The organism is Xenophilus sp., assembly GCF_044462705.1.
GTDB classification, from domain to species: domain Bacteria; phylum Pseudomonadota; class Gammaproteobacteria; order Burkholderiales; family Burkholderiaceae_C; genus Xenophilus; species Xenophilus azovorans.
Genome location: NZ_JBIQNC010000009.1, coordinates 14,017 through 60,375, shown reverse-complemented (window position 1 = coordinate 60,375; position 46,359 = coordinate 14,017). Strand labels below are relative to the sequence as shown.

Below are 46,359 nucleotides of genomic sequence, written 5' to 3'. Positions count from 1 at the left end.
CATCACCTGCGGCAGCGTGGACGACGGCAAGAGCACGCTGATCGGCCGCCTGCTGGTGGACAGCAAGTCGGTGCTGCAGGACCAGCTTGCCGGCGTGCAGCGCAGCGGCGAGACCGACCTGGCGCTGCTGACCGACGGCCTCTCGGCCGAGCGCGAGCAGGGCATCACCATCGACGTGGCGTACCGCTACTTCTCCACCGCGAAGCGCAAGTTCATCATCGGCGACGCGCCCGGCCACGAGCAATACACGCGCAACATGGTCACGGCCGCCTCCGGCGCCGATGCCGCCGTGGTGCTGGTCGACGCGACCAAGCTGCCCTGGGCGGCCGAGGTCGGCGACGGCGAGGTCGTGAAGAGCGAGCTGCTCGCGCAGACGCGCCGCCACATGCTGCTGGCGCACCTGCTGCGCGTGCAGTCCATCGTGGTGGCGGTGAACAAGCTGGACGCCATCGACGACGCCCAGCTCGCCTTCGAGCGCATCTCCGGCGCGCTGAACGAGTTCGCTGCCGCCGCCGGCGTGCGGATCGCGGCCATCGTGCCCATCTCGGCGCTCAAGGGCTGGAACGTCGCCGGCCGCCACCAGGACGGCAGCGCCGGCTGGGCCGGCTACGAGGGCCCCAGCCTGCTCGAGCTGCTGGAGGGCCTGCCGGTCACGGCGCAGGACGAATCCGTGCCCTTCGCCTTCCCGGTGCAGTGGGTCGAGAAGTTTTCGGGCTCGAACGACACCACGCAGGGCCGGCGCATCTTCTGGGGCCGCGTGGCCAGCGGCCACGTGGAGCCCGGCCAGCGCATCGCCATCCTGCCCGGCAACCAGCACGCCACCGTGGCGCGCGTGCTTACGCACACGCGGCAGGACCAGGCCGTGCACGCCGGCCACAGCGCCGGCATCGTGCTCGACCGCGAGGTGGACGTCTCGCGCGGCGACTGGCTGCTGGCGCCCGACGCCTTCGAGCCGCAGCGCGAGATCCGCGCCACCGTCGCCTGGCTGGACGACGAGCCGCTGGTGGCCGGCCGCGCCTACTGGGCGCTGCAGGGCCACCGCTGGGTCAAGGCCCGGGTCGCGCGCATCGCGCACCGGCTGAACATCACCACGCTGGAGGCCGAGGACGCCGCCGAACTGCCGCCCAACGCCATCGGCGAGGTGGTGCTCGCGCTGCAGCAGCCGCTGGCCGTGCGCCCCTTCGCCGAATCGCGCGCGCTGGGCTCGCTGGTGCTGGTGGACACCGCCTCGCACCGCACCTGCGCCGCCGTTCTTGTCCGCGCGCAGGGCGTGGGCAACGCCTCTGCATAAAATACCGGGTTTCCCCCGACCGCCTTCACCAGCCACAGCGCCATGACCCACGTCGTCTCCGAGAACTGCATCCGCTGCAAATACACCGACTGCGTCGACGTGTGCCCGGTGGACTGTTTCCGCGAGGGGCCCAACATGCTGGTGATCGACCCCGACGAGTGCATCGACTGCGCGGTCTGCATCCCCGAGTGCCCGGCCAACGCCATCTACGCCGAGGAAGACCTGCCGGCCGACCAGATCGCCTTCGTGCAGCTCAACGCCGAGCTGGCCCAGGCCGACGGCTGGAAGAGCATCACCAAGCGCAAGGCCGCGCTGCCCGACGCGGACGAGTGGAAGGACAAGCCGGGCAAGCTCGCGGAACTGATCAAGTAAGCCGCCCTTGTCCGAGCAGCCGGCTGCCCCGATCGAGACCGACGCGCTGATCATCGGTGCGGGTCCGGTCGGGCTGTTCCAGGCCTTCCAGTTCGGCCTGCTCGAAATCCCCTGCCGCATCGTCGACGCCCTGCCCCATGCGGGCGGCCAGTGCGTCGAGCTGTACGGCCACAAGCCCATCTACGACATCCCCGGCACGCCGGCCACCACCGGCCGCGGCCTGGCGGACGCCTTGCTCGAACAGCTCGCACCCTTCGGGGTGCCGATGCACCTGGGCGAACAGGTCGCCACGCTGGCGCGCGAGGCCGACGGTCGCTGGCGCGCCGGCACTTCGGCCGGCACCGCGTTCGTCGCGCGCACGGTGGTCATCGCGGCCGGCGTGGGCGCCTTCGTGCCGAAGAAGCTGGCGCTGGAAGGCGCGGAACGCTTCGAGGGCGCGCGCCTGTTCTACCACCCGGCCGACCTGGCCCGCTTCGCCGGCCAGGACGTGGTGGTGAGCGGCGGCGAGGACGCGGCGCTGGAAACGGCGCTGGCCCTCGCCGGCCTGGCGCGCAGCGTGACGCTGCTGCACCGGCGCGACGTGTTCCGCGCCGAGGAGGCGCTGCAGACGGCACTGCAGGAACGCGTCGCCGCCGGCGCCGTCCGCCTGGCCGTGGGCCAGCCGGCGGCTTTCGATGGCGAGATGCTGCGCATCGACACGCCGGAAGGCGGCGAGCAGTCGTTGGCGCTGGACGCGCTGGTCGTGTGTCAGGGCATCTCGCCGCGCATGGGCCCCATCGCCGACTGGGGGCTGGAGCTGCAGCGCAAGCAGATCCCGGTGGACACCGAACGCTTCCAGACGCGCGAGGCGGGCCTGTTCGCGGTGGGCGACATCAATACCTACCCGGGCAAGCGCAAGCTCATCGTCTGCGGCTTCCACGAGGCCACGCTGGCCGCCTGGGGCGTGGCCGACATCGTCACCGGCGGCAAGCCGCCGCCGCTGCAGTACACGACCACCAGCACCCGGCTGCACGAGCTGCTGGGCGTGGCCGGTGCCCGCCGGCGCGGCTAGCCGCGGGTCTCTTCCTCCTGCTGCGGCGGCAGCAGCGCAGGGTTCCACACGATCTCCCACAGGTAGCCGTCAGGGTCCGCGAAGTAGCCCGCGTAGCCGCCCCAGAAGGTCGGCGCCGCCTGCTTCACCAACCGCGCGCCCGCCTGCTGCGCCTGGGCCATGACGGCATCCACCTCCTCGCGGCTGCGGACGTTGTGGCCCAGCGAGATGGCCGGTGCGCCGGACTCGGGCAGCGCCACGCCGGCATCGTGCGCCAGCGAGCCGCGCGGCCACAGCGCCAGCCGCAGGCCCGATTCCAGCTCGATGAAGACGACGGCGCCGTGCTCGTATTCCTCGCCGATGACGCCCGGCGTCGGGAAGCCCAGCCCGTCGCGGTAGAAGGCGAGCGAGGCGTACAGGTCCCGCACGCCCAGCGTCAGCACGGTGATTCTCGGGGTCATGGCGGTGCCCGCTCCTTCCTGCGCATGCGGCGCCTAGAATACCGGTTCGCTAGGGGTGCTGGGCTGCGACTGCGGCCCGGCTGAGATCAAACCCTTTGAACCTGATTGAGGTCATCCTCGCGCAGGGAAGCCGGTCCGGCGGCAGCGGTCCTCCTCTCCAGGACGCCTTCAGTCCCGCCCCCGGACCTCAGCCCACCTGCCATCACTTTGCACTGGAGCAAATGCATGGCGCAAGCCCGACCCTCTTCCTCCGCCAACGAGGCGCTGACGCCGCTGCCCGCCGAGCGGCGCGTGTTCCGCTGGCACGACCACCTCTCGCTGTGGTTCAGCCTCGGCGTGGGCCTGCTCGTGATGCAGATCGGCGCCTACCTGGTGCCGGCGGTGGGCACGCGCGATGCGGTCATCGCGATCCTCGTCGGCTCCGCGGTGGGCGCGGGCCTGCTGGCCTGGACGGCGCGGCTGGGCTGCGAGACCGGCCTGGCCAGCGCCGGCCTGATGCATGCCACCTACGGCAGCGCCTTCGCGCGGCTGCCGGTGGTGCTGAACATCGTGCAACTGGTGGGCTGGACCACCTTCGAGCTGGTGGTGATGCGCGAGGGCACGCAGGCCATCGCGAAGCAGGCGCTGGGGCTCGACCTGGCCGGCAGCGGCGGCGTGCTGGCCGGCACGCTGCTGTGGGGCGCTGTGCTGCTGGCGCTGCTGTCGGGCTCGATGGTGACGCTGGTGCGCCGCTTCGTCGCCCGCTTCGGGCTGCCGCTGGTGGTGATCTCGCTGCTGTGGCTGACCTGGCAGTTCGGCGCGCAGCTCTCGGCCAAGGGCTTCGACGCCTTCTGGCAGCGGCCGGGCGACGGCAGCATGGGCCTGTTCAGCGCCATGGATCTGGTGATCGCGATGCCCGTGTCGTGGCTGCCGCTGGTGGCTGACTATGCGCGCCACGGCCGGCGCGCCGCGCCGGGCCGCCTGGGCGGCGCCTTCGGCGGCACCTGGGTCGGCTATGCGCTGGCCAACGTCTGGTGCTACGCGCTGGGCGTGATGGTCGCCAGCGTGGCCGAGCCGGGCACCTCGCTGGTCACGGCGCTGCTGCTGGCGCAGGGCGGGCTGATCGCGCTCGGCCTGATCCTCATCGACGAGCTGGACAACGCGTATGGCGACGTCTACTCGGGCTCGGTCTCGGTCCACAGCCTGGCGCCGCGCTGGAGCGTGCGCCGGTGGGGCCTGGCAATGGCGGCGCTGTGCATCGCGCTGGCGCTGGTGCTGCCCATGCACCAGCTGGAGCCCTTCCTGCTGATGCTCAGCTCGGTGTTCGTGCCGCTGTACGGCGTGATCCTGGGACGGCTGGGCGGGGGCGCCGCGGTGCAGGCCGGCGCGCGGCGGGTGGACTGGTCGGCCGCGCTGGTCTGGGTCGGCGGCATCGCGCTGTACCACGCCTGCGCCAAGTGGGCGCCGCAGTGGGGCTCGGCGCTGCCGACGCTGTTCGTGTGCTTCGTGCTCGCGCGCCTCACGCGCCCGGCGGCAGCGGGAGCCGCACCGCTGGCCGGGGCGCAAAGCCATGGTTGAGCGGGCCGTGGCCGCCGCCGGTGCGCACTTCGGCGCCGGCCTGCATCGCGCCGCGCACGTACTCGCGCGCCTGCGCCACGGCGTCGGGCAGCGCCAGCCCCAGCGCCAGCCCGCAGGCGATGGCCGAGGACAGCGTGCAGCCGGTGCCGTGCAGGTTGCGGCTGGCGATGCGCGGTGCGCTGAAGCGCCGCCGCGTGCCGTCGGAGGCGGCCAGCAGGTCCACCACGTCGTCGCCCGGCAGATGGCCGCCCTTGAGCAGCACCGCCGGCGCGCCCAGCGCGAGCAGTTCGTCCGCGGCGGCGTCCAGCGCCTCCGGGCCCGCGATGGGGTGGCCCACCAGCAGCGCCGCCTCGTCCAGGTTGGGCGTGATGACGGCGGCGCGCGGGAAGAGTTCGCGCACCATCACCTGCACCGTCTCCTCGGCGATCAGCCGGTCGCCGCTGGTGGCGACCATCACCGGGTCGAGCACGACCTGGCGCAGCCCGTAGTGCCGGATCGCCCAGGCCACCACCTCCACCACCTCGGGCGCGTGCAGCATGCCCAGCTTGACGGCATCGACCCCGATGTCCTCGATGACGGCCTGCAACTGCGCCTTCAGGAATTCCGCCGGCACCGCGTGGATGCCCGTCACGCCGCGCGTGTTCTGCGCGGTGAGCGCGGTGATGGCCGTCATGCCGTAGCAGCCCAGCGCCGCGAAGGTCTTCAGGTCGGCCTGGATGCCGGCGCCGCCGCCGCTGTCGGAGCCGGCGATGCTCAGCACGCGGGGATAGCGCAGCGTGCCTTCGGGGAGTGGCATGTTCGTCATGGCGGCGGAGTGTCGCAGAGGAGAAGCAGCCCACCCCCAGTCTCCGCGGACTTCGTTCCGCTTCGCCAACCCCCTCAAGGGGGCACATCCTGCGGCCTGGCCAAGCCAGTTCCGCGGATGTTCCCGCATGGCCTGCTCCGCGGCCTTTCGTACCGTCTTGGATCGTGCAACGCGGGCGAGGCTCAACGTCATGGGGCGCTGAAGTGAGTACCCTGCCCTTCGACCATGCCCACGTGCTCGGCGCCGGCCTGATGGGCCGCCTGCTGGCGCTGGCGCTGGCGCGCGCCGGCTGTGCCGTGGACGTGTACGAGGCCGGCGGCGCGGACGCCGAGGGCGCCGCCGCCCGCGTGGCCGCCGCCATGCTGGCACCGCTGGCCGAATCCGCCATCGCCCCCGAGTCGCTGGTGCGCATGGGCATGCATGCGCTGGAGCGCTGGCCGCAACTGCTTGCCGGCCTGCCTGCGCCCGTGTTCTTCCAGCGCGAGGGCACGCTCCTCGTCTGGCACCGCCAGGACGCGAACGAGGCCGCGCGCCTGGCCGCCACGCTGCAGCGCACGCAGGCCGCGGTGCCCGGGCTGCCGGCCATGCAGCGGCTGGACGGCCCGGCCCTGGCGGCGCTGGAGCCCGCACTGGCCGGCCGCTTCGCGCAGGGCTGGCTGCTGCCCGGCGAAGGCCAGCTCGACAACCGCGAACTGCTCGCTGCGCTGTTCGCCGGCCTGCAGGCGATGCCGAACGTGCGCCTGCACTGGCACAGCCCGCGCGCGCCGCAGGACTTCTCGCCCGCCGCGCACGAGCGCGTCGTCGATTGCCGCGGCCTGGGCGCCAAGCCGCAGTGGAGCGCGCTGCGCGGCGTGCGCGGCGAGGTGCTGCGCCTGCATGCGCCGGGCGTCGCGCTGCGCCGGCCCACGCGGCTGGCGCACCCGCGCTATCCGCTCTACATCGCGCCCAAGCCGGGCCACGTGTTCGTCGTCGGCGCCACCGAGATCGAGTCCGACGACCTTTCGCCCGCCAGCGTGCGCTCGACGATGGAACTGCTCAGCGCCGCGTACGCTGTGCACCCCGGCTTCGGCGAGGCGCGCATCCTCGAAGTGCTCACGCAGTGCCGCCCCACCCTGCCCGACAACCGGCCCGCGCTGCGCTGGCTGGCGCCGCGCATGCTGCAGGTCAACGGCCTGTACCGCCACGGCTTCATGATCTCTCCTGCCATGCTCGACGCGGCGATGCAGGTGCTGGCCGATCAGGGCGATGCCTTGGCGCGGCGCTTCGATCTCCCCATACTGGACACCCCATGAACATCCTGCTCAACGGCCAGCCGCGCGAGCTGGCCCCGCCTGCCACGCTGGCCGACGCCATCGCGCTGCTGGCGCCGCCGCCGCCCTATGCCGCGGCCGTCAACCGCGAATTCGTGCCCCGCTCCTCGCATGCCGGGCGCGAACTGCGCGAGGGCGACGAGGTCGAGGTGATCCGGCCCGTGACGGGAGGCTGACGAACATGAACGACACCACGTCCTCTCCCGCCGGCGACCCGCTGGTCCTGTACGGCCAGCGCTTCGACAGCCGCCTGCTGCTGGGCACCGCCCGCTATCCCTCGCCCGACGTGCTGGAGGCCGCGGTGCGGCGCGCCCGGCCCGCGATGCTCACCGCCTCGCTGCGCCGCCAGGGCGCCGCGCCCTCGGGCGCCGACGCCGGCCAGGACTTCTGGGCGCTGCTGCGGCGCCTGGACGTGCCGGTGCTGCCCAACACCGCCGGCTGCCACAGCGTGCAGGAGGCCGTCGCCACCGCGCAGATGGCGCGCGAGGTGTTCGACACGCCCTGGATCAAGCTGGAGCTGATCGGCGACGACTACACCCTGCAGCCCGACACGCTCAACCTGGTGGAGGCGGCGCGCCTGCTGATCGACGACGGCTTCCAGGTGCTGCCCTACTGCACCGAGGACCTGGTGCTGTGCCAGCGCCTGGTCGACGTCGGCTGCCAGGCCGTGATGCCCTGGGCCGCGCCCATCGGCACCGGCCGCGGCCCGGTCAACCCCTACGCGCTGCAGGCGCTGCGCGAGCGCCTTGCCGTGCCCATGCTGGTGGATGCCGGCCTCGGCCTGCCCTCGCACGCCTGCCAGGTGATGGAATGGGGCTACGACGGCGTGCTGCTCAACACCGCCGTCGCGCTGGCGCAGGACCCGGTCGCGATGGCCGGCGCCTTCGCCGATGCCGTGCGCGCCGGCCGCGCCGCCCGGCTCGCCGGCGCCATGTCCGCCAGCGATGCCGCCCAGCCCAGCACGCCGGTGCTCGGCACGCCCTTCTGGCACCATGCAGGCGCCCATGACTGAACACGACCCCACCACCATCGCCTCGGCGGTGCTCACCGCCCACCTGCCGCGCTTCGGCGCGCACCCGCCCAGCGTGCCGCAGGACTACACGCTGGCCGACCCCGTGTACCGCGGCGTCAAGCAGGCCTGCGTGCTGCTGGGCTTCATCGAGGCCGACGCGGAATGCGTCGCGCTGGCCTGGCACGCGCAGACGGAGCGCCTGGGCTTCTTCGACGCGCTGGCCTGGCCCGCCACGCCGGTGGACTTCGGCCTGCGCGAGTTCCCGCCGCAGGCGCGCGACGACGCCTTCCCGCCCTGCCCCGAGCGCCTGGGCCTGTACGCCGTGCTGCCCGATGCCGCCTGGGTCGGCCGCATGGCCCGCGCCGGCGTGCCCACCGTGCAGCTGCGCTTCAAGTCCACCGACGCCGCGGCGGTCCGCCACGAGGTGCGCGCGGCCGTGCAGGCCGTTCAGGGCACCGGTGCGCTGCTCTTCATCAACGACCACTGGCGCGAGGCGGTCGAGGCCGGCGCCTATGGCGTGCACCTCGGGCAGGAGGATCTCGACGCGCTGCACGAGGCCGACGTCGACACGCTGCGCGCTGCCGGCGCACGCCTGGGCGTGAGCACGCACGGCTACGCCGAGATGGTCCGCGCCGATGCGGTCAGCCCGAGCTACCTGGCGCTCGGCGCGGTGTTCCCCACCACCCTCAAGCAGATGGCGACCGCGCCGCAGGGCGTGGCGCGGCTGGGCGACTACGCCCGGCTGATGCACGGCTACCCCCTGGTGGCCATCGGCGGCATCGACGCCGCCAGCCTGCCGGCCGTGATGGCCACCGGCGTCGGCAGCGCGGCGGTGGTGCGTGCCATCGTCGCGGCAGACGACCCCGAAGCCGCCGCCCGGACGCTGATGGCGGACCTGGCCCGCCACGCACACCTGCCGGCGCCCTGAGCCGCCGCGGGCCGCGGCGACAATGCCGCGCGGGCGCCCCCGCCCAGCGCCCCTGCCCCGCCTGCATGACGACGACGCCCCACGCCCCCGCCGACGCCACCCTGCACCTGAAGTACCGGCCCGACATCGACGGCCTGCGCGCCATCGCCGTGCTGTCGGTGGTCGGCTTCCACGCCTTTCCGCAGTGGGTCAAGGGCGGCTTCATCGGCGTCGACATCTTCTTCGTCATCTCCGGCTACCTCATCACCACCATCCTGCTGGGCAACCTGTCCAGCCACGGCTTCAGCTACCGCGACTTCTATGCGCGGCGTATCAGGCGGCTCTTCCCTGCACTGCTGGCGGTGCTGGCGGCCACCTTCGCCTTCGGCTGGTACGCGCTGCTGGTCGACGAGTTCGGGCAACTGGGCAAGCACGTCGCCGCCGGCGCGGGCTTCGTCTCCAACCTCGCCTTCTGGAGCGAATCGGGCTACTTCGACACCGCCACCGAGAACAAGCCGCTGCTGCACCTGTGGTCGCTGGCAGTGGAGGAGCAGTTCTACATCGTGTGGCCGCTGCTGCTGGGCCTGGCCTGGCGCCGGCACTGGAACGTGCTGGCCACGCTGGGCGCCGTGGCGGCGCTGTCCTTCCTGCTCAACGTGGCGGGCGTGCATCCCTGGGCCAGCGCCACCTTCTACCTGCCGGCCTCGCGCTTCTGGGAGCTGGCCGCCGGCGGGCTGCTGGCCTACATGCGGCTGCACCGGCCGCGGCTGCTCTCGCGCGGCGACGACCTGCAGGCCATCGTCGGCCTGGTGCTGATCGGCGCCGGCCTCGCGCTGCTCGACAAAGACAAGGCCTTCCCCGGCTGGTGGGCCATCCTGCCGGTGTTCGGCGCCTTCTTCTGCATCGCCGCCGGCCCCGCGGCCTGGCTGAACCGCCGCGTGCTCGGCTCGCGCCTGATGGTGTGGTTCGGGCTCATCAGCTATCCGCTCTACCTCTGGCACTGGCCGCTGCTGGCCTATGCACGCGTGCTCGAAGGCGGCATGCCCACGCGCAACGTGCGCATCGCCTGCGTGATCGCGGCCGTCGCCCTGGCCTGGGCCACCTGGAAGTGGGTGGAGCAGCCGCTGCGCCACAGCCGCCGCACGGGCGTGGTGCGCAATCTCTCCATCGCCATGGCCGTGCTGTTCGTGCTGGGCCTGCTCGCCTGGGCGCAGCGCCTGCCGCCGCGGCTGAGCGATCCGTACCTGAGCCACGTCGCCGCGGCCACCACCGACTGGGCCTATCCGGACGGCTTGGCGCACACCACCCTGGGCAAGCGGCCCGCCTACACCATCGGCACCGGCCCCAAGCGCGTGCTGCTGTTCGGCGACAGCCACATCGAGCAATACGGACCGCGCGCGGTCGAGATCGCCCGCGACGGCGGTCCCGCCGCGCTGAACACCCTGCTCTTCGCGACCAAGGGCGGCTGCCCGCCGATCCCCAACGTGTTCGAGGACCGGAACGTCGACTGCGACGCCTGGCGCAGCGACATCATCGACTACATCCACGCCACCAGGCCCGATGCCGTCATCATCGGCGGCTGCTGGAACTGCTACTTCATCAAACAGGCCGTGGCGAACCCCGACGGCAACTACGACGAGGGCTACTACTACCGCGACCGCCTCGCCGGCGACCGCAAGTACGCCTTCCGCGGCGGCGGCGGCGTGGAATGGGCGATCAAGTCGCTGGAGTACATCCTCAAGGACCTGTCGCTGCACACACGCGTGTACTTCCTGCTCGACAACCCCATCGGCGACGCCTTCGAGCCCAAGCACCTCATCACCTACGACCGCCTCGGCGCCTGGAGCGTGCAGCGCGTCAGCCCGCGCGTGCCGCTGCCGGGCGACCAGCAGTTCGTCGATGCGCGCCTGCGCGAGCTGGCCGTGCGCAGCGGCGCCACGCTGATCGACCCGCTGCCGACGCTGTGCCCCGATGGCCAGTGCATCCGCACCACCGGGGACGGAACCCCCGTCTACAAGGACTCCGATCACCTGCGCGCCGACTACGCGCGCCAGCACGCAACCTACCTGGACGCGGTGCTCAAGGCAGCGCCTTGAACATCGCCGCAACAAATCGACGCGACCTTGAGAGAAGCGCGAAAAACACGCTATACTCGTGGGCTCATTCCCCGATAGCTCAGTCGGTAGAGCGCCGGACTGTTAATCCGTAGGTCCCTGGTTCGAGCCCAGGTCGGGGAGCCAAACAAACCCTCGTGGTTCTTGAATGCCTCGTCATCTTTTCGATGGCGGGGCATTTTCCTTTTCAGGCGCTCGCCGGCAGCCTAGCGCCGCGACGAAGGCGGCAGCGGCGCCCGCAGGGTCTGCGTGGTGGTATCGATGGCTTCCCGCATGGCCCGGTCCTGCGGTGACTCGCCGGACCAGCCGAAGATCACCCAGAGGCACGCCGCCAGGGCGGCAAGGCCGACGGCCAGGATCAAGGAGAACGAAAGCACGTTGCACGCTCCGAAGGTCGATGCGGTAGAACGATCCAAGGAGCGCGAGTCTGCAATGGGCGCCGGGCCCTCGCGCGGCAGGCCGCCGTCTAGCTCGAACGCTGCTGGCGGCAGACGTTGTCGCCGGTGGTCGTCAATTGCAGCGAGCCGCCCAGCCACTCCAGCCAGGACAGCGTCACCAGGTCCTCGATGTCGGCCTCGGCGATTTCGCTGGCGCGCCTGCGATGGAGCAGGTCGGCGATGTGGGGAAGCTCAACGCGAAGCGCGTCCTGCCTGGACTTGGAGATGGACACGCTGTTCATGCTGGTCTTTCGTGCTGTCTGACCGGCCAGGGTACCACTCGACGCGCCGCACCGCAGCGGCGAAGGGGTGCCCGAAGGGCGGACAACGTGAAATCGCCTACACTTGGGCTTATTGGCCGCAGCGTGCTCGTTGCTGCGGCCCTTGTTTGACACCACCCGGCACCTGCTGCCGCACGGATCGTCGCCAGTCGCACCACACCTGCGCAAGGCTGATCGTCATCCTCCGCTCCTGACGAGCTTCACACCGGCCCGCCACCTCCCCTTTCGGGCGGTCCACCCCCTTCTCTTCTTTCATCGCTGCGCCGCAGCCTCACGGCTTGCCGCAGCCCACCGCTTGCACCGCGCAAGCCCTGCCAGTACATGAACCAACCGACCGCCCACGCAGTGGGCAAGTACCTCGTCACACCGATGACGAAGCTCACCGAGACCGGCCAGTACGCCGCTTCGGTCTCCATCCGCCGCGGCATGCACGACCGCGTGTTCCGGCTCATCCCCTGTTTCGACAGCGCAGCGCGCGCCGCACGCTACGCCCTTACTCAAGGCCGGCATTTCGTGCTGACCAACCAACTGGCTTGAGCACGCCTCTCGCCCAACCACCGAAGGAGTCTCTTGGCCAAGGAAGAACTGATTGAAATGCAGGGGCGCGTCGAGGAAGTGCTGCCCGACTCGCGCTTTCGCGTGACGCTGGACAACGGCCACACGCTCATCTGCTACTCGGGCGGCAAGATGCGCAAGCACCGCATCCGCGTGCTGGCGGGCGACCGGGTCTCGCTCGAGATGTCGCCCTACGACCTCAACAAGGGACGGCTGACCTTCCGGCACCTCGAGCCTCGCTCGCAGGGCGGAGCCCCCGCCGGAGCCCGGCGCCCTGCGCGATAGGCGCCACCGCAACCGCCTCCCCTGCCCTTCGCGGCCTGCGGACCGCACACATCACTCACATTCACTCGAAAGAACATCATGGAAAACAAACTCTACGTCGGCAATCTCTCCTACTCGATGCGCGACGACTCGCTGCGCCAGCACTTCTCGGCCTTCGGCCAAGTCTCCTCGGCCAAGGTCATGATGGAGCGCGACTCGGGGCGCTCCAAGGGCTTCGGCTTCGTGGAGATGGGCTCCTCCGCCGAAGCGCAAGCCGCCATCCAGGGCCTGAACGGCAAGGAAGTGGACGGCCGCGCCCTGACGGTCAACGTCGCGCGCCCCATGGAGCCGCGCTCGGGCGGCGGCTTCGGCGGCGGTGACCGCCGTGGCGGCGGCTATCGCCAACGCGCCTACTGAGCACCAGCCGAACGACCGGCTCGCAGCGTCGAGCCGCCGTCGGACAGGGCCGCGCCGGCATCGTGCCGCGCGGCCTTTTTTTCGCTCATGCGCCGGAGCCCGCGCCTTCGCGGATGATCGGGCCTCGGCAACGAAACCAGCAGGAGACCGCATGGCGCAGCCACCGCAACGACAGGCACCGACGACCATTCTCATCACCGGCGGCGGCCGCGGCATCGGCGCCGCGACGGCGCGGCTGTGCGCCGCCGCCGGCCACGACGTCGCTTTCACCTACAGCGCCCAGCACGATGCCGCGCAGGCGCTGGTGGCGCAGATCGAGGCGCTGGGCCGGCGCGCCTGGGCGGTGCAGGCCGATGTGGCGGACCCCGAGGCGGCGCAGCGCGTGGTCGACGGCATCCCGGCCGGCTTCGGCTCCCTCGCCGGCCTGGTCAACAACGCCGGCATCACCGGGCCGCTGGGGTCCTTCGCCGACACCACCATCGACACGATGCGCCGCGTGCTGGACGTCAACGTGCTGGGCACGATGGCGATGAGCCAGTGCGTGCTGCGGCGCTGGCTGGCCGAAGGCACGGCGGGCAGCATCGTCAATGTCTCGTCCATCGCGGCCACGCTGGGCGCCGCGGGCGAGTACGTGCACTACGCCGCGTCGAAGGCGGCGGTCGAGGGGTTCACGATCGGCCTGGCGCGCGAGGTGGCGGCCAAGGGCATCCGCGTGAACGCCGTGTCTCCCGGCACCGCGCTGACCGACATCCATGCCGCCGCGGGCGAGCCCGGCCGGCCCCAGCGCGTGGCCGCCCGCATCCCGATGCAGCGGCCGGCCGAGGCGCAGGAGATCGCGGAAGCGATCGCATGGCTGCTGTCGGAGCGCGCCTCGTACGTGACGGGCACCGTGCTGAAGGTCGCGGGCGGCCTGTGAGCCGGGCGGAGCTCAGGCGTGCTGGCCCGACCCGCGGGGAAAGCGCTGGATCATCTGCCAGCCCAGCGGCGTGATGGCCGTCACCGTGGCCGGCGGCTGGTGATGGCCGTTGAGCGTCCGCACCGGCTTGGGGATGTCGGCGCGCACATGCCCGGCCAGCGCCAGCATGCGCACTGCATCGACGTCATCGCCCTCCGTCACGGCAATGGGCAGCGTCTGCAGGGCGAGTCGATGAAGCAGTTCCAACGGCATGGCTCGGAGTATTCTGCCGCGCATGCATGGCTGCACGCACGCGGCGGCCGAATCCGGTAATTTTCATCGGCCGGCCGGGCTGCGCGCATGCCCTTCAGCCCAGCCGCACCGGCACGAAGATGCGGTTGTCGCCGCGCTGGATCAGCAGGGCCACCGACTTGTCGGCCTTGGCGACGGCCTCGCGCACCTGCTCGACGCTCCTGGCCGGCGTGCCGTTGATGGCCAGCAGCACGTCGCCCGGCTGCACGCCCGCCATGGCGGACGGCCCGCGCGCATCCTCGACGACGAGGCCGGCCTCGGCGGCGATCTCTCGCTTTTCCTGCGGCTGCAGCGGCCGCAGCGCCAGGCCCAGCCGGCCCTTGCCCGTCGCCTTGTCGGCTTCGGCGACCTGGGCCTTGTCGCCGGCGTTGCCCAGGCTGGCCGTCAACTGCTCGGGACGGCCCTGGCGCCAGATGTCGATGCGCACCTTCTGCCCCGGCGCGAGCTGGCCGATCAGCGCCGGCAGGTCGCCCGAGGCGGTGATGGGCTGCCCATCCACCTTGAGGATCACGTCGCCGGTGCGCAAGCCCGCCTGGTCGGCCGGCCCGCCCTTCTGCACGTTCGACACCAGCGCGCCCTCGGGCTTGTCGAGCTTGAAGGAGTCGGCGAAGGCCTGGTTCACCTCCTGGATGGTCACGCCCAGCTTCGCATGGCTGGCATGGCCGGTGGCGACGATCTGCTCCTTGACCCGCGTGGCCAGGTCGATCGGGATGGCGAACGAGACGCCCTGGTAGCCGCCACTGCGGCTGTAGATCTGCGAGTTGATGCCCACCACCTCGCCGCGCGCATTGAACAGCGGGCCGCCCGAGTTGCCGGGGTTGATGGCGACGTCGGTCTGGATGAAGGGCGTGTAGCTGTCGTCGGGCAGCGAGCGGCCCTTGGCGCTCACCACGCCGACCGTCACGCTGTTCTCGAAGCCGAAGGGCGAGCCGATGGCCAGCACCCATTCGCCGACCTTGAGGTCCTTCGGGTTGCCCAGCGGCACCGTGGGCAGGTTCTTCGCGTCGATCTTGAGCACGGCCACGTCGGTCTTCGGGTCCGCGCCCAGCACCTTGGCCTGGAACTCGCGCCGGTCGGTGAGCTTGACGGTCACCTCCTTCGCGTCCTTGACCACGTGCGCGTTGGTGAGGATCACGCCGTCGGGGCTGACGATGAAGCCCGAGCCCTGCGCATGCGTGGGCATCGGCCGTTGCGGCCCGCGCTGCATGCCCGGCATGCCGAACTGGCGGAAGAACTCGTAGAAGGGATCGTCGGGCGAGAGGCCCTGCGGGCCGTCATCCTCCAGCGCCGTCTTGGTGGTGCCGGTGACGCTGATGTTGACCACGGCCGGGCCGTTGCGCGCGGTGATGACCGAGAAGTCCGGCGCGGCGACGGGCGCGACCATCGGAGCGGCTGTCGCGGTGCCCGTCGCGGCGGGCGGCGTGGCGAGCGCGTTCGCGCTGGTGTAGGCACCAGTCGCGGCCGCGCCCAGGAGGGCGGCGGCTGCCAGGGCCACGGCAAGGCGCTTGGGGGTGTCGATGCGGGTGTTCATGGCGACGTCCTTTCTTCTTCACGAGGCAATGAGCCGAAGCTCGATGCGACGGAATATCGGGCGGGTCGCTTAGGCCCGCCTTAAGCGCCGCGATCAGCGGGCAGGAAAACGCACCGCCACCCGCAAGCCGCCCAGGCGCGGCGAGGTCCCCAGCGCCAGTTGTGCGCCGTGCAGTTGCGCCACCGAATGCACGATGGCCAGGCCCAGCCCGCTGCCCTGCACCGTCGCCTGCGTCTGGCCGGTGCGATAGAAGCGGTCGAGCACGCGCTCGCGCTCGGCCTCGGGCAGGCCGGCACCGGAGTCGTCCACGCACAGCGTCACGCCCTCGCCGTCGGCCGCGATCTCCACGTCGACCCGGCCGCCCTCGGGCGCGTACTTGACCGCGTTGTCCAGCAGGTTGCGCAGCATGATGCGCAGCGCGTCCGGGTGGCCCTGCACGATGGCGGGCCCGGTCGGCGGTGTGCCCAGCCCCAGGTCGATGTCGCGCGCCTGCGCGGCGGGCACGGCGTCACCGATGGCCGAGCGCGCCAGTTCGAGCAGGTCCACCGGCTGGGCGGGCACGCCCGCGGCGGCATTCGCCTCCTGGCGGGCCAGGGCCAGCAGCTGCTCGACCAGCCGGGTGGCGCGGTCGATGCCGGCGGCCAGCCGCTGCGTGGCGACGGTGCGGGCTTCGCCTTCGGGCGCGCGCTGCAGGCCCTGCACCTGCAGCTTGAGCGCCGCCAGCGGCGAGCGCAGTTCGTGCGCCGCGTCGGCCACGAAGTGCTTCTGCGCCTCGAAGGCATGCTGCAGCCGGCCGAACAGCAGGTTCAGCTCGTGCACCAGCGGGCGCACCTCCTCGGGCAGGTCCGCCTCGCTCAGCGGCGAGAGGTCGTCCGCCTGGCGCGAGGCCACCTGGCCGCGCACCCGCGCCACCGGCGCCAGCGAGGCGCTCACGACCCACCACACCACCAGCATCAGCAGCGGCGCCATGAGCGCCACCGGCGCCACCGTGCGCAGCGCCAGCGCGCCGGCCATGTGGCGGCGCGCCGCCATGTCCTGCGCCACCTGGATCACCAGCCCGCGCGACTGCAGCGAGAACACGCGGTAGGTGGTGCCGCGCGCGCCCACGTCGGAAAAGCCCAGCACCGCCCGCTGCGGCAGCGCCGCCTGCTCCGCGGACTCGAAGATGCGCACGCCGTCGGCGGTCCACACCTGCACCACGAACTCGAAGTTCTGCTCCGTCGGCCCCAGCCCGCTGACCGCCGCGCTCGGCGGCAGGCCGGCGCGCAGCGACAGCGCCATCTGCTGCATGTGGTAGTCGAAGATCTGGTCCGCCTCGTGCAGCACCGTGCGGTAGGTGGCGAAAGCCTGCACGCCGCCGGCCAGCACGATCGCCGCCAGCAGGAACCACAGCAGCCGTGCGCGCAGCGACCTCATTCGCCGCCGCTCCAGCGGACGCGCGTCGCCGGCCCGTGGCCGTCGCCCCTGCATCGAAAGGCCGCGGAGCAAGCCATGCGGGAGCGCCCGCGGAACTGGCTCTGCCAGGCCGCTGGGCGAGCCCCCCTCTGGAGGGGGTTGGCGGAGCGCGAAGCGCGCAGACTGGGGGTCGTCATTCTTTCGGCACCGTGTAGCCGACGCCGCGCACGGTGCGGATCAGGTCGGCGCCCAGCTTGCGGCGCAGGCCGTGCACGTACACCTCCACCGCGTTGCTGCTGATCTCGTCCTTCCAGCCGTAGAGCTTCTCCTCGAGCTGGGCGCGCGAGAGCACGATGCCGGGCCGGGCGATCAGCGGCTCCAGCACCGCCCATTCGCGCGCCGACAGCACCACCGGCCTGCCGTCCACCGCCGCCTCGCGGGTCGCGGGGTTCAGGCTCACGCCGCGGTGCTCGAACACCGGCTCGGCCCGCCCGGCGGCGCGGCGCAGCAGCGCGCGGATGCGGGCCAGCAGCTCGTCCAGGTCGTAGGGCTTGAGCACGTAGTCGTCGGCGCCGGCGTCCAGCCCCTGCACGCGCTGCTCGACCGAGTCGCGCGCCGTGGCGATCAGCACCGGCATGCGCTGCTTGCGCGCGCGCAGGGCGCGCAGCACGTCCAGGCCGTCCATCCGGGGCACGCCCAGGTCCAGCAGCACCAGGTCGTAGTCCTGCGTGCGCAGCGCCGTGTCGGCCATCTCGCCGTCCTTGACCCAGTCGACGGCGTAGTGCTCGGCGCGCAGCAGATCGAGCACGGTCTCGCCGATCATCAGGTCGTCTTCGAGCAGCAGCAGGCGCATGGCGTTCGGAGGAAGGAAAGCGGGGTTCGAGATGGAATGCGGCGCCGGAGTTCGCGCGCCCGTTCAGAGGATCGCACGCACCTCCCGCGCCGCCTCGAAGAGCAGCGGCAGCAGCGCATTCTGCAGCGCCGCCGCGTCGCGGCCGGCATCGGAGAGCACCACGTTCAGCGCCGCCACCGTGCGCCCGCGCATGTCGCGCAGCGGCACGGCCAGGGCGCGCACCGCCAGTTCGTGCTCCTCGGCGGCGAAGGCCCAGTCCTGCCGGCGCACCTGCGCCAGCCGCTGGCGCAGCGCCCGCGCCTGCGTCAGGGTGTGGGGCGTCAGCCGCGGCAGCGTGCGGCCCTGCAGCCAGACCCGCAGCTCGGCCGGCGGCAGGCCGGCCAGCAGCACCTGTCCGGTGGACGTGGCGTGCGCCGGCAGCCGCGCGCCCAGGTGCAGGCCGTAGGCCAGCACGCGGTTGGGCGCGCCCAGCGCGCCGCTGCGCGCCACGATGACGACCTCCTCGCCATCGAGCACCACGGCCGAGAAGGACTCGCCCGTCTGCGCCGCCAGCCGGTTGAGCGTGGGCTGCAGCGCCCGCGGCAGCCGCGACGACGCCAGGTAGCTGCCCGAGAAGCGCAGCACCTTGGGCGACATCCAGTAGTAGCTGCCGTCCGTCTCCAGGTAGCCCAGGTGGGCCAGCGTCAGCAGGTGGCGGCGCGCCGCCGCACGGGTGATGCCGGCGCGCGCGGCCGCCAGCGTGGCGTTCAGGCGCTGGCGTTCGGTGTCGAAGCTCTCCAGCACCGCCATGCCCTTGGCGATGCCCTCGATGAAGTCGGCCTTGGCGATGGTCATGGAAAGCGGCAGCTCGGGTGCGGCATTTGCGCGATCATCGCGCAGCGGGTCGCATGATCGCACAGCAGTGCAGGCCGAGGACTGCCGCCGCGCGCCCGGCCTGCCTACGCTCGGCCATCCCCTTTTCGCACCCTTGGAGACACACGCCATGCGCACCCAGATCGCCATCATCGGCGCCGGCCCCTCCGGCCTGCTGCTCGGACAACTGCTGCACCAGGCCGGCATCGACAACGTCGTCGTGGAGCGCCAGACCGGCGACTACGTGCTCGGCCGCATCCGTGCCGGCGTGCTGGAGCAGGTGACGATGGACCTGCTGGCACGTGCCGGCGTGGACGCGCGCGCCAAGGCCGAGGGCCTGCCGCACCACGGCATCGAGCTGCTGTTCCAGGGCGCGCGCCACCGCATCGACCTGCACGGCCTCTCGGGCGGCAAGCAGGTGACGGTGTACGGCCAGACCGAAGTCACGCGCGACCTGATGGAGGCGCGCACCGCCGCCGGCCTGACCACCGTCTACGGCGCCGCCAACGTCAGCCTGCACGACTTCGACGGCAGCGCGCCCCGCGTGCGCTACGAGAAGGACGGCGCCACGCACGAGATCGAGTGCGACTTCATCGCCGGCTGCGACGGCTACCACGGCGTCAGCCGCGCCAGCGTGCCGGCGCAGGCCATCCACCTGCACGAGAAGGTCTACCCCTTCGGCTGGCTGGGCGTGCTGGCCGACGTGCCGCCCGTGTCCGACGAGCTGATCTACTGCAACACGCAGCGCGGCTTCGCCCTGTGCAGCATGCGCAGCCACACGCGCAGCCGCTACTACGTGCAGGTGCCGCTGGAGGAGCGGGTCGAGAACTGGAGCGATGAGGCCTTCTGGAACGAGCTGCGCGCCCGCCTGGACCCCGAGGCGCGCGAGCGCCTGGTCACCGGCCCCTCGCTGGAGAAGAGCATCGCGCCGCTGCGCAGCTTCGTGGCCGAGCCGATGCGCTTCGGCCGCCTGTTCCTGGCCGGCGACGCGGCGCACATCGTGCCGCCGACCGGCGCCAAGGGCCTGAACCTCGCCGCGGGCGACGTCGGCTACCTCTCGGAAGCCTTCATCCGCCACTATGCCGAGCGCAGCACCGCCGCGCTGGACCGCTATTCCGAGCTGTGCCTGCGCCGGGTGTGGAAGGCGGAGCGCTTCTCGTGGTGGTTCACCTCGCTGATGCACCGCTTCCCGGCCGAGGGTGAGTTCGGCCAGAAGATCCAGGAAGCCGAGCTGGACTACCTGGTCCACTCGAAGGCGGCCTCCACCTCCCTGGCCGAGAACTACGTGGGCCTGCCGATGGAATCGTTCTGAGCGCGGCTCGGCCGAGAATGGGCGCTCCCCTCCACGCCCATCCCGACCGATCTTGCAGCCCCGCCACCGCCCCCTGACCTGGCTCGAACCCGGCGCACCCTTCCCGCCGGTGGCCGCCGCCTGGGCGGAGGGCGATCCGGTGCCCGGCCTGCTGGCCGGCGGCGGCGCGCTGGACGTCGACACGCTGCTGGACGCCTACCGGCACGGCATCTTCCCCTGGTTCGGCGACGAGCAGCCCATCCTGTGGTGGAGCCCCGACCCGCGCATGGTGCTGCCGGTGGCCGGGTTCCGCCTGCACCGCTCGCTGCGCAAGGCGCTGCAGGCCTTCCGCGCCGACGCGGCGCGCTGCGAGATCCGCGTGGACCACGGCTTCGCCGCCGTCATCGCCGCCTGCGCCGAGGCGCCGCGCGCCGGCCAGTCGGGCACCTGGATCGTGCCCGAGATGCAGGCGGCCTACCTCGCCCTGCACCGGGCCGGCCACGCCCACAGCGTCGAGACCTGGATCGACGGCGAGCTGGCCGGCGGCCTGTACTGCGTCGGCATCGGGCGGATGGTGTTCGGCGAGTCGATGTTCGCCCGCCGCACCGACGCCTCGAAGATCGCCCTGGCGGCGCTGGTGTGCCTGTGCCGACGGCACGGCGTCGAGGCGATCGACTGCCAGCAGAACACCCGCCACCTGGCCAGCCTGGGCGCGTGCGAATGGCCGCGCGAGCGCTTCGTCGCCCACGTGGAACGGGCCACCGCGCTGCCCCCGCCGCCGTCATGGCGCTTCGAATCCCTATACTGGAACGAACTCCTGCCGCCAGCCCTCGTGCCGTGACGCATCTCAAGGATCTTCCGCTCCAGACGCTGCAGTTCTACGCCACGGCGCCCTACCCGTGCAGCTACCTGCCGGCGCGCCAGGCCCGCTCGCAGGTGGCCACGCCCAGCCACCAGATCAACAACGACGTCTATTCCGACCTGGTGACGGGAGGCTTCCGCCGCAGCGGCATGTTCACCTACCGGCCTTACTGCGACGGCTGCCGCGCCTGCGTGCCGCTGCGCGTGCTGGCCGACCGCTTCCAACCCACCCGCAGCCAGCGCCGCGCCTGGAAGCGGCACGCCGGCCTGCAGGTGCGCGTGCTGCGCCTGTGCTTCGTGCCGGAGCACTACCAGCTCTACCTGCGCTACCAGAACGGCCGCCACGCCGGCGGCGGCATGGACCACGACAGCATCGACCAGTACACCCAGTTCCTGCTGCAAAGCCGCGTCAACTCGCGGCTGGTGGAGTTCCGCGAGACGCGGCCCGACGGCAGCCCCGGCGCGCTGAAGATGGTGTCGATCCTGGACGTGCTCAACGACGGCATCTCGGCCGTCTACACCTTCTACGAGCCCGAGCCCGGCACCGCCTACGGCACCTATGGCGTGCTGTGGCAGATCGCCCAGGCGCGCGAGCTGCGGCTGCCGCACGTCTACCTGGGCTACTGGATCGCCGAGAGCGACAAGATGGCCTACAAGGCGCGCTTCGAGCCGCACGAGGTGCTGGTCGGCGGCCGCTGGCAGTCACCCGCCGGCGACAGGATCTGATTTCACGTAATAAAATGGCAGGCGTTGCCGAACGCCCTGCCCTCATGAGAAAAGCCCAAGCCGACGCCCCCGCCACCCCGGTCATCCAGGTCATCGAGCGCATGTTCGCGCTGATCGACGTGCTGGCCTCGCGCGAGGAGGCGATCTCGCTCAAGGAGATCAGCGAGAAGACCGGGCTGCACCCTTCCACCACCCACCGCATCCTCAACGACCTGGCGGTCGGCCGCTTCGTCGACCGGCCCGAGGCCGGCAGCTATCGGCTGGGCATGCGGCTGCTGGAGCTGGGCAACCTGGTCAAGGCGCGGCTGAACGTGCGCGACGCGGCGCTCGGCCCGATGCGCGAGCTGCACCGGCTGACGCAGCAGCCCGTCAACCTGAGCGTGCGCCAGGGCGACGAGATCGTCTACGTGGAGCGCGCCTACAGCGAGCGCTCGGGCATGCAGGTGGTGCGCGCCATCGGCGGCCGCGCGCCGCTGCACCTCACCTCCACCGGCAAGCTCTTCCTGGCCGCCGAGGACCCGCAGCGCGTGCGCACCTACGCCACCCGCACCGGGCTGGCCGGCCATACGCGCAACAGCATCACCCAGTTGCCGGTGCTGGAGCGCGAGCTCTCCCGCGCCCGCCAGTACGGCATCGCCCGCGACAACGAGGAACTGGAACTGGGCGTGCGTTGCATGGCCGCCGGCATCTACGACGACCAGGGCAAGCTGGTGGCGGGGCTGTCGATCTCGGCCCCGGCGGACCGGCTGGACGACGGCTGGCTGCCCAAGCTGCAGGCCACCGCCAACGACATCTCGGCGGCGCTGGGGTACACCGGCGCCGCGCCGGGCGACGGGGCTGCCGCATCGGCATGAAGAATGGCCCCTCGGCCAACCGCTTCGCGCTTGCCCGATCCCCCGAGGGCATGCTTTTTCATCTTGGGGCGGCCCGGCGATGAAAAAGGGGCCTTCAGGCCCCTTTTTTCTTCTCGTTGCAGGATCAGCGCCTGCCGCCCTCAACTCGCCGCCTGCGCGCTCAACGCATGGAAGTGGGTGGACTCCACCCAGCGGCGCACGCGTTCCGCATCAGCGATCCGGCTGAACTTGCCGGCCGAATCCAGGAACACCATGATGATCTTGCGCCCGGCCACTTTGGCCTGCATCACCAGGCACTGGCCCGCCTCGGAGATGTAGCCCGTCTTCTGCAGGCCGATGTCCCAGTCGGGGCTGCGCACCAGCCGGTTGGTGGTGTTGAACTGCAGCACGCGGTTGCCGATCTCGACCTGGTGCTCCGGCGAGGTCGTCAGTTCGCGCAGCAGCGCGTCGCTGGACGCCGCGCTCACCAGGGTGGCCAAGTCCTGCGCCGTCGACTGGTTGCGCGGCGACAGGCCGGTGGGCTCGACGTAGCGGGTGTCGTGCATACCCAGCATGCGCGCCTTGGCGTTCATCACGCTCACGAAGGTGCTCATGCCGCCGGGATAGGTGCGGCCCAGCGCATGCGCGGCGCGGTTCTCGCTGGACATCAGCGCCAGGTGCAGCAGTTCGCCGCGCGAGAGCGTCGAGCCCACGCGCAGGCGCGAACTGCTGCCCTTTTCCGTGTCGACGTCGTCCTGCGTGATGGTGACGAGCTCGTCCATCGGCAGGCGCGCCTCGCTGATGAGCAGGCCCGTCATCAGCTTGGTCAGCGAGGCGATGGGCAGCACCGCATGGTCGTTCTTGCTGAACAGCACCTCGCGCGTGTCCTGGTCGATCACCAGGGCAGCGCTGGAGCGCAGATCGAGCGGATCGTCGGTGTTCTGCAGCCCGGCCATCTGGCCGAAGGACAGCCGCGGCGGCGGCACGTCGGCCACCCGCACCACGGAACGGCGCTGCACCGCCACCACCGTCTTGCCGCCCTTCTTGCGCACCGTCGCCACCACGTTGCGGCCGCCGCGCACCACGCGGTCGGCCGACGCCGTGCGCTTGGAGGACGCAGCCTTCCTGGCGCTCTTGCTCTTGGATTGGGAGGCAGCCGCCGCCTTCGATTTGCCGCTGGCGCTCGCCACGGCCTTCTTCGCACTGGCGGCCGGTTTCTTGGCCGCAGCCTTGGCGGCATGCGCGCCCGGCAGCAGGAAGGCCGAGGCGCACAGCGCGATGGCGAACAGGCGCAGAGCGCCGGTCAGACGCCGGGAGAAGGCTCGAGGCGTAACCAAAGGTACGGGGGCTTCGGGCATCAATAAATCTCCAGCGGCGTCATAACAGGTGCCGCAGTCTATCCAATTAGAAAAAGGGCCGCAATATCAGTTACTTGCGTTCCCTTCTTCATTTCAAGAGCCAGAAACGCCCGAAAACCTACCCCTGCGCCGCCACTCGTTCAGCTTGGCTCTGTAACTTGTTGAGAGCACTCAGATATGCCTTGGCGGAAGCGACGACGATATCGGGATCTGCCCCCACGCCGTTGACGACCCGCCCGGCATTTTGTAACCGAACTGTAACTTCCCCTTGGCTTTCGGTCGAGCCCGAAATGGCGTTGACCGAGTAAAGCACCATCTCTGCGCCGCTTTTCACGTGCGACTCGATGGCCTTGAGGGACGCGTCGACCGGCCCGTTGCCGTCCGATTCTCCCGTCACCTCCCTGCCCTCGACGGTGAACACCACCCGGGCGTGGGGGCGCTCGCCGGTCTCGCTGTGCTGGGCCAGCGAGACGAAGCCGAAGCGCTCGCCGACGTTCGAGCCGCTCTCGTCGCTGACCAGCGCCAGGATGTCCTCGTCGAAGATCTCGGCCTTGCGGTCGGCCAGTTCCTTGAAGCGCAGGAAGGCGGCGTTGACGTCGGCTTCGCTGTCCATCTCCACGCCCAGTTCCTGCAGGCGCTGCTTGAAGGCGTTGCGGCCCGAGAGCTTGCCCAGCACGATCTTGTTGGCGCTCCAGCCCACGTCCTCGGCGCGCATGATCTCGTAGGTGTCGCGCGCCTTGAGCACGCCGTCCTGGTGGATGCCCGAGGCGTGCGCGAAGGCGTTGGCGCCGACCACCGCCTTGTTGGGCTGCACCACGAAACCGGTGGTCTGGCTGACCATGCGGCTGGCCGGCACGATGTGCTCGGTGGCGATGCCCACGTCCAGGCCGAAGTAGTCCCTGCGGGTCTTCACGGCCATCACGATCTCCTCGAGCGAGCAGTTGCCGGCACGCTCGCCCAGGCCGTTGATGGTGCACTCCACCTGGCGCGCACCGCCGATCTTCACGCCGGCCAGCGAGTTGGCCACGGCCATGCCCAGGTCGTTGTGGCAGTGCACGGACCAGACGGCCTTGTCGCTGTTCGGGATGCGCTCGCGCAGCGTGCGGATGAAGTTGCCGTACAGCTCGGGGATCGCGTAGCCGACGGTGTCGGGCACGTTGATGGTGGTGGCGCCCTCGGCGATCACCGTCTCCAGCACACGGCACAGGAAGTCCACGTCGCTGCGGTAGCCGTCCTCGGGGCTGAACTCCACGTCGGCCACCTTGTTGCGCGCGAAGCGCACCGCCAGCCGGGCCTGCTCGTGCACCTCCTCGGGCGACATGCGCAGCTTCTTCTCCATGTGCAGCGGGCTGGTCGCGATGAAGGTGTGGATGCGCCCGCGCGCCGCGCCCTCGAGCGCCTCGGCGGCGCGCGAGATGTCGCGGTCGTTGGCGCGCGAGAGGCCGCACACCACCGAGTCCTTGATCGTGTTGGCGATGGCCTTCACGCACTCGAAGTCGCCGTTGGAACTGGCCGGGAAGCCCGCCTCGATCACGTCGACCTTCAGCCGCTCGAGCTGCTTGGCGATGCGCATCTTCTCGTCGCGCGTCATCGAGGCGCCGGGCGACTGCTCGCCGTCGCGCAGGGTGGTGTCGAAAATGATCAGCTTGTCGGTCATCGTGTGCTCCTTTGTGTCGTCCGAACCACCCTGCGCGCAGGCTCAGGCCGCGACGGCTTCTTCGGCAGCCTGCGATTGTGCCCCGCCGCCGGCGCCCTGCTGCGCCCGCTGCACGCCGCAGACGATCGCCTTGAAGGCGGCGGCCGTGGTGTCGGCGTCGATGCCCACGCCGAACAGCGTCTGCGAGTCGTCCACCCGCATCTCGACGTAGGCGACCGAGCGCGCGTCGGCGCCGCCGCCGATGGCGTGCTGCTGGTAGTCGATCACGCGGACGGCATGGCCGGTGGCCTGCTCCAGCGCGCGGCTAAAGGCGTCGATCGGCCCGTTGCCGCGCCCTTCGACGGCATGCACCTCGCCGGCCCACGCCAGGTCGCCGTGCATCGACACGACGCCCCCATCGTGCGCCTCGACCACGTGGTGGCGCAGGCCGTGCTCCGTGTCCATGCGGTACTCGCTGCGGAAGATCTGCCAGATGTCGGCGGCGGTGAGCTCCTTGCCCTCGGTGTCCATCACGCGCTGAACCGCCTGGCTGAACTCGATCTGCAGGCGGCGCGGCAAGGCCAGGCCGTATTCGCTCTCGAGCAGGTACGAGATGCCGCCCTTGCCCGACTGGCTGTTGACGCGGATCACCGCCTCGTAGCTGCGGCCCACGTCCTTCGGGTCGATGGGCAGGTAGGGCATGTCCCAGATCTCGTCTTCCCTGCGCGCGGCGAAGGCCTTCTTGATCGCGTCCTGGTGCGAGCCCGAGAAGGAGGTGTAGACGAGATCGCCCACATAGGGATGGCGCGGATGCACCGGGATCTGGTTGCAGTGCTCGACCGTGGCGCGGATCTCGTCGATGTTGGAGAAGTCCAGCCCCGGCGAGACGCCCTGCGTGTAGAGGTTGAGCGCGACGTTCACGACGTCGAGGTTGCCGGTGCGCTCGCCGTTGCCGAACAGGCAGCCCTCGAGGCGGTCGGCACCGGCCATCAGCGCGAACTCGGCCGCCGCCGTGCCGGTGCCGCGGTCGTTGTGCGGATGGACGGAGAGGACGATCGCATCGCGCCGCGCGAGGTGGCGGTGCATCCACTCGATCATGTCCGCGAAGATGTTGGGCGTGGAGTGCTCCACCGTCGAAGGCAGGTTGACGATGCACTTGGCCTGCGGCGTCGGCGCCCACACCTCGGTCACCGCATCGACCACGCGCTTGGAGAAGGCCAGGTCGGTGCCGGAGAACATCTCGGGCGAGTACTGGAAGGTCCACTGCGTGTCCGGCTGGCGCGCAGCCTGTTCCTTGAACATGCGGGCATGGCTCACCGCCAGTTCGACGATGCCGTCCTCGTCGAGGCCGAGCACCACGCGGCGCATCACCGGCGCAACGGCGTTGTAGAGGTGGACGATGGCGCGCGGCACGCCCTGCAAGGCCTCGAAGGTGCGCTCGATGAGATGGTCGCGCGCCTGCGTGAGCACCTGGATCGTCACGTCGTCGGGGATGCGGTCCTCCTCGATCAGCTTGCGCACGAAGTCGAACTCGGTCTGCGAGGCGGAGGGGAAGCCGACCTCGATCTCCTTGAAGCCGATCGCCACGAGCGTCTCGAACATGCGCATCTTGCGCGCCACGTCCATCGGCTCGACCAGGGCCTGGTTGCCGTCGCGCAGGTCGGTCGACAGCCAGATCGGCGCCCGGGTCAGGACGGCATCGGGCCAGGTGCGGTCCTTGAGGCCGACGGGCGCGAAGGCGCGGTACTTGGTGCTGGGTTGCTGGAGCATGTCGATTTCTCTGCGTTGGTTGAACCGACCAGCAACACCCAAAAACAAAACGGCCCGTTGCTGGTGCGAACGGGCCGTGAGGTCTGCGTGTGTACGCGTGCGCGCTACCGCCTCCGCCCGTGCGGGGGAATCAGTAGTAGGGCCAGCGACATCGCGTTCATGGGAGCGGCGACTTTAGCACACATCTTCTCAACGATGCAGGCCCTGCTCATCGGGCTCGTCGGTGGAGACGCTGATCACGCTGACCGGATGCCCCTTGGCCTTGCGCCAGGCATAGATCACGTAGCCGCTGAAGCCGTAGGCCACGAACAGCAGGAACAGCACCGTCGGCGGGTGGATGTTGATCACGGCGATGCCCAGCGCGATGAGCACGATGGTGGCGAAGGGCACACTCCTTTTCACCTGCATGTCCTTGAAGCTGTAGAAGGGCGCGTTGGTCACCATCGTCAGCCCGGCATACAGGGTGAAGAAGAAGGTGATCCAGGTGATGTGCTGCCAGGACAGGTCGAAGGCACCGGTGCCGCGCTTGCCCCAGTCGGTGACCAGCCAGATGAAGCCGGTGACCAGCGCCGCCGCCGCCGGCGAGGGCAGCCCCTGGAACCAGCGCTTGTCCACCACGCCGGTGTTGACGTTGAAGCGCGCCAGGCGCAGCGCCGCGCAGGCACAGTAGACGAAGGCGGCGATCCAGCCCCAGCGACCCATGCCCTTGAGCGACCACTCGTAGGCGATCAGCGCCGGTGCGGCGCCGAAGGACACCATGTCCGACAGCGAGTCCATCTGCTCGCCGAAGGCGCTCTGCGTGTTGGTCATCCGCGCCACGCGGCCGTCCAGGCTGTCCAGCACCATCGCCGCGAACACGCCGACGGTGGCCAGGTCGAAGCGCCCGTTCATCGCCATCACGATGGCGTAGAAACCGCCGAACAGCGCGGCCAGCGTGAACAGGTTGGGCAGGATGTAAATGCCCTTGCGGCGCTTGCGTGGAAGCGGTTCGCTTGCGGGCGTGTCGTCATGCATGAAATCGGCCTCCGGCACCCGCGCAGCACGCGGGGAAACGCAGTGTAGTCAACGAAAAAGGGCCACCGCCTTCGCGGTGGCCCTTGTTTCGGCGGGAATCCCGGATCAGTTGCGGGTCTGGTCGACCAGCTTGTTCTTCTTGATCCAGGGCATCATGGCGCGCAGCTTCTCGCCCACCACCTCGATCTGGTGCTCGGCGTTCAGGCGGCGGCGGCTGATCAGCGTCGGGGCGCCGGCCGCATTCTCCAGCACGAAGCTCTTGGCGTACTCGCCCGTCTGGATGTCGCGCAGCACCTTCTTCATCGTGGCCTTGGTCTCGTCGGTCACGATGCGCGGCCCGGTCACGTACTCGCCGTACTCGGCGTTGTTCGAGATCGAGTAGTTCATGTTGGCGATGCCGCCTTCGTAGATCAGGTCCACGATCAGCTTGAGCTCGTGCAGGCACTCGAAGTAGGCCATCTCGGGCGCATAGCCGGCTTCCACCAGCGTCTCGAAGCCGGCCTTGATCAGCTCCACGGTGCCGCCGCACAGCACGGCCTGCTCGCCGAACAGGTCGGTCTCGGTCTCTTCGCGGAAGTTGGTCTCGATGATGCCGGCCTTGCCGCCGCCGTTGGCCATGGCGTAGGACAGGGCCAGGTCGCGCGCCTTGCCGCTCTTGTCCTGGTGCACGGCCACGAGGTGGGGCACGCCGCCGCCTTGCGTGTAGGTGCTGCGCACGGTGTGGCCGGGGGCCTTGGGTGCGACCATCCACACGTCCAGGTCGGCGCGCGGCTGCACGAAGCCGTAGTGCACGTTGAAGCCGTGCGCGAAGACCAGCGAGGCGCCTTCCTTGATGTTGGGCGCCACGTCGTTCTTGTAGACGCTGGCGATCTGCTCGTCGGGCAGCAGGATCATCACGACGTCGGCCTGCTTCACCGCCTCGGCCACCTCGGCCACCTTCAGGCCGGCCTTCTCGACCTTCGGCCAGGAGGCGCCGCCCTTGCGCAGGCCGACCACGACCTTCACGCCGCTGTCGTTCAGGTTCTGCGCGTGCGCATGGCCCTGCGAGCCGTAGCCGATGATGGCGACGGTCTTGCCCTTGATGAGGCTCAGGTCGCAGTCCTTGTCGTAAAACACCTTCATGTTCGTTCTCCGTGATGAATCAAATGCCCGTTCGCCCCGAGCCTGTCGAAGGGCTCTGCCAGGGCTTCGACAGGCTCAGCCCGAACGGGTGAAGAGCTGAGCCTGCAAAGTGAAGCGTCAGACGCGCAGGATCCGCTCGCCGCGGCCGATGCCGCTCGGGCCGGTGCGCACCGTCTCCAGGATGGCGCTGCGGTCGATGGCGTCGAGGAAGGCGTCGTTCTTGCCGTGGTCGCCGGTGAGCTCGATGGTGTAGCTCTTGTCGGTGACGTCGATGATGCGGCCGCGGAAGATGTCGACCATGCGCTTCATCTCCTCGCGCTCCTTGCCCACCGCGCGTACCTTCACCATCATGAGCTCGCGCTCGGTGTAGGCGCCCTCGGTCAGGTCGACCACCTTCACCACCTCGATCAGGCGGTTCAGGTGCTTGGTGATCTGCTCGATGATGTCGTCGGAGCCGGTGGTCTGGATGGTCATCCGCGACAGGCTCGCGTCCTCGGTCGGCGCGACGGTCAGCGATTCGATGTTGTAGCCGCGGGCCGAGAACAGGCCCACCACGCGGGACAGTGCGCCGGGTTCGTTCTCCAGCAGCACGGCGATGATGTGTTTCATTTGCTTGATTCCTCTTTTCGCCGCCCTCCCCTGCGCACGGTAATGCGCAGGCTCGGCGGGCAATAGATTCGTCGAAAAGGAGCCGTGCCTGCGCAGCAGGCCGGCTGGTCGTCCGTTTACAGATCCTCGCTGCCGAGCAGCATCTCGGTGATGCCCTTGCCGGCCTGCACCATCGGGAAGACGTTCTCGGTGGGGTCGGTGCGGAAGTCCATGAACACCGTGCGGTCCTTGAGCTTGCGCGCCTCGCGCAGCGCCGGCTCCACGTCCTCGGGCCGTTCGATCAGCATGCCGACGTGGCCATAGGCCTCGGCCAGCTTCACGAAGTTGGGCAGCGCGTCCATGTAGCTGTGGCTGTAGCGGCCGGAGTACTCGATCTCCTGCCACTGGCGCACCATGCCCAGGTAGCGGTTGTTCAGCGAGACGATCTTGATCGGCGTGTTGTACTGCAGGCAGGTGGACAGCTCCTGGATGCACATCTGCACCGAGCCCTCGCCGGTGATGGTGAACACCTCGGCCTCCGGCTTGGCCAGCTTGATGCCCATCGCGTAGGGGATGCCCACGCCCATGGTGCCCAGGCCGCCGGAGTTGATCCACCGGCGCGGCTCGTCGAAGCGGTAGTACTGCGCGGCCCACATCTGGTGCTGGCCGACGTCCGAGCAGATGTAGGTCTCGGTGTCCTTGGTCATGTTCCACAGCGTCTCGACGACCTTCTGCGGCTTGATGACTTCCTTGTTGTTGCTGTCGTACTTCAGGCAGTCGCGGCTGCGCCATCCCTCGATGGTCTTCCACCAGTCGGCCAGCGCGGCGGCGTCGGGCTTGGTGCTGCTCTCGCGCACCATCGAGATCAGCTCGGTCAGGACGTCCTTGACGTCGCCCACGATCGGGATGTCCACCTTCACCCGCTTGGAGATGGAGGACGGGTCGATGTCGACGTGGATGATCTTGCGCTCGTTCTGCGCGAAGTGCTTCGGGTTGCCGATCACGCGGTCGTCGAAGCGCGCGCCCACCGCCAGCAGCACGTCGCAGTTCTGCATCGCGTTGTTGGCCTCGATGGTGCCGTGCATGCCCAGCATGCCGAGGAACTTGCGGTCGCTCGCCGGGTAGGCGCCCAGGCCCATCAGCGTGTTGGTGACCGGGTAGCCCAGCATGTCCACCAGCGTGCGCAGCTCGTTGCAGGCGTTGCCCAGCAGCACGCCGCCGCCGGTGTAGATGTAGGGGCGCTTGGCGCCCAGCAGCAGTTGCAGCGCCTTGCGGATCTGGCCGCCGTGGCCCTTCTTCACCGGGTTGTACGAGCGCATCTCCACCTTCTCGGGGTAGCCGTGGTAGGCCACCTTCTTGAAGGAGACGTCCTTGGGGATATCGACCACCACCGGGCCGGGGCGGCCGGTGCGCGCGATGTGGAAGGCCTTCTTCATCGTCAGCGCGATGTCCTTCGCGTCCTTGACGAGGAAGTTGTGCTTGACGATGGGGCGGGTGATGCCCACGGTGTCGCACTCCTGGAAGGCGTCCTGCCCGATGGCGGGCGTGGGCACCTGGCCGGCGATGATCACCATCGGGATCGAATCCATGTAGGCGGTGGCGATGCCGGTGACCGCGTTGGTCAGGCCAGGGCCGGAGGTGACCAGCGCCACGCCGACGTCGCCGGTGGCGCGGGCGTAGCCGTCGGCCGCGTGCACCGCCGCCTGCTCGTGGCGCACCAGCACGTGCTGCATGGTGTCCTGCTTGTAGAGCGCGTCGTAGATGTAGAGGACGGCGCCGCCGGGATAGCCCCAGATGTACTTGACGCCTTCGGCCTGCAGTGCCTTGACCAGCACCTCGGAGCCCATGAGTTCCTGTGTCTGGCTGCCGGTGGCCGCGGCGGCAGAGGCGAGTTCGGCCTTGGAGATTTCCATGTCAGATCAACCTTTCGAGTTTTCGGGAACGAAAAACCTTGGGTGCCCCTTGCCAGCCCTTGTGGGACCGCGTCGGGACTTGAGGCCAAAACCATGGGCGGCAAGGATGTTCCGCCGGGCAGTGACCCGTTTGCCATTTGAGCGAAGCCTTGCATTATGGCACTGCTGCCGGCGAGTCCGGGGCCGGGTGCCATAATTCGCGCGCCGAGGCACCGCCCCCGACGGTGCCCGCCCCTCCTTCCCCACGCCCGCGCGCCCTTTCGCTTGGCCACCGAACAAGAACTTTCCGACTTCCTCAAGAGCGTGGAGAAGCGGGCGTTCAAGCGCTGCGTCTACCACGTGCGCGACGAGGAAGCGGCGCTGGACATCGTGCAGGACAGCATGATGAAGCTGGCCGAGCACTACGGCGACAAGCCGCCTGCCGAACTGCCCCTGCTGTTCCAGCGCATCCTGTCGAACTGCACGCTGGATTGGTTCAGGCGCCAGAAGACGCGGCGCGCGCTGTTCTCCAACCTCAGCGACTTCGACGGCGGGGACGGCGACGGGCCGGCCGACTTCGACCTGCTGGAAAGCCTCGCCGCCACCGTGGACACCCGCGAGACGGAAAGTGCCGAGGACAGCACCCGCCGCGCGCAGATCTTTTACGCGATCGAGGCCGAGATCGCCGCCCTGCCCGCCCGTCAACGCGAGGCTTTTCTGCTGCGTTACTGGGAGGACATGGACGTGTCCGAGACGGCTGCCGCCATGGGCTGCTCCGAAGGCAGCGTCAAGACGCACTGCTCGCGTGCCGTCCATGCCCTGGGCAAGGCGCTCAAGGCCAAGGGAATCCAGCTATGAACCCGACTTCGACCCCTTCTTCCGGCGCCCTGGAAGAGCGCTTCGGCCGTGCCGTCGCCGCCCGCCTGTCCACAGGCGAGGCCGCGCTGCCGCACGACGTTGCGGAGCGCCTGCGCGCGGCGCGCATGCAGGCGCTGGCGCGGCGCAAGCCGGCGCAGGCGCACACACCCGCCGTGGTGGCCGGCCGCTCCGGCACGGCCGCCGTGCTGGGGCGGGGCGACTGGCTGAGCCGGCTGGCGACGGTGCTGCCCCTGCTCGCGCTGCTGGTCGGGCTGGTCGCCATCTCGGCTTGGCAGGACGAACAGCGCGCCAGCGAGATGGCCGATGTGGATGCCGCCCTGCTCACGGACGACCTGCCCCCCGCCGCCTACACCGATCCGGGCTTCGCGCAGTACCTCCTGCGCGAGGCCGCGGCCGCGCATTGATCGATGCCCCAGCGGATGCATCGCCCGTCGCTGCGCGCCGCCGTGCTGGCGGCATGCCTGCTCGCCTTCGGCGGGGGAACGGCTGCGCTGGCCGGGCCGCCCTCCCCGGGCCCCGCCAAGGCAGGCGGCACCAAGCCCGCCCGCGCCGCGGCTCGCCCGCTGTGGCATGAGCTGACAGCCGACCAGCAGGCCGCCCTGCACCCCCTCGCCAAGCTCTGGAACAGCCTGGGCGAAGCCCATAAGCGCAAGTGGCTGGCGCTGTCGGGCAACTTCTCGCGGATGAGTGCGGAAGAGCAGGCCACGCTGCACAGCCGCATGACCGAATGGAGCACCCTCAGCCCACGCCAGCGGGCGCGAGCGCGCCTGAACTTCGCCGAAATCAGGCGGCTGGCCCCCCCGGACGAGCGCAAGGCGAAGTGGGAGGCCTACCAGGCGCTCAGCGAGGAAGAGCGGCGCCGGCTGGCGGCCAGCGCCGCCGCCGTGCCCGCCACCACCGCGATGCCGGTGCGTCCGGTGCCTGCTCGCAAGCTGGCGCCGGTGCCGGCCGACGCCCTGCATGATCCCCGCAGCGCCCCGCGCATCCAGCTGGAGCCGCCGCCCGTGCAGGGCCCCCTGCTGGCGCCCGCCGCCAGAGGAGCGGACCGGCCCGCCCGCTAGCCGGCGCCGCCGGTGCACGAGAATGCGGGGATGCTTCCGCGCACCTCGCCGCCAGACTCCCCCACCACCCGACCGCCACCTGCCCCGGACGCCACCGGCACCACACCCGCCGCACCCGACCTGAAGACGCCCGGCCTGTGGCGGCGGATGGCCTGCTGGCTGTACGAAGGCATGCTGATGTTCGCCGTGGTCTTCGTCGCGGACTACCTGTTCAGCGCCCTCACCCAGACCCGGCACGGCCTGCAGAACCGCCACGGCCAGCAGGCCTTCCTGTTCGTCGTCATCGGCATCTACTTCACCTGGTTCTGGTCGCGCGGCCAGACGCTGGCCATGAAGACCTGGCACATCCGCGTCGTCGACCGCCACGGCCGCCCGCTGACGCAGCCGCGCGCGCTGCTGCGCTACGTGCTCTCGTGGGTCTGGTTCCTGCCGCCGCTGGCCGGCATCTGGGCCTCGGGCGTGCCGATGTCGGCCGGGCAACAGACGGTGCTGCTGATCGGCTGGATCGCCGTCTGGGCGCTGCTGGCGCGCTTCCACCCGCAGCGCCAGTTCTGGCACGACGCCTGGGCCGGTACGCGGCTGGTGTCCACCGAGGGAGCCCGCCGATGAGCACCCCGCTGCCCACCGAGCCGGCTGTCGTCAACCCGCAGAAGTCCCGGCGCGGCCTGAACCGCCTGTGGCACGCCGCGGGCTACTCGCTCAACGGCCTGCGGGCCGGCTGGGGCGAGCCGGCCTTCCGCATGGAGGCGCTGCTGGCGGTCGTCCTGGTGCCGCTGGCCTTCTGGCTGGGCCGCGACTGGGCCGAGGTGGCGCTGCTGGCCGGCAGCGTGGTGCTGCTGATGATCGTGGAGCTGCTGAACACGGCGGTGGAGGCGGCCATCGACCGCATCGGCCCCGAATGGCACGACCTGTCCAAGCGCGCCAAGGACATGGGCAGCGCGGCAGTGTTCCTGGCCTCGCTGCTGTCCGCCTGCATCTGGCTGGCGGCGCTGTGGCAGCGCTTTCTCGCGTCCTGAGCGAAGGGGCGCGCATGGTTCCCGAATCTCCGATGACCTCCTCCTCTTCTTCGTCTTCTTCCCGCTTCTCGGTCTGCGTGTATTGCGGTTCGCGCGCCGGCGCCGACACGGCCTATGCCGCGGCAGCCACCGCCGTCGGGACCTGGATCGGCCGCCAGCGCGGCCAGCTGGTCTACGGCGGCGGCCGCACCGGCCTGATGGGCACTGTCGCCGAAGCCGCGCGCGCGGCGGGCGCCCGCGTGGTCGGCATCATCCCGAAGGCGCTGGTGGACCGCGAACTGGCCAACCCGCTGTGCGACGAGCTGCACGTGGTCGACACCATGCACGAACGCAAGGCCATGATGGGCGAGCGCGCCGACGCCTTCCTGGCCCTGCCAGGCGGCATCGGCACCTTCGAGGAGCTGTTCGAGATCTGGACCTGGCGCCAGTTGGGCTACCACGACAAGCCCGTCGGCATCCTCGACGTGGCGGGCTACTACGAAGGACTGCTGTCCTTCCTCGCCGGCAGCGTGCGTGCCGGCTTCATGGGCGAATGGCAGATGGACCTGGTGCGCACCGGCACCCAGCCCGAGGCGCTGCTGGAGGCCCTGCGCACCGAGGCCGCCGCCCACCCGCGCGGCGACCAGTTGGCGCAGGTCGTCTGATGCCCTCCGCCGGGGCGGGCGTCAGATGGCGCCGTCGTCCTCCTCGCCCGTGCGGATGCGCACCACGCGCTCCACGTTCGTGACGAAGATCTTGCCGTCGCCGATCTTGCCGGTGCGCGCGGCCGAGACGATCGCCTCCACGCAGCGGTCGACGTCGGCATCCGACACCACCACCTCGATCTTCATCTTGGGCAGGAAGTCGACCACGTACTCGGCGCCGCGGTACAGCTCCGTGTGGCCCTTCTGGCGGCCGAAGCCCTTGACCTCGGTGACCGTCAGGCCCGAGACGCCGACCTGGGCCAGCGCCTCGCGCACGTCGTCGAGCTTGAAGGGTTTGACGATGGCGGTGATCTGCTTCATGGGCGGCTGGCTCTTTCTCGGTTCGGTTGATGCAGGGAGACTGGCGATAGGTTAACGCCAAAACCCGCGGGCCGACGCGCAGCGCGGGCCGCTGGTACGCTCGGCGGCCCATGCGTTCCTCCACACCGACGGCACCGTTCGGGCCGCTTCTGCACTGGTTCAACGGGCAGGCCGGGCTCCTGCTCGTTTTCACCACCCTCATCTGGGGCTGCAACGCCGTCGCCGCGCGGCTGGCGGTGGGCGAGATCTCGCCCATGATGCTGACCACTGCGCGCTGGAGCATCTGCTGCGTGGCGCTGTGGTTCACCGCCCGGCGGCAGGTGGCGGCGCATTGGCCCGTGCTCAAGCCGCGCTGGCGCTACCTCTCGGTGATGGGCGTGAGCGGCTTCACGGCCTTCAACGCCCTCTTCTACGCCGCCGCGCACCACACCACCGCCATCAACATCGCGATCATCCAGGGCACCATCCCGGTGCTGGTGCTGCTCGGCGCGGTGCTGTTCCTGCGCCTGCGCGTCACGCCGCTGCAGTCGCTGGGCGTGCTGGTCACCCTGGCGGGCATCGTGGTGATCGCCTCGCGCGGGCAGTGGGCGGTGCTCGCCGGGCTGGCCTTCAACATCGGCGACGTGTGGATGGTGATCGCCTCGCTGCTGTACGCCGGCTACATGCTGGGCCTGCGCTGGCGTCCGGCGGTGCCGCCGATCGTCTTCTTCGCCGCGGTGGCGGGCGTGGCGGCGCTGGCCTCGCTGCCGCTGCTGGCGGCCGAGATCGCCACCGGCCACTTCTTCATGCCGACGCTCAAGGGCTGGGCGCTGATGCTGTTCGTCGGGCTGTTCCCCTCCTTCGTCTCGCAGATCACCTTCATCCAGGCGGTCAGCCTCATCGGCGCGGCGCGGGCGGGCGTGTTCCTGAACCTGACGCCGGTGTTCGGGCCGCTGCTGGCGGTGCTGATCCTGGGCGAGCCGCTGGCGCTCTACCACGCGGTCGCGCTGGCGCTGGTGCTGGGCGGCATCTGGATCGCCGAGCGGCTGGGCGCGCGTCGCACCGGAGCCGCCTGATGGCCGCCGAGCCGGTCCTGCGCATCCACACCGATCCGGCGCAGATCGACGCCGCGGCGTGGGACGCGCTGCTGGCGCGCCAGGCCGAACCCACGCCGTTCATGCGCCACGCCTACCTGGACGCGCTGCATGCCAGCGGCAGCGCCACGGCCGACACCGGCTGGGCGCCGGCCTTCGCCACCCTCTGGCGCGGCCAGGCGCTGCAGGCCGCCTGCCCGCTCTACGTCAAGAGCCATTCCTACGGCGAATACGTCTTCGACTGGGCCTGGGCCAACGCCTACGAGGAGCATGGCCTGGCCTACTACCCCAAGGCCGTGTGCGCGGTGCCGTTCACGCCCGTGCCCGGCGCTCGGCTGCTGGCGGTGGACGCCGAGCACCGCGTGCTGCTGGTCGACGGCCTGGTGCAGTGGTGCCGGCAGATGGAGTTGTCGTCGCTGCACCTGCTCTTCGGCGACGACGAGGACATCGCCGCCTGCCAGGCGGCCGGCCTGATGCTGCGCCACACCGTGCAGTTCCATTGGAACAATGTGGCCCCCACGCTCCCCGCTTCGCTGGGTTCGCTGCCCCCCGAGGGGGCGCTCGCCGCCTTGGGACGGCCCGGCGGCGGCGGGGGGTATGCCCACTTCGACGCCTTCCTCGCCGCCCTCTCGCACGACAAGCGCAAGAAGATTCGCCAGGAGCGGCGCAAGGTGCGCGAGGCCGGCGTCGGCTTCCGCTGGGCACGCGGCGCCGACATCGGCGAAGCCGACTGGGACTTCTTCTACCGCTGCTACGCCCGCACCTACCGCGAGCACGGCAACCCGCCCTACCTCACGCGCGACTTCTTCCGCCGCCAGGCGGCGCAGATGCCGGAGGCCTGGCTGCTGTTCATCGCCGAGCGCGAAGGCCGCCGCATCGCCGCCAGCCTGATCGCGCTGGAGGAGCGCGAGGGCAGCCCTGCCGTCGCCTATGGCCGCTACTGGGGCGCGCTGGAGCGGGTGGACTGCCTGCACTTCGAGGCGTGCTACTACCAGCCCATCGAATGGTGCATCGCGCACGGCGTGCGGCGCTTCGAGGGCGGCGCGCAGGGCGAGCACAAGATGGCCCGCGCCCTGATGCCGGTGCGCACCACCAGCGCCCACTGGCTGGCACACCCGGCCTTCGCCGAGGCGGTGGAGCGCTTCCTGGCGCGCGAAGACGCCGGCATCGGGCACTACATGACCCATCTGGAGGAGCGCAACCCCTTCAAGGGCTGATGCAGGGGCGCATCGGCTGGACCACAATCGGATGCCGCTCCGGCCCCATGCCATGCCCCGCCTGATCCTCCTCCTGCCCGACGGAAGCACCCGGCAAGTGCCGGTGGACGGCCTGCCGTTCAGCATCGGCCGCATGCCGGGCTGCGACCTGGTGATCGACGACCCGCTGGTCAGCCGCCGCCATGCGCTGATCCAGCAGGCAGGCGATACCCTGCGCCTGAGCGACCTCGACAGCCACAACGGCACCTTCGTCAACGGCAAGCGCATCACGCAGTGCGCGCTGGCGGACGGCGACCGGTTGCGCGTGGCCGAATGCACGCTGCGCATCCTTTTCAGCGACCGCGAACTGGACGCCGCGGAAGCCTTGCGCCTGGTCGCCGCGCCCGGCAGGCTGAGCGAACCGGAACGGCAGAGGCCGGCGTCCCGGCCCGGCGGCTGAGGCCGCCATGAAAAAAGAGCGCCTCGGCGCTCTTTTCCTTTGGTCTTCCTACTTCTTGTAGGCGGCCACGCCGTCGGCGATCTCCTTGTGGGCGGCCTCCACGCCTTCCCAGCCGAGCACCTTGACCCACTTGCCGGCTTCCAGGTCCTTGTAGTGCTCGAAGAAGTGGCTGATGGCCTTCAGGCGCATCGGGTTCACGTCGTCCACCTTCTTCCAGTGGCTGTAGATCGGCAGGATCTTGTCGGTGGGCACGGCCAGCACCTTGCCGTCGATGCCCGCCTCGTCTTCCATCTTCAGGATGCCCAGCGCGCGGCAGGTCACCACCACGCCCGGATGCAGCGGGTACGGCGTGATCACCAGCACGTCCACCGGGTCGCCGTCGCCTGACAGCGTCTGCGGCACGTAGCCGTAGTTGGTCGGATAGTACATGGCGGTGGTCATGAAGCGGTCCACGAAGATCGCGCCGGACTCCTTGTCCACTTCGTACTTGATCGGATCCGCGTTCATCGGGATCTCGATGACCACGTTGAATTCGTCGGGGAGCTTCTTGCCGGGGGAGACTTTGTCGAAAGCCATGATGTGTTGTCTTTGGTGGGAAGGCACGGCCGCGGCCGCATGGGGACAAACCCGGAGTTTAGCGACCGTGCCACACGGCCCCCGCACGATGTCACGGTTTTGACGGTAAATTCGTCGCGTTGGCCAATCGGCACCCTGTCCGCGCACAGGGGCTCGAGGAAGCAACGCGGCGGCAGCATCGGCCCATCGCGTTGCACACCGGGCTGGATGCTGGCGTCTCCGCTTCTGTTTGTGTGCAAACAACCGAGGAGATTCGTGGCATGACCGGCAACACCCCTCTCGTCCTCGCCATCGTCTGCGGCCTGGTGGCCGTGGCGTACGGCATCTGGGCGCGCAGCTGGATTCTTTCGAAAGACGCGGGCAACGCCCGCATGCAGGAGATCGCGGCCGCCATCCAGGCCGGCGCATCGGCGTACCTGGCCAAGCAGTACACCACCATCGCCGTCGTCGGCATCGTGCTGGCGGTGCTGATCGGGCTGTTCCTGGACATGACCACGGCCATCGGCTTCGTGGTCGGCGCGGTGCTCTCGGGCGCCTGCGGCTTCATCGGCATGAATGTCTCGGTGCGCGCCAACGTGCGCACGGCGCAGGCGGCCACGCAGGGCATCGGGCCGGCGCTGGACGTCGCCTTCCGCGGCGGCGCCATCACCGGCATGCTGGTGGTGGGCCTGGGGCTGCTGGGCGTGGCGGGCTTCTACTGGTTCCTGGGCGGCACCGCCGCCACGAGCTCGCAGGCGCTCAATCCGCTGATCGGCTTCGCCTTCGGCTCCTCGCTGATCTCCATCTTCGCGCGGCTGGGCGGCGGCATCTTCACCAAGGGCGCCGACGTGGGCGCCGACCTGGTGGGCAAGGTGGAGGCCGGCATCCCCGAGGACGACCCGCGCAACCCCGCCGTGATCGCCGACAACGTGGGCGACAACGTGGGCGACTGCGCCGGCATGGCGGCCGACCTGTTCGAGACCTACGCCGTCACGCTGATCGCCACCATGGTGCTGGGCGCGCTGATGGTGACGGCGGCGCCGGTCAACGCCGTGCTCTACCCGCTGGCGCTGGGCGGCGTGTCGATCATCGCGTCGATCATCGGCTGCTTCTTCGTCAAGGCCTCGCCGGGCATGAAGAACGTGATGCCGGCGCTGTACAAGGGCCTGGCGATCGCGGGCATCCTGTCGCTGATCGCCTTCTGGTTCGTGACGGCGTGGCTGGTGCCCGACAACGCGGTGCGCGAGACCGGCAGCCAGATGCGCCTGTTCGGCGCCTGCTTCGTCGGCCTGGCGCTCACCGCCGCGCTGGTGTGGATCACCGAGTACTACACCGGCACGCAGTACAAGCCGGTGCAGCACGTGGCGCAGGCCTCCACCACCGGGCACGGCACCAACATCATCGCGGGCCTGGGCGTGTCGATGCGCTCCACCGCCTGGCCGGTGATCTTCGTGTGCATCGCCATCATCGCGTCGTACGCGCTCGCGGGCCTGTACGGCATCGCGGTCGCCGCCACGGCCATGCTGTCCATGGCCGGCATCGTGGTCGCGCTGGACGCCTACGGCCCCATCACCGACAACGCCGGCGGCATCGCCGAGATGAGCGAACTGCCCTCCTCCGTGCGCGACATCACCGACCCGCTGGACGCCGTGGGCAACACCACCAAGGCCGTGACCAAGGGCTACGCCATCGGCTCGGCCGGCCTGGCGGCGCTGGTGCTGTTCGCCGACTACACGCACAAGCTGGAGACCTACGGCCAGGCGATCGACTTCAATCTGTCGGACCCGATGGTGATCGTGGGCCTGTTCATCGGCGGCCTGATCCCCTACCTCTTCGGCGCCATGGCGATGGAGGCCGTGGGCCGCGCCGCCGGCAGCGTGGTGGAGGAAGTGCGGCGCCAGTTCCGCGAGATCAAGGGCATCATGGAAGGCACCGGCAAGCCCGAATACGGCAAGGCGGTGGGCATGCTCACCGGCGCGGCCATCAAGGAGATGATGATCCCCTCGCTGCTGCCGGTGCTGGTGCCGATCGTCGTCGGCCTGGTGCTCGGGCCGAAGGCGCTGGGCGGCCTGCTGATGGGCACCATCGTCACCGGCCTGTTCGTCGCCATCAGCATGTGCACCGGCGGCGGCGCCTGGGACAACGCCAAGAAGTACATCGAGGACGGCCACTTCGGCGGCAAGGGCAGCGAGACGCACAAGGCCGCCGTCACCGGCGACACGGTGGGCGATCCCTACAAGGACACCGCCGGCCCGGCGGTGAACCCGCTGATCAAGATCATCAACATCGTGGCGCTGCTCATCGTGCCGCTGGTGGTGAAGTTCCATGCCGGCGATGCCGCCGCCATGACGCATCCGCCTGCCGCGGTCCCGGCGGCGGCCGTCGCCCCGGCCGCCGGCACGGGGAAGTGAGCCGGACGCCGTGCCGAGCATCGAACGCGTGGAGGCCTTCATCGCCGCCGTCGAAGGCGGCGACCACGTGAAGGCGATCGAGGACTTCTATGCCGCGGATGCCTCCATGCGCGAGAACCAGGCCGAGCCCCGGCGCGGGCGCGAAGTGCTGATGGCCCACGAACGGGCCGTGCTCGACCGCACGGCCCGCGTCGAGACCACCTGTGTGCGGCCGGTGTTCGTCCAGGGCGACCACGTGGTGGCGCGCTGGGTGTTCGAGTTCACCGGCAGGGACGGCCGCCGCACGCGGCTGGAGGAACTGGCCTGGCAGCGCTGGGAAGGCGACCGCATCGCGCAGGAGGAGTTCTTCTACGACCCGGCCCAGATGCGGCCTGGCCCCGCCGCGCCGACGCTCAGTTGAGCACGCGTACCGGCGCGGGTCCGTCCTCCGAGCGCCGGGGGTGCGCCAGCGGCACGGGCGATCCGGGCATCGTGTCGAAATCCGTGACCGGAACTGCCGCCTGCTCGGGCACGTGCAGCGAGGCCACCCAGCGCCCGGCGGAAGAATGGGCCGGCTCGTCGTTGGTGAACAGGCCGTTGCGCAGGAAGAAGGCCTCGCCGTCGGGCCGCTCCAGGTGCAGCTCGATCAGGCGCGCGATCGGGAAGGTGTAGGTCACCAGCTTCTCGCGGCTGCTGCGCTTCTTGCCGCCGCAGTTGAAGAAGCCCTCCGCAGCGACGACGATCGACGAGCCGTCGACCTCGGTGGCCCCTTCGCCCGGCCCGCCGCAGCGCCAGACCGCCGAAGGCAGCCGCACGCGCACCTTGTCGATGACCAGGTCGCGGTTGCGATTGAGGTTGTTGAGCGGCGGCACCAGCGTGCGCAGCTGGCGCAGGCGCTCGGCGAAGTGGTCGTCGAGCGTGAACTCGACATGGTTCCATTCCTCACCCGAGCGGGTGAGGACCTGCATGATCACCTGGCGTGTCTTGGCCACTGAATCACCTTGGAAAACACTGTGGCACCATGGGCACCTCTTTGTTTCCAACTGTAGCCAACTTGCCTACCGACGGGTAGACAGCCAATAGTTCTCACTCCCCCGACGGGGGCGGGCGCTCTCAGCCCTTGAGCTGATCGTCCAGTTCCTTGCAGGAGGGTGCGCACACCGGCTGGGCCTTGCCCAGCACGCGCTTGGTCTGCATCAGCGAGCGCGGGCGGTGCTTGCCGCACAGGAAGCAGGACATGGTGGCACCGCTGAACGAGGACGAGGCCTTGAACGGCGAGCCCGGCGCCTTGGACTTGTAGCGCAGGCCGCCCTCGCTGACGGTGGTCTTGACTTCAGTGCTGGACATCGGTCCCTTTCCTCGACGTGTTGGGTCCAGCCGCCTGCGCGCGGGCGCGCTCGATGGCCTGGCGCGCCTGGAGTTCGGCGCCCATGGCGCTGTCCAGGCCCGAACGACACAGGCCGGCGTGCTGGTAATGAAGGTTCTCGTAGAGCTCGGAGGCGGCGGGAAAAGCGTCCAGGACAGGCTTGAGCTCTTCGGAGGGCAGGTCCTCGAACTCATGCACCAGATGCAGCACGACGGAGCGATACTGCACCGGGTCGACGGGTTGGACGCTGTGCTCCAGCCGCTCGAGCAACCGTGCGAGGGTCGCCGTCACGGCCAGGTCGCGCCCGGCACGTGGTGTGGAATTGGCGTTCATGCACGGCATGTGGTGATTTTCGGTCTTTTTTGCAAGACCCGCCTTTGACCCGGCAAAAAATCCCGTCAGGAAGAGGGAGTCTGTCGCCGCCGGCCGCGCCGGCAGGCCGGCCGGCCCTCCCGCACAATCCGGCCCCATGCAGCTCAACTACATCGCCAACACGAACGTTCCCTCGGCTTCGGGCCGCACCCTGCCCGTGCTCGACCCCTCCGACGGCCAGCCCTTCGACGAGCTGCAGCGCAGCAATGCGGCGGACATCGACGCCGCCGTCCAGGCCGCGCGCGAATGTTTCGAAGGGCCCTGGAGCCGACTCAGCGCCGCCGAGCGCGGCCGCCTGCTGTACGCCCTGTCGCGCAAGGTGGCCGAGCATGCGGACGAGCTGACGGCGCTGGAGCAGCGCGACTGCGGCAAACCGACCAAGCAGGCCCGCGCCGACGCGCTGGCGCTGGTGCGCTACTTCGAGTTCTACGCCGGCGCCTGCGACAAGCTGCACGGCGAGACGATCCCCTACCAGGAGGGCTACAGCGTCTTCACCTGGCGCGAGCCGCACGGCGCGACGGGGCACATCATTCCCTGGAACTACCCGATGCAGATCTTCGGCCGCAGCGTGGGCGGGGCGCTGGCCGCGGGCAACTGCTGCGTCGTGAAGCCGGCCGAGGACGCGTGCCTTTCGCTGATCCGCGTGGCGCAGCTGGCGGCCGAGGCGGGCTTCCCGCCCGGCGCCATCAACATCGTGACGGGCTACGGCCATGAGGTGGGCGACGCGCTGGCGCGGCACCCGGGCATCGACCACATCAGCTTCACCGGCAGCCCGAAGGTGGGCACGCTGATCCAGCAGGTGGCGGCCGAGCGGCACTGCCCGGTGACGCTGGAGCTGGGCGGCAAGAGCCCGCAGATCATCTTCGCCGACGCCGACCTGGGTGCCGCGCTGCCGGTGGTGATCAACGCCATCGTGCAGAACGCGGGCCAGACCTGCTCGGCCGGTTCGCGGGTGCTGATCGAGCGCGAGATCTACGAACTGATGCTGGAGCGCCTGGCCAAGGCCTTCGAGGCGCTGCGCGTGGGCCCGGCGGCGATGGATCTGGACGTGGGGCCGCTGATCCGCCAGAGCCAGCAGCAGCGGGTGTGGGATTTCCTCTCGGATGCTCACGCGGCCGACATCCCGGTGGTGGCGCAGGGCCAGGTCGTCGACGAAGCGCCCGAGACCGGCTTCTACCAGGCCCCCACCCTGCTGCGCGACGTGCCCGTCAAGCACCGCTTGGCGCAGGAGGAAGTCTTCGGTCCGGTGCTGGCCGCGATGAGCTTCCAGGGCGAGGACGAAGCGGTCGAGCTGGCCAACGCCACCCAGTTCGGCCTGGTGGCCGGCGTCTGGACGCAGGACGGCGGGCGCCAGTTCCGCATGGCCAAGCGGGTGCGAAGCGGCCAGGTCTTCATCAACAACTACGGCGCCGGCGGCGGGGTGGAACTGCCCTTCGGCGGCGTCAAGTCCTCCGGCTACGGGCGCGAGAAGGGCTTCGAAGCGCTGTACGGCTTCACCACACTCAAGACGGTGGCGGTGCGGCACGGCTGAGGCCGCTCAGGCAACGAAAAACGGCGCCCGAGGGCGCCGTTGTCTTGGGTGCGGCGGTGATCAGCGCCGCCCGCCCAGCAGGCTGCCGCCGATCTTGAGCAGGTCGCCCAGATCGAGCTGGCCGTCGCCGTTCTGGTCCAGCACGGCGCCCAGCAGGCCGCCGCCGAGGCCGCCCTGGTTCTGGATGCGGCTGGATTCCTGACCCAGCATGCCGCCCAGGCTGCCGGCATCCATGCCGCCGGAATTCGCCCGGTTCGCCAGGAAGGCCATGACGATGGGCGCCAGGATCTTCAGCAGCTGGCCGGCCTGGCCGGCGCCCAGGCCCGTCGCCTGGCCCAGGCCGCTCTCGGCGCGGGGCTGGGCGTCGCCGAAGATGTGGCCCAGGATGCCGCCGCCGTCGAGCTGACGGCCGGCCGCCGCGCCGCCGCCGCCACCCAGCACGCTGCCTAGCAGGTCGCCCAGCCCGCCCATGCCGCCCGCCGCGCCCGCACCGCCGCCCATGAGGCCGCCCAACAGGCTGCCCAGGTCCAGGCTGCCCGCGCCGGCATGGTCGCGCTGCAGCGCACCGAACAGGTCGGCCGCGCCCTGCGGCTCTTGCGCGTTGCGGCCCAGGGCGCCCAGCAGCATCGGCAGCGCGGCGCCGATGGCATCGCGCGTCTGGTCGGCGCTGGCGCCGATCTGGCCGGCGATCTGCTGGGGCGCGCCGCCTTGCAGCAGCTGGCTGAAGAGGTCTTCGGTGAGGGAGTTGGAAGCGGTCATGGCAATCCTCCGGTGGCGAACGGGGCCGCGGCGCGGCCCGGGGCGGCCATCGTAGCCAGCCCAGGGCCGCCGCCGGCCAATCCTGCGGCCGAAGCGATGAAAAAGCCGCAGATTGCCGCGCCGTTCAACCCAGCGCCGTGTCCAGCAGCATCATCAGCACGAATCCCAGCATCAGCCCACTGGTGGCGAAGGCCTCGTGCCCCTTGCGGTGCGACTCGGGGATGATCTCGTGGCTGATGACGAACAGCATCGCACCGGCCGCGAAGCCCAGCCCCCAGGGCAGCAGCGCGGCCGACCAGCCGATGACGGCCGCGCCGAGCACCGCGCCCAGCGGCTCCACCAGGCCCGAGGCCATGCCCAGCGCCACCGCCAGCGCGCGCGGATAGCCGGCCGCCAGCAGCGCCACCGCGACCACCAGGCCCTCCGGCACGTCCTGGATGGCGATGCCGGTGGCCAGCGCGTTGGCGCGCAGGCCGTCGTTGCCGGCGTAGCCGACGCCGATCGCCAGCCCCTCGGGCAGGTTGTGCAGCGCGATGGCGATGACGAACAGCCAGGTGCGCCGCAGCTTGCGCACCGCCTGCCCGTCCATGCCCTCGCGGCCCTTGATGAAGTGTTCGTGCGGCAGCAGCCTGTCCATCAGCATCAGCGCCGCGCCGCCCATCAGGATGGACGCGCCGATCACGCCGCCGGCGGCCCATGCACTGCCCATGCCCCGCGCACGCGCCGCCTCCAGGCCCGGGATGATGAGCGAGAAGGCGCAGGCGGCCAGCATCACACCGGCGCCGAAGCCGAACAGCGTGTCCTGCACGCGCTCCGACAGCCGCTGCGAGAACATGACCGGCAGCGTGCCCAGGGCCGTCGCCAGCGCGGCCGCCGAGCCGCCCACCAGGGCATCCCAGACCACCGGGCGCGCCGTGACGAAGCGCCAGAACTCCGCCGCCAGCACCAGCGCGCC

The 46,359-nt window shown here is 70.3% G+C and carries 52 protein-coding genes, 1 tRNA gene and 1 riboswitch; of the genes, 30 read left to right on the top strand and 23 right to left on the bottom strand.

Annotated elements, in window-relative coordinates; genetic code table 11:
• Position 1: 1 nt before the first annotated feature.
• From ACIY1X_RS03530 to ACIY1X_RS03520, 3 genes are read left to right on the top strand one after another with little or no spacing between them, the layout of a single operon-like run.
• Positions 2–1,291, top strand: coding sequence for a sulfate adenylyltransferase subunit 1 (locus ACIY1X_RS03530; protein ID WP_399678035.1), 1,290 nt, complete (start codon positions 2–4; stop codon positions 1,289–1,291).
• Between the two features lie 42 nt (positions 1,292–1,333).
• Positions 1,334–1,663: a ferredoxin FdxA gene (gene fdxA, locus ACIY1X_RS03525; protein ID WP_399678033.1), complete on the top strand. Its 330-nt coding sequence runs from the start codon at positions 1,334–1,336 to the stop codon at positions 1,661–1,663.
• A 7-nt stretch (positions 1,664–1,670) separates the two neighbouring features.
• On the top strand, positions 1,671–2,714 hold the full coding sequence (locus ACIY1X_RS03520) for an NAD(P)/FAD-dependent oxidoreductase (RefSeq protein WP_399678031.1): 1,044 nt from the start codon (positions 1,671–1,673) through the stop codon (positions 2,712–2,714).
• Here ACIY1X_RS03520 and ACIY1X_RS03515 read toward each other — a convergent pair.
• Positions 2,711–3,154: a VOC family protein gene (locus ACIY1X_RS03515; RefSeq protein ID WP_399678029.1), complete on the bottom strand. Its 444-nt coding sequence runs from the start codon at positions 3,152–3,154 to the stop codon at positions 2,711–2,713. The two genes, ACIY1X_RS03520 and ACIY1X_RS03515, sit on opposite strands and share 4 nt — an antisense overlap.
• A 41-nt stretch (positions 3,155–3,195) precedes the next feature.
• A riboswitch (TPP riboswitch) is annotated at positions 3,196–3,299 on the top strand.
• A gap of 80 nt (positions 3,300–3,379) precedes the next feature.
• Here ACIY1X_RS03515 and ACIY1X_RS03510 point away from each other — a divergent pair.
• The gene (locus ACIY1X_RS03510) at positions 3,380–4,711 is read left to right on the top strand and encodes a purine-cytosine permease family protein (RefSeq protein ID WP_399678028.1); all 1,332 of its coding nucleotides are present in this window, start codon (positions 3,380–3,382) and stop codon (positions 4,709–4,711) included.
• Here the strand turns inward: ACIY1X_RS03510 and thiD are convergent.
• Positions 4,653–5,507 (bottom strand): bifunctional hydroxymethylpyrimidine kinase/phosphomethylpyrimidine kinase, encoded by an 855-nt coding sequence (gene thiD / locus ACIY1X_RS03505; RefSeq protein ID WP_399678027.1) that lies wholly within the window; start codon positions 5,505–5,507, stop codon positions 4,653–4,655. The genes ACIY1X_RS03510 and thiD overlap by 59 nt on opposite strands.
• Before the next feature lie 212 nt (positions 5,508–5,719).
• On the opposite strand from thiD, the gene ACIY1X_RS03500 reads away from it, so the two are divergent.
• The 6 genes from ACIY1X_RS03500 (at position 5,720) to ACIY1X_RS03475 (ending at position 10,985) form a co-directional block, all read left to right on the top strand.
• On the top strand, positions 5,720–6,808 hold the full coding sequence (locus tag ACIY1X_RS03500; RefSeq protein ID WP_399678025.1) for an FAD-dependent oxidoreductase: 1,089 nt from the start codon (positions 5,720–5,722) through the stop codon (positions 6,806–6,808).
• Positions 6,805–7,002: a sulfur carrier protein ThiS gene (gene thiS / locus ACIY1X_RS03495; RefSeq protein ID WP_399678023.1), complete on the top strand. Its 198-nt coding sequence runs from the start codon at positions 6,805–6,807 to the stop codon at positions 7,000–7,002. The genes ACIY1X_RS03500 and thiS overlap by 4 nt, the downstream gene beginning before the upstream one ends.
• 5 nt (positions 7,003–7,007) lie before the next feature.
• Positions 7,008–7,838 (top strand): thiazole synthase, encoded by an 831-nt coding sequence (locus ACIY1X_RS03490; protein WP_399678022.1) that lies wholly within the window; start codon positions 7,008–7,010, stop codon positions 7,836–7,838.
• Positions 7,831–8,766 (top strand): thiamine phosphate synthase, encoded by a 936-nt coding sequence (locus ACIY1X_RS03485; RefSeq protein ID WP_399678020.1) that lies wholly within the window; start codon positions 7,831–7,833, stop codon positions 8,764–8,766. The genes ACIY1X_RS03490 and ACIY1X_RS03485 overlap by 8 nt, the downstream gene beginning before the upstream one ends.
• Positions 8,767–8,831: 65 nt before the next feature.
• Positions 8,832–10,841: an acyltransferase family protein gene (locus ACIY1X_RS03480; RefSeq protein ID WP_399678019.1), complete on the top strand. Its 2,010-nt coding sequence runs from the start codon at positions 8,832–8,834 to the stop codon at positions 10,839–10,841.
• Between the two features lie 68 nt (positions 10,842–10,909).
• A tRNA-Asn gene (locus ACIY1X_RS03475) sits at positions 10,910–10,985 on the top strand.
• Between the two features lie 80 nt (positions 10,986–11,065).
• On the opposite strand, the gene ACIY1X_RS03470 is transcribed toward ACIY1X_RS03475, so the two are convergent.
• Entirely contained in the window at positions 11,066–11,236 is a 171-nt protein-coding gene (locus ACIY1X_RS03470) for a hypothetical protein (protein WP_399678018.1), read from the bottom strand.
• 89 nt (positions 11,237–11,325) lie between these two features.
• Positions 11,326–11,538 (bottom strand): hypothetical protein, encoded by a 213-nt coding sequence (locus tag ACIY1X_RS03465; protein ID WP_399678016.1) that lies wholly within the window; start codon positions 11,536–11,538, stop codon positions 11,326–11,328.
• A 360-nt stretch (positions 11,539–11,898) separates the two neighbouring features.
• Between ACIY1X_RS03465 and ACIY1X_RS03460 the strand changes: the two genes are divergently transcribed.
• The 4 genes from ACIY1X_RS03460 to ACIY1X_RS03445 all read left to right on the top strand — a co-directional run bounded on the left by ACIY1X_RS03460 (position 11,899) and on the right by ACIY1X_RS03445 (position 13,729).
• Positions 11,899–12,114 (top strand): hypothetical protein, encoded by a 216-nt coding sequence (locus tag ACIY1X_RS03460; RefSeq protein ID WP_038215932.1) that lies wholly within the window; start codon positions 11,899–11,901, stop codon positions 12,112–12,114.
• A gap of 33 nt (positions 12,115–12,147) precedes the next feature.
• A complete protein-coding gene (gene infA / locus ACIY1X_RS03455; RefSeq protein WP_038215929.1) occupies positions 12,148–12,417 on the top strand; it encodes a translation initiation factor IF-1 in 270 nt (89 codons plus the stop codon).
• Positions 12,418–12,495: 78 nt separating this feature from the next.
• Positions 12,496–12,813, top strand: coding sequence for an RNA recognition motif domain-containing protein (locus ACIY1X_RS03450; RefSeq protein ID WP_399678014.1), 318 nt, complete (start codon positions 12,496–12,498; stop codon positions 12,811–12,813).
• A 151-nt stretch (positions 12,814–12,964) separates the two neighbouring features.
• A complete protein-coding gene (locus ACIY1X_RS03445) occupies positions 12,965–13,729 on the top strand; it encodes an SDR family NAD(P)-dependent oxidoreductase (RefSeq protein ID WP_399678012.1) in 765 nt (254 codons plus the stop codon).
• A gap of 12 nt (positions 13,730–13,741) precedes the next feature.
• Here the strand turns inward: ACIY1X_RS03445 and ACIY1X_RS03440 are convergent, their stop codons facing one another.
• The 5 genes from ACIY1X_RS03440 to ACIY1X_RS03420 all read right to left on the bottom strand — a co-directional run bounded on the left by ACIY1X_RS03440 (position 13,742) and on the right by ACIY1X_RS03420 (position 18,633).
• Positions 13,742–13,981: a hypothetical protein gene (locus tag ACIY1X_RS03440; protein ID WP_157008367.1), complete on the bottom strand. Its 240-nt coding sequence runs from the start codon at positions 13,979–13,981 to the stop codon at positions 13,742–13,744.
• 94 nt (positions 13,982–14,075) lie between these two features.
• Positions 14,076–15,551, bottom strand: a complete 1,476-nt coding sequence (locus ACIY1X_RS03435; RefSeq protein ID WP_399678010.1) for a DegQ family serine endoprotease — start codon at positions 15,549–15,551, stop codon at positions 14,076–14,078.
• A gap of 93 nt (positions 15,552–15,644) precedes the next feature.
• The gene (locus tag ACIY1X_RS03430; RefSeq protein WP_399678008.1) at positions 15,645–16,967 is read right to left on the bottom strand and encodes an ATP-binding protein; all 1,323 of its coding nucleotides are present in this window, start codon (positions 16,965–16,967) and stop codon (positions 15,645–15,647) included.
• 172 nt (positions 16,968–17,139) lie between these two features.
• Positions 17,140–17,799 (bottom strand): response regulator transcription factor, encoded by a 660-nt coding sequence (locus ACIY1X_RS03425; protein ID WP_038215916.1) that lies wholly within the window; start codon positions 17,797–17,799, stop codon positions 17,140–17,142.
• 63 nt (positions 17,800–17,862) lie between these two features.
• Positions 17,863–18,633 carry an IclR family transcriptional regulator C-terminal domain-containing protein gene (locus ACIY1X_RS03420; RefSeq protein WP_399678006.1) on the bottom strand — a complete coding sequence of 257 codons (771 nt, stop codon included), beginning with the start codon at positions 18,631–18,633 and terminating at the stop codon, positions 17,863–17,865.
• Positions 18,634–18,781: 148 nt separating this feature from the next.
• On the opposite strand from ACIY1X_RS03420, the gene pobA reads away from it, so the two are divergent.
• Genes pobA through ACIY1X_RS03400 form a run of 4 tightly spaced genes read left to right on the top strand, consistent with a single transcriptional unit; the run spans position 18,782 to position 22,383 of the window.
• Entirely contained in the window at positions 18,782–19,963 is a 1,182-nt protein-coding gene (pobA, locus tag ACIY1X_RS03415; protein WP_038215913.1) for a 4-hydroxybenzoate 3-monooxygenase, read from the top strand.
• Between the two features lie 52 nt (positions 19,964–20,015).
• Positions 20,016–20,783 (top strand): leucyl/phenylalanyl-tRNA--protein transferase, encoded by a 768-nt coding sequence (aat, locus tag ACIY1X_RS03410; RefSeq protein ID WP_399678004.1) that lies wholly within the window; start codon positions 20,016–20,018, stop codon positions 20,781–20,783.
• Complete coding sequence (locus ACIY1X_RS03405; RefSeq protein WP_399678002.1) at positions 20,780–21,529, top strand: arginyltransferase; 750 nt, start codon at positions 20,780–20,782, stop codon at positions 21,527–21,529. Before aat ends, ACIY1X_RS03405 begins: the two co-directional genes overlap by 4 nt.
• Positions 21,530–21,573: 44 nt before the next feature.
• Positions 21,574–22,383: an IclR family transcriptional regulator gene (locus ACIY1X_RS03400; protein WP_399678001.1), complete on the top strand. Its 810-nt coding sequence runs from the start codon at positions 21,574–21,576 to the stop codon at positions 22,381–22,383.
• A gap of 140 nt (positions 22,384–22,523) precedes the next feature.
• Here ACIY1X_RS03400 and pbpG read toward each other — a convergent pair whose 3' ends face one another.
• The 7 genes from pbpG to ACIY1X_RS03365 form a co-directional block, all read right to left on the bottom strand.
• Positions 22,524–23,720, bottom strand: a complete 1,197-nt coding sequence (gene pbpG / locus ACIY1X_RS03395) for a D-alanyl-D-alanine endopeptidase (protein ID WP_399678000.1) — start codon at positions 23,718–23,720, stop codon at positions 22,524–22,526.
• Between the two features lie 118 nt (positions 23,721–23,838).
• A complete protein-coding gene (locus ACIY1X_RS03390) occupies positions 23,839–25,377 on the bottom strand; it encodes a 2-isopropylmalate synthase (RefSeq protein WP_399677998.1) in 1,539 nt (512 codons plus the stop codon).
• A 42-nt stretch (positions 25,378–25,419) separates the two neighbouring features.
• Positions 25,420–27,126: a 2-isopropylmalate synthase gene (gene leuA / locus ACIY1X_RS03385; RefSeq protein WP_399677997.1), complete on the bottom strand. Its 1,707-nt coding sequence runs from the start codon at positions 27,124–27,126 to the stop codon at positions 25,420–25,422.
• A gap of 189 nt (positions 27,127–27,315) precedes the next feature.
• Positions 27,316–28,140: a CDP-diacylglycerol--serine O-phosphatidyltransferase gene (pssA, locus tag ACIY1X_RS03380; RefSeq protein WP_399677995.1), complete on the bottom strand. Its 825-nt coding sequence runs from the start codon at positions 28,138–28,140 to the stop codon at positions 27,316–27,318.
• A gap of 105 nt (positions 28,141–28,245) precedes the next feature.
• Positions 28,246–29,262 carry a ketol-acid reductoisomerase gene (gene ilvC / locus ACIY1X_RS03375; protein ID WP_038215898.1) on the bottom strand — a complete coding sequence of 339 codons (1,017 nt, stop codon included), beginning with the start codon at positions 29,260–29,262 and terminating at the stop codon, positions 28,246–28,248.
• A 117-nt stretch (positions 29,263–29,379) separates the two neighbouring features.
• On the bottom strand, positions 29,380–29,871 hold the full coding sequence (gene ilvN, locus ACIY1X_RS03370; protein ID WP_038215896.1) for an acetolactate synthase small subunit: 492 nt from the start codon (positions 29,869–29,871) through the stop codon (positions 29,380–29,382).
• Positions 29,872–29,987: 116 nt separating this feature from the next.
• The gene (locus ACIY1X_RS03365; protein WP_399677992.1) at positions 29,988–31,763 is read right to left on the bottom strand and encodes an acetolactate synthase 3 catalytic subunit; all 1,776 of its coding nucleotides are present in this window, start codon (positions 31,761–31,763) and stop codon (positions 29,988–29,990) included.
• Between the two features lie 264 nt (positions 31,764–32,027).
• On the opposite strand from ACIY1X_RS03365, the gene ACIY1X_RS03360 reads away from it, so the two are divergent.
• Genes ACIY1X_RS03360 through ACIY1X_RS03335 form a run of 6 tightly spaced genes read left to right on the top strand, consistent with a single transcriptional unit; the run spans position 32,028 to position 35,342 of the window.
• Positions 32,028–32,600, top strand: a complete 573-nt coding sequence (locus tag ACIY1X_RS03360; RefSeq protein ID WP_399677991.1) for an RNA polymerase sigma factor — start codon at positions 32,028–32,030, stop codon at positions 32,598–32,600.
• Positions 32,597–33,025: a DUF3619 family protein gene (locus tag ACIY1X_RS03355; protein WP_399677989.1), complete on the top strand. Its 429-nt coding sequence runs from the start codon at positions 32,597–32,599 to the stop codon at positions 33,023–33,025. Before ACIY1X_RS03360 ends, ACIY1X_RS03355 begins: the two co-directional genes overlap by 4 nt.
• A gap of 15 nt (positions 33,026–33,040) precedes the next feature.
• Positions 33,041–33,682: a DUF3106 domain-containing protein gene (locus tag ACIY1X_RS03350; RefSeq protein WP_399677987.1), complete on the top strand. Its 642-nt coding sequence runs from the start codon at positions 33,041–33,043 to the stop codon at positions 33,680–33,682.
• Between the two features lie 30 nt (positions 33,683–33,712).
• Positions 33,713–34,291 carry an RDD family protein gene (locus tag ACIY1X_RS03345; protein ID WP_399677986.1) on the top strand — a complete coding sequence of 193 codons (579 nt, stop codon included), beginning with the start codon at positions 33,713–33,715 and terminating at the stop codon, positions 34,289–34,291.
• Positions 34,288–34,698 carry a diacylglycerol kinase gene (locus tag ACIY1X_RS03340; RefSeq protein ID WP_038215884.1) on the top strand — a complete coding sequence of 137 codons (411 nt, stop codon included), beginning with the start codon at positions 34,288–34,290 and terminating at the stop codon, positions 34,696–34,698. The genes ACIY1X_RS03345 and ACIY1X_RS03340 overlap by 4 nt, the downstream gene beginning before the upstream one ends.
• A 14-nt stretch (positions 34,699–34,712) precedes the next feature.
• Entirely contained in the window at positions 34,713–35,342 is a 630-nt protein-coding gene (locus ACIY1X_RS03335) for a TIGR00730 family Rossman fold protein (RefSeq protein WP_245610836.1), read from the top strand.
• Positions 35,343–35,363: 21 nt separating this feature from the next.
• Here the strand turns inward: ACIY1X_RS03335 and ACIY1X_RS03330 are convergent, their stop codons facing one another.
• Positions 35,364–35,702 carry a P-II family nitrogen regulator gene (locus ACIY1X_RS03330; protein WP_038215878.1) on the bottom strand — a complete coding sequence of 113 codons (339 nt, stop codon included), beginning with the start codon at positions 35,700–35,702 and terminating at the stop codon, positions 35,364–35,366.
• Positions 35,703–35,812: 110 nt separating this feature from the next.
• Between ACIY1X_RS03330 and ACIY1X_RS03325 the strand changes: the two genes are divergently transcribed.
• The 3 genes from ACIY1X_RS03325 to ACIY1X_RS03315 are packed head-to-tail and all read left to right on the top strand — an operon-like array spanning position 35,813 to position 38,431.
• Positions 35,813–36,757, top strand: coding sequence for a DMT family transporter (locus ACIY1X_RS03325; protein WP_399677985.1), 945 nt, complete (start codon positions 35,813–35,815; stop codon positions 36,755–36,757).
• Complete coding sequence (locus tag ACIY1X_RS03320) at positions 36,757–37,992, top strand: GNAT family N-acetyltransferase (RefSeq protein ID WP_399677983.1); 1,236 nt, start codon at positions 36,757–36,759, stop codon at positions 37,990–37,992. Before ACIY1X_RS03325 ends, ACIY1X_RS03320 begins: the two co-directional genes overlap by 1 nt.
• Positions 37,993–38,044: 52 nt before the next feature.
• A complete protein-coding gene (locus ACIY1X_RS03315; RefSeq protein WP_399677981.1) occupies positions 38,045–38,431 on the top strand; it encodes an FHA domain-containing protein in 387 nt (128 codons plus the stop codon).
• Positions 38,432–38,479: 48 nt separating this feature from the next.
• Here the strand turns inward: ACIY1X_RS03315 and ppa are convergent, their stop codons facing one another.
• Entirely contained in the window at positions 38,480–39,007 is a 528-nt protein-coding gene (gene ppa, locus ACIY1X_RS03310) for an inorganic diphosphatase (RefSeq protein ID WP_038215872.1), read from the bottom strand.
• A 260-nt stretch (positions 39,008–39,267) separates the two neighbouring features.
• Between ppa and ACIY1X_RS03305 the strand changes: the two genes are divergently transcribed.
• Together ACIY1X_RS03305 and ACIY1X_RS03300 are read left to right on the top strand one after the other, a co-directional pair.
• On the top strand, positions 39,268–41,397 hold the full coding sequence (locus ACIY1X_RS03305; protein WP_399677979.1) for a sodium-translocating pyrophosphatase: 2,130 nt from the start codon (positions 39,268–39,270) through the stop codon (positions 41,395–41,397).
• 10 nt (positions 41,398–41,407) lie between these two features.
• Positions 41,408–41,797: a nuclear transport factor 2 family protein gene (locus tag ACIY1X_RS03300; protein WP_399677977.1), complete on the top strand. Its 390-nt coding sequence runs from the start codon at positions 41,408–41,410 to the stop codon at positions 41,795–41,797.
• On the opposite strand, the gene ACIY1X_RS03295 is transcribed toward ACIY1X_RS03300, so the two are convergent.
• The 3 genes from ACIY1X_RS03295 to ACIY1X_RS03285 all read right to left on the bottom strand — a co-directional run bounded on the left by ACIY1X_RS03295 (position 41,790) and on the right by ACIY1X_RS03285 (position 43,075).
• Positions 41,790–42,368, bottom strand: a complete 579-nt coding sequence (locus tag ACIY1X_RS03295) for a hypothetical protein (RefSeq protein ID WP_051953994.1) — start codon at positions 42,366–42,368, stop codon at positions 41,790–41,792. The two genes, ACIY1X_RS03300 and ACIY1X_RS03295, sit on opposite strands and share 8 nt — an antisense overlap.
• Before the next feature lie 121 nt (positions 42,369–42,489).
• The gene (locus ACIY1X_RS03290; protein ID WP_399677975.1) at positions 42,490–42,723 is read right to left on the bottom strand and encodes a hypothetical protein; all 234 of its coding nucleotides are present in this window, start codon (positions 42,721–42,723) and stop codon (positions 42,490–42,492) included.
• Entirely contained in the window at positions 42,710–43,075 is a 366-nt protein-coding gene (locus ACIY1X_RS03285) for a hypothetical protein (RefSeq protein WP_399677973.1), read from the bottom strand. Before ACIY1X_RS03285 ends, ACIY1X_RS03290 begins: the two co-directional genes overlap by 14 nt.
• Before the next feature lie 136 nt (positions 43,076–43,211).
• Here ACIY1X_RS03285 and ACIY1X_RS03280 point away from each other — a divergent pair, with 136 nt between their 5' ends.
• On the top strand, positions 43,212–44,645 hold the full coding sequence (locus ACIY1X_RS03280) for an aldehyde dehydrogenase family protein (protein ID WP_399677971.1): 1,434 nt from the start codon (positions 43,212–43,214) through the stop codon (positions 44,643–44,645).
• Between the two features lie 60 nt (positions 44,646–44,705).
• Here ACIY1X_RS03280 and ACIY1X_RS03275 read toward each other — a convergent pair whose 3' ends face one another.
• Positions 44,706–45,404, bottom strand: coding sequence for a DUF937 domain-containing protein (locus ACIY1X_RS03275; protein WP_399677969.1), 699 nt, complete (start codon positions 45,402–45,404; stop codon positions 44,706–44,708).
• Between the two features lie 124 nt (positions 45,405–45,528).
• Entirely contained in the window at positions 45,529–46,353 is an 825-nt protein-coding gene (locus ACIY1X_RS03270; protein WP_399678037.1) for a ZIP family metal transporter, read from the bottom strand.
• Between the last annotated feature and the right edge of the window lie 6 nt (positions 46,354–46,359).

Bases quoted from the DNA above. Each gene is read 5' to 3' on its own strand.
- fdxA (WP_399678033.1), top strand. From the start codon at position 1,334: ATGACCCACGTCGTCTCCGAGAACTGCATCCGCTGCAAATACACCGAC.
- ACIY1X_RS03515 (WP_399678029.1), bottom strand. From the start codon at position 3,154: ATGACCCCGAGAATCACCGTGCTGACGCTGGGCGTGCGGGACCTGTAC.
- ACIY1X_RS03510 (WP_399678028.1), top strand. From the start codon at position 3,380: ATGGCGCAAGCCCGACCCTCTTCCTCCGCCAACGAGGCGCTGACGCCG.
- thiD (WP_399678027.1), bottom strand. From the start codon at position 5,507: ATGCCACTCCCCGAAGGCACGCTGCGCTATCCCCGCGTGCTGAGCATC.
- thiS (WP_399678023.1), top strand. From the start codon at position 6,805: ATGAACATCCTGCTCAACGGCCAGCCGCGCGAGCTGGCCCCGCCTGCC.
- ACIY1X_RS03490 (WP_399678022.1), top strand. From the start codon at position 7,008: ATGAACGACACCACGTCCTCTCCCGCCGGCGACCCGCTGGTCCTGTAC.
- ACIY1X_RS03485 (WP_399678020.1), top strand. From the start codon at position 7,831: ATGACTGAACACGACCCCACCACCATCGCCTCGGCGGTGCTCACCGCC.
- ACIY1X_RS03480 (WP_399678019.1), top strand. From the start codon at position 8,832: ATGACGACGACGCCCCACGCCCCCGCCGACGCCACCCTGCACCTGAAG.
- ACIY1X_RS03465 (WP_399678016.1), bottom strand. From the start codon at position 11,538: ATGAACAGCGTGTCCATCTCCAAGTCCAGGCAGGACGCGCTTCGCGTT.
- ACIY1X_RS03460 (WP_038215932.1), top strand. From the start codon at position 11,899: ATGAACCAACCGACCGCCCACGCAGTGGGCAAGTACCTCGTCACACCG.
- ACIY1X_RS03450 (WP_399678014.1), top strand. From the start codon at position 12,496: ATGGAAAACAAACTCTACGTCGGCAATCTCTCCTACTCGATGCGCGAC.
- ACIY1X_RS03445 (WP_399678012.1), top strand. From the start codon at position 12,965: ATGGCGCAGCCACCGCAACGACAGGCACCGACGACCATTCTCATCACC.
- ACIY1X_RS03440 (WP_157008367.1), bottom strand. From the start codon at position 13,981: ATGCCGTTGGAACTGCTTCATCGACTCGCCCTGCAGACGCTGCCCATT.
- ACIY1X_RS03435 (WP_399678010.1), bottom strand. From the start codon at position 15,551: ATGAACACCCGCATCGACACCCCCAAGCGCCTTGCCGTGGCCCTGGCA.
- ACIY1X_RS03430 (WP_399678008.1), bottom strand. From the start codon at position 16,967: ATGAGGTCGCTGCGCGCACGGCTGCTGTGGTTCCTGCTGGCGGCGATC.
- ACIY1X_RS03425 (WP_038215916.1), bottom strand. From the start codon at position 17,799: ATGCGCCTGCTGCTGCTCGAAGACGACCTGATGATCGGCGAGACCGTG.
- ACIY1X_RS03420 (WP_399678006.1), bottom strand. From the start codon at position 18,633: ATGACCATCGCCAAGGCCGACTTCATCGAGGGCATCGCCAAGGGCATG.
- pobA (WP_038215913.1), top strand. From the start codon at position 18,782: ATGCGCACCCAGATCGCCATCATCGGCGCCGGCCCCTCCGGCCTGCTG.
- ACIY1X_RS03400 (WP_399678001.1), top strand. From the start codon at position 21,574: ATGAGAAAAGCCCAAGCCGACGCCCCCGCCACCCCGGTCATCCAGGTC.
- pbpG (WP_399678000.1), bottom strand. From the start codon at position 23,720: ATGCCCGAAGCCCCCGTACCTTTGGTTACGCCTCGAGCCTTCTCCCGG.
- ACIY1X_RS03390 (WP_399677998.1), bottom strand. From the start codon at position 25,377: ATGACCGACAAGCTGATCATTTTCGACACCACCCTGCGCGACGGCGAG.
- leuA (WP_399677997.1), bottom strand. From the start codon at position 27,126: ATGCTCCAGCAACCCAGCACCAAGTACCGCGCCTTCGCGCCCGTCGGC.
- pssA (WP_399677995.1), bottom strand. From the start codon at position 28,140: ATGCATGACGACACGCCCGCAAGCGAACCGCTTCCACGCAAGCGCCGC.
- ilvC (WP_038215898.1), bottom strand. From the start codon at position 29,262: ATGAAGGTGTTTTACGACAAGGACTGCGACCTGAGCCTCATCAAGGGC.
- ilvN (WP_038215896.1), bottom strand. From the start codon at position 29,871: ATGAAACACATCATCGCCGTGCTGCTGGAGAACGAACCCGGCGCACTG.
- ACIY1X_RS03365 (WP_399677992.1), bottom strand. From the start codon at position 31,763: ATGGAAATCTCCAAGGCCGAACTCGCCTCTGCCGCCGCGGCCACCGGC.
- ACIY1X_RS03355 (WP_399677989.1), top strand. From the start codon at position 32,597: ATGAACCCGACTTCGACCCCTTCTTCCGGCGCCCTGGAAGAGCGCTTC.
- ACIY1X_RS03350 (WP_399677987.1), top strand. From the start codon at position 33,041: ATGCATCGCCCGTCGCTGCGCGCCGCCGTGCTGGCGGCATGCCTGCTC.
- ACIY1X_RS03345 (WP_399677986.1), top strand. From the start codon at position 33,713: ATGCTTCCGCGCACCTCGCCGCCAGACTCCCCCACCACCCGACCGCCA.
- ACIY1X_RS03340 (WP_038215884.1), top strand. From the start codon at position 34,288: ATGAGCACCCCGCTGCCCACCGAGCCGGCTGTCGTCAACCCGCAGAAG.
- ACIY1X_RS03335 (WP_245610836.1), top strand. From the start codon at position 34,713: ATGGTTCCCGAATCTCCGATGACCTCCTCCTCTTCTTCGTCTTCTTCC.
- ACIY1X_RS03330 (WP_038215878.1), bottom strand. From the start codon at position 35,702: ATGAAGCAGATCACCGCCATCGTCAAACCCTTCAAGCTCGACGACGTG.
- ACIY1X_RS03325 (WP_399677985.1), top strand. From the start codon at position 35,813: ATGCGTTCCTCCACACCGACGGCACCGTTCGGGCCGCTTCTGCACTGG.
- ACIY1X_RS03320 (WP_399677983.1), top strand. From the start codon at position 36,757: ATGGCCGCCGAGCCGGTCCTGCGCATCCACACCGATCCGGCGCAGATC.
- ACIY1X_RS03315 (WP_399677981.1), top strand. From the start codon at position 38,045: ATGCCCCGCCTGATCCTCCTCCTGCCCGACGGAAGCACCCGGCAAGTG.
- ppa (WP_038215872.1), bottom strand. From the start codon at position 39,007: ATGGCTTTCGACAAAGTCTCCCCCGGCAAGAAGCTCCCCGACGAATTC.
- ACIY1X_RS03305 (WP_399677979.1), top strand. From the start codon at position 39,268: ATGACCGGCAACACCCCTCTCGTCCTCGCCATCGTCTGCGGCCTGGTG.
- ACIY1X_RS03290 (WP_399677975.1), bottom strand. From the start codon at position 42,723: ATGTCCAGCACTGAAGTCAAGACCACCGTCAGCGAGGGCGGCCTGCGC.
- ACIY1X_RS03285 (WP_399677973.1), bottom strand. From the start codon at position 43,075: ATGAACGCCAATTCCACACCACGTGCCGGGCGCGACCTGGCCGTGACG.
- ACIY1X_RS03280 (WP_399677971.1), top strand. From the start codon at position 43,212: ATGCAGCTCAACTACATCGCCAACACGAACGTTCCCTCGGCTTCGGGC.
- ACIY1X_RS03275 (WP_399677969.1), bottom strand. From the start codon at position 45,404: ATGACCGCTTCCAACTCCCTCACCGAAGACCTCTTCAGCCAGCTGCTG.